Source organism: Aliiglaciecola lipolytica E3, from assembly GCF_000314975.1.
Lineage (GTDB): Bacteria > Pseudomonadota > Gammaproteobacteria > Enterobacterales > Alteromonadaceae > Aliiglaciecola > Aliiglaciecola lipolytica.
In genome coordinates, this window is the sequence record NZ_BAEN01000015.1 from 1 (window position 1) to 57,671 (window position 57,671).

At 40.6% G+C, this 57,671-nt stretch carries 56 protein-coding genes and 1 rRNA gene (1 of these 57 running past the window's edge); 38 read left to right on the plus strand and 19 right to left on the minus strand.

Annotated features, from left to right (window positions below; translation table 11 throughout):
• The first annotated feature begins 243 nt into the window (after positions 1–243).
• Positions 244–359, plus strand: a 5S ribosomal RNA gene (rrf, locus tag GLIP_RS02280).
• A 152-nt stretch (positions 360–511) separates the two neighbouring features.
• Here rrf and GLIP_RS02285 read toward each other — a convergent pair.
• Positions 512–781, minus strand: coding sequence for a hypothetical protein (locus GLIP_RS02285; protein ID WP_153886249.1), 270 nt, complete (start codon positions 779–781; stop codon positions 512–514).
• Positions 782–1,416: 635 nt separating this feature from the next.
• Here GLIP_RS02285 and GLIP_RS02295 point away from each other — a divergent pair.
• Positions 1,417–1,935 carry a membrane protein gene (locus tag GLIP_RS02295; RefSeq protein ID WP_008842941.1) on the plus strand — a complete coding sequence of 173 codons (519 nt, stop codon included), beginning with the start codon at positions 1,417–1,419 and terminating at the stop codon, positions 1,933–1,935.
• Between the two features lie 24 nt (positions 1,936–1,959).
• Here GLIP_RS02295 and GLIP_RS02300 read toward each other — a convergent pair whose 3' ends face one another.
• Both GLIP_RS02300 and GLIP_RS02305 read right to left on the minus strand, forming a co-directional pair.
• On the minus strand, positions 1,960–2,601 hold the full coding sequence (locus GLIP_RS02300; protein ID WP_008842942.1) for a 4'-phosphopantetheinyl transferase family protein: 642 nt from the start codon (positions 2,599–2,601) through the stop codon (positions 1,960–1,962).
• Complete coding sequence (locus GLIP_RS02305; RefSeq protein WP_008842943.1) at positions 2,591–3,031, minus strand: hypothetical protein; 441 nt, start codon at positions 3,029–3,031, stop codon at positions 2,591–2,593. Before GLIP_RS02305 ends, GLIP_RS02300 begins: the two co-directional genes overlap by 11 nt.
• A 215-nt stretch (positions 3,032–3,246) precedes the next feature.
• Between GLIP_RS02305 and GLIP_RS02310 the strand changes: the two genes are divergently transcribed.
• From GLIP_RS02310 to GLIP_RS02400, 19 genes are all read left to right on the plus strand, one after another.
• A complete protein-coding gene (locus GLIP_RS02310; RefSeq protein ID WP_008842944.1) occupies positions 3,247–3,990 on the plus strand; it encodes a beta-ketoacyl synthase chain length factor in 744 nt (247 codons plus the stop codon).
• Entirely contained in the window at positions 3,980–4,759 is a 780-nt protein-coding gene (locus GLIP_RS02315; protein ID WP_008842945.1) for a lysophospholipid acyltransferase family protein, read from the plus strand. The genes GLIP_RS02310 and GLIP_RS02315 overlap by 11 nt, the downstream gene beginning before the upstream one ends.
• Positions 4,740–5,000, plus strand: coding sequence for a phosphopantetheine-binding protein (locus tag GLIP_RS02320; RefSeq protein ID WP_008842946.1), 261 nt, complete (start codon positions 4,740–4,742; stop codon positions 4,998–5,000). Before GLIP_RS02315 ends, GLIP_RS02320 begins: the two co-directional genes overlap by 20 nt.
• A gap of 12 nt (positions 5,001–5,012) precedes the next feature.
• Positions 5,013–5,264 (plus strand): acyl carrier protein, encoded by a 252-nt coding sequence (locus GLIP_RS02325; RefSeq protein ID WP_008842947.1) that lies wholly within the window; start codon positions 5,013–5,015, stop codon positions 5,262–5,264.
• Between the two features lie 3 nt (positions 5,265–5,267).
• Positions 5,268–5,810 (plus strand): COG4648 family protein, encoded by a 543-nt coding sequence (locus tag GLIP_RS02330; RefSeq protein ID WP_008842948.1) that lies wholly within the window; start codon positions 5,268–5,270, stop codon positions 5,808–5,810.
• 1 nt (position 5,811) lies between these two features.
• Positions 5,812–7,512 (plus strand): AMP-binding protein, encoded by a 1,701-nt coding sequence (locus GLIP_RS02335; protein ID WP_008842949.1) that lies wholly within the window; start codon positions 5,812–5,814, stop codon positions 7,510–7,512.
• Entirely contained in the window at positions 7,505–8,251 is a 747-nt protein-coding gene (locus GLIP_RS02340) for a glycosyltransferase family 2 protein (protein WP_008842950.1), read from the plus strand. Before GLIP_RS02335 ends, GLIP_RS02340 begins: the two co-directional genes overlap by 8 nt.
• Positions 8,252–9,208, plus strand: coding sequence for an LpxL/LpxP family acyltransferase (locus GLIP_RS02345; RefSeq protein WP_008842951.1), 957 nt, complete (start codon positions 8,252–8,254; stop codon positions 9,206–9,208). It begins immediately after the preceding gene.
• Positions 9,209–9,246: 38 nt separating this feature from the next.
• On the plus strand, positions 9,247–9,654 hold the full coding sequence (locus GLIP_RS02350; protein ID WP_008842952.1) for an acyl-CoA thioesterase: 408 nt from the start codon (positions 9,247–9,249) through the stop codon (positions 9,652–9,654).
• Positions 9,651–10,217 (plus strand): outer membrane lipoprotein carrier protein LolA, encoded by a 567-nt coding sequence (locus GLIP_RS02355; RefSeq protein WP_008842953.1) that lies wholly within the window; start codon positions 9,651–9,653, stop codon positions 10,215–10,217. The genes GLIP_RS02350 and GLIP_RS02355 overlap by 4 nt, the downstream gene beginning before the upstream one ends.
• Entirely contained in the window at positions 10,214–12,517 is a 2,304-nt protein-coding gene (locus GLIP_RS02360) for an MMPL family transporter (RefSeq protein ID WP_040521675.1), read from the plus strand. The genes GLIP_RS02355 and GLIP_RS02360 overlap by 4 nt, the downstream gene beginning before the upstream one ends.
• A gap of 92 nt (positions 12,518–12,609) precedes the next feature.
• Positions 12,610–13,827, plus strand: coding sequence for an NAD(P)/FAD-dependent oxidoreductase (locus tag GLIP_RS02365; RefSeq protein ID WP_052154918.1), 1,218 nt, complete (start codon positions 12,610–12,612; stop codon positions 13,825–13,827).
• The gene (locus tag GLIP_RS02370) at positions 13,812–14,360 is read left to right on the plus strand and encodes a DUF3261 domain-containing protein (protein ID WP_008842957.1); all 549 of its coding nucleotides are present in this window, start codon (positions 13,812–13,814) and stop codon (positions 14,358–14,360) included. Before GLIP_RS02365 ends, GLIP_RS02370 begins: the two co-directional genes overlap by 16 nt.
• Positions 14,357–15,544 carry a beta-ketoacyl-[acyl-carrier-protein] synthase family protein gene (locus tag GLIP_RS02375; protein WP_008842958.1) on the plus strand — a complete coding sequence of 396 codons (1,188 nt, stop codon included), beginning with the start codon at positions 14,357–14,359 and terminating at the stop codon, positions 15,542–15,544. The genes GLIP_RS02370 and GLIP_RS02375 overlap by 4 nt, the downstream gene beginning before the upstream one ends.
• Positions 15,541–15,993 (plus strand): ApeP family dehydratase, encoded by a 453-nt coding sequence (locus GLIP_RS02380; protein WP_008842959.1) that lies wholly within the window; start codon positions 15,541–15,543, stop codon positions 15,991–15,993. The genes GLIP_RS02375 and GLIP_RS02380 overlap by 4 nt, the downstream gene beginning before the upstream one ends.
• Positions 15,990–16,715: a 3-ketoacyl-ACP reductase FabG2 gene (locus GLIP_RS02385; protein ID WP_008842960.1), complete on the plus strand. Its 726-nt coding sequence runs from the start codon at positions 15,990–15,992 to the stop codon at positions 16,713–16,715. The genes GLIP_RS02380 and GLIP_RS02385 overlap by 4 nt, the downstream gene beginning before the upstream one ends.
• A complete protein-coding gene (locus GLIP_RS02390) occupies positions 16,715–17,941 on the plus strand; it encodes a beta-ketoacyl-ACP synthase (RefSeq protein ID WP_008842961.1) in 1,227 nt (408 codons plus the stop codon). Before GLIP_RS02385 ends, GLIP_RS02390 begins: the two co-directional genes overlap by 1 nt.
• Positions 17,942–18,000: 59 nt before the next feature.
• Complete coding sequence (locus GLIP_RS02395) at positions 18,001–19,479, plus strand: multiheme c-type cytochrome (RefSeq protein WP_008842962.1); 1,479 nt, start codon at positions 18,001–18,003, stop codon at positions 19,477–19,479.
• Between the two features lie 17 nt (positions 19,480–19,496).
• Positions 19,497–20,036 (plus strand): gluconokinase, encoded by a 540-nt coding sequence (locus GLIP_RS02400; protein ID WP_083880050.1) that lies wholly within the window; start codon positions 19,497–19,499, stop codon positions 20,034–20,036.
• Here GLIP_RS02400 and GLIP_RS02405 read toward each other — a convergent pair.
• The gene (locus GLIP_RS02405) at positions 20,006–20,455 is read right to left on the minus strand and encodes a hypothetical protein (protein WP_008842964.1); all 450 of its coding nucleotides are present in this window, start codon (positions 20,453–20,455) and stop codon (positions 20,006–20,008) included. The genes GLIP_RS02400 and GLIP_RS02405 overlap by 31 nt on opposite strands.
• A 190-nt stretch (positions 20,456–20,645) precedes the next feature.
• Between GLIP_RS02405 and GLIP_RS02410 the strand changes: the two genes are divergently transcribed.
• From GLIP_RS02410 to lysC, 5 genes are all read left to right on the plus strand, one after another.
• A complete protein-coding gene (locus GLIP_RS02410; RefSeq protein ID WP_008842965.1) occupies positions 20,646–21,773 on the plus strand; it encodes a PQQ-dependent sugar dehydrogenase in 1,128 nt (375 codons plus the stop codon).
• A gap of 166 nt (positions 21,774–21,939) precedes the next feature.
• Positions 21,940–24,552, plus strand: a complete 2,613-nt coding sequence (gene acnB, locus GLIP_RS02415; protein ID WP_008842966.1) for a bifunctional aconitate hydratase 2/2-methylisocitrate dehydratase — start codon at positions 21,940–21,942, stop codon at positions 24,550–24,552.
• A 190-nt stretch (positions 24,553–24,742) separates the two neighbouring features.
• Entirely contained in the window at positions 24,743–24,964 is a 222-nt protein-coding gene (locus tag GLIP_RS02420) for a hypothetical protein (RefSeq protein ID WP_040521680.1), read from the plus strand.
• A complete protein-coding gene (locus tag GLIP_RS02425) occupies positions 24,949–25,395 on the plus strand; it encodes a DUF192 domain-containing protein (protein ID WP_008842968.1) in 447 nt (148 codons plus the stop codon). Before GLIP_RS02420 ends, GLIP_RS02425 begins: the two co-directional genes overlap by 16 nt.
• A 189-nt stretch (positions 25,396–25,584) precedes the next feature.
• Positions 25,585–26,937 (plus strand): lysine-sensitive aspartokinase 3, encoded by a 1,353-nt coding sequence (gene lysC / locus GLIP_RS02430; protein WP_008842969.1) that lies wholly within the window; start codon positions 25,585–25,587, stop codon positions 26,935–26,937.
• 98 nt (positions 26,938–27,035) lie between these two features.
• Here lysC and GLIP_RS02435 read toward each other — a convergent pair whose 3' ends face one another.
• The 7 genes from GLIP_RS02435 to GLIP_RS02465 all read right to left on the minus strand — a co-directional run bounded on the left by GLIP_RS02435 (position 27,036) and on the right by GLIP_RS02465 (position 36,008).
• Positions 27,036–29,060 (minus strand): methyl-accepting chemotaxis protein, encoded by a 2,025-nt coding sequence (locus tag GLIP_RS02435; RefSeq protein WP_008842970.1) that lies wholly within the window; start codon positions 29,058–29,060, stop codon positions 27,036–27,038.
• A gap of 356 nt (positions 29,061–29,416) precedes the next feature.
• Positions 29,417–30,232 carry a symmetrical bis(5'-nucleosyl)-tetraphosphatase gene (locus tag GLIP_RS02440; protein WP_008842971.1) on the minus strand — a complete coding sequence of 272 codons (816 nt, stop codon included), beginning with the start codon at positions 30,230–30,232 and terminating at the stop codon, positions 29,417–29,419.
• A gap of 27 nt (positions 30,233–30,259) precedes the next feature.
• Entirely contained in the window at positions 30,260–30,637 is a 378-nt protein-coding gene (gene apaG / locus GLIP_RS02445; protein ID WP_008842972.1) for a Co2+/Mg2+ efflux protein ApaG, read from the minus strand.
• 1 nt (position 30,638) lies between these two features.
• Entirely contained in the window at positions 30,639–31,442 is an 804-nt protein-coding gene (gene rsmA, locus GLIP_RS02450) for a 16S rRNA (adenine(1518)-N(6)/adenine(1519)-N(6))-dimethyltransferase RsmA (RefSeq protein WP_008842973.1), read from the minus strand.
• Entirely contained in the window at positions 31,439–32,419 is a 981-nt protein-coding gene (gene pdxA, locus GLIP_RS02455) for a 4-hydroxythreonine-4-phosphate dehydrogenase PdxA (RefSeq protein ID WP_008842974.1), read from the minus strand. The genes rsmA and pdxA overlap by 4 nt, the downstream gene beginning before the upstream one ends.
• A gap of 1 nt (position 32,420) precedes the next feature.
• Positions 32,421–33,725: a peptidylprolyl isomerase SurA gene (gene surA, locus GLIP_RS02460; protein WP_008842975.1), complete on the minus strand. Its 1,305-nt coding sequence runs from the start codon at positions 33,723–33,725 to the stop codon at positions 32,421–32,423.
• 60 nt (positions 33,726–33,785) lie between these two features.
• On the minus strand, positions 33,786–36,008 hold the full coding sequence (locus tag GLIP_RS02465; RefSeq protein WP_008842976.1) for an LPS-assembly protein LptD: 2,223 nt from the start codon (positions 36,006–36,008) through the stop codon (positions 33,786–33,788).
• A gap of 177 nt (positions 36,009–36,185) precedes the next feature.
• Here GLIP_RS02465 and GLIP_RS02470 point away from each other — a divergent pair, with 177 nt between their 5' ends.
• The 7 genes from GLIP_RS02470 to recJ all read left to right on the plus strand — a co-directional run bounded on the left by GLIP_RS02470 (position 36,186) and on the right by recJ (position 45,176).
• The gene (locus tag GLIP_RS02470) at positions 36,186–37,187 is read left to right on the plus strand and encodes an aminoglycoside phosphotransferase family protein (RefSeq protein WP_008842978.1); all 1,002 of its coding nucleotides are present in this window, start codon (positions 36,186–36,188) and stop codon (positions 37,185–37,187) included.
• Positions 37,188–37,195: 8 nt separating this feature from the next.
• Positions 37,196–37,861 carry an N-acetylmuramate alpha-1-phosphate uridylyltransferase MurU gene (gene murU / locus GLIP_RS02475; protein WP_040521697.1) on the plus strand — a complete coding sequence of 222 codons (666 nt, stop codon included), beginning with the start codon at positions 37,196–37,198 and terminating at the stop codon, positions 37,859–37,861.
• Between the two features lie 2 nt (positions 37,862–37,863).
• Positions 37,864–38,715 carry a co-chaperone DjlA gene (gene djlA / locus GLIP_RS02480; RefSeq protein WP_008842980.1) on the plus strand — a complete coding sequence of 284 codons (852 nt, stop codon included), beginning with the start codon at positions 37,864–37,866 and terminating at the stop codon, positions 38,713–38,715.
• A 64-nt stretch (positions 38,716–38,779) separates the two neighbouring features.
• The gene (locus GLIP_RS02485; RefSeq protein WP_161602033.1) at positions 38,780–41,407 is read left to right on the plus strand and encodes an SEL1-like repeat protein; all 2,628 of its coding nucleotides are present in this window, start codon (positions 38,780–38,782) and stop codon (positions 41,405–41,407) included.
• A gap of 23 nt (positions 41,408–41,430) precedes the next feature.
• Positions 41,431–42,336, plus strand: coding sequence for a site-specific tyrosine recombinase XerD (gene xerD / locus GLIP_RS02490; RefSeq protein ID WP_008842982.1), 906 nt, complete (start codon positions 41,431–41,433; stop codon positions 42,334–42,336).
• Positions 42,337–42,539: 203 nt separating this feature from the next.
• Positions 42,540–43,364 (plus strand): bifunctional protein-disulfide isomerase/oxidoreductase DsbC, encoded by an 825-nt coding sequence (gene dsbC, locus GLIP_RS02495; RefSeq protein WP_008842983.1) that lies wholly within the window; start codon positions 42,540–42,542, stop codon positions 43,362–43,364.
• Positions 43,365–43,445: 81 nt separating this feature from the next.
• Positions 43,446–45,176: a single-stranded-DNA-specific exonuclease RecJ gene (recJ, locus tag GLIP_RS02500; RefSeq protein WP_008842984.1), complete on the plus strand. Its 1,731-nt coding sequence runs from the start codon at positions 43,446–43,448 to the stop codon at positions 45,174–45,176.
• 54 nt (positions 45,177–45,230) lie between these two features.
• On the opposite strand, the gene yacG is transcribed toward recJ, so the two are convergent.
• The 8 genes from yacG to GLIP_RS02540 all read right to left on the minus strand — a co-directional run bounded on the left by yacG (position 45,231) and on the right by GLIP_RS02540 (position 51,377).
• Positions 45,231–45,464, minus strand: coding sequence for a DNA gyrase inhibitor YacG (gene yacG / locus GLIP_RS02505; RefSeq protein ID WP_008842985.1), 234 nt, complete (start codon positions 45,462–45,464; stop codon positions 45,231–45,233).
• A gap of 14 nt (positions 45,465–45,478) precedes the next feature.
• Positions 45,479–46,231: a cell division protein ZapD gene (zapD, locus tag GLIP_RS02510; protein WP_008842986.1), complete on the minus strand. Its 753-nt coding sequence runs from the start codon at positions 46,229–46,231 to the stop codon at positions 45,479–45,481.
• A 213-nt stretch (positions 46,232–46,444) separates the two neighbouring features.
• Positions 46,445–47,062, minus strand: coding sequence for a dephospho-CoA kinase (coaE, locus tag GLIP_RS02515; RefSeq protein ID WP_008842987.1), 618 nt, complete (start codon positions 47,060–47,062; stop codon positions 46,445–46,447).
• The gene (locus GLIP_RS02520; RefSeq protein ID WP_008842988.1) at positions 47,059–47,937 is read right to left on the minus strand and encodes a prepilin peptidase; all 879 of its coding nucleotides are present in this window, start codon (positions 47,935–47,937) and stop codon (positions 47,059–47,061) included. The genes coaE and GLIP_RS02520 overlap by 4 nt, the downstream gene beginning before the upstream one ends.
• Before the next feature lie 106 nt (positions 47,938–48,043).
• Complete coding sequence (locus tag GLIP_RS02525; protein ID WP_008842989.1) at positions 48,044–49,252, minus strand: type II secretion system F family protein; 1,209 nt, start codon at positions 49,250–49,252, stop codon at positions 48,044–48,046.
• 86 nt (positions 49,253–49,338) lie between these two features.
• Entirely contained in the window at positions 49,339–49,752 is a 414-nt protein-coding gene (locus GLIP_RS02530; RefSeq protein WP_008842990.1) for a pilin, read from the minus strand.
• Positions 49,753–49,957: 205 nt separating this feature from the next.
• The gene (gene nadC, locus GLIP_RS02535) at positions 49,958–50,803 is read right to left on the minus strand and encodes a carboxylating nicotinate-nucleotide diphosphorylase (RefSeq protein ID WP_040521701.1); all 846 of its coding nucleotides are present in this window, start codon (positions 50,801–50,803) and stop codon (positions 49,958–49,960) included.
• A 49-nt stretch (positions 50,804–50,852) separates the two neighbouring features.
• Positions 50,853–51,377, minus strand: coding sequence for a retropepsin-like aspartic protease family protein (locus GLIP_RS02540; protein ID WP_008842992.1), 525 nt, complete (start codon positions 51,375–51,377; stop codon positions 50,853–50,855).
• Positions 51,378–51,435: 58 nt separating this feature from the next.
• On the opposite strand from GLIP_RS02540, the gene ampD reads away from it, so the two are divergent.
• The 5 genes from ampD to aceF all read left to right on the plus strand — a co-directional run.
• The gene (ampD, locus tag GLIP_RS02545) at positions 51,436–51,996 is read left to right on the plus strand and encodes a 1,6-anhydro-N-acetylmuramyl-L-alanine amidase AmpD (RefSeq protein ID WP_040521684.1); all 561 of its coding nucleotides are present in this window, start codon (positions 51,436–51,438) and stop codon (positions 51,994–51,996) included.
• Positions 51,997–52,069: 73 nt separating this feature from the next.
• Positions 52,070–52,894 (plus strand): beta-lactamase regulator AmpE, encoded by an 825-nt coding sequence (ampE, locus tag GLIP_RS02550; protein WP_008842995.1) that lies wholly within the window; start codon positions 52,070–52,072, stop codon positions 52,892–52,894.
• A 270-nt stretch (positions 52,895–53,164) separates the two neighbouring features.
• The gene (gene pdhR, locus GLIP_RS02555) at positions 53,165–53,920 is read left to right on the plus strand and encodes a pyruvate dehydrogenase complex transcriptional repressor PdhR (RefSeq protein ID WP_008842996.1); all 756 of its coding nucleotides are present in this window, start codon (positions 53,165–53,167) and stop codon (positions 53,918–53,920) included.
• 133 nt (positions 53,921–54,053) lie between these two features.
• Complete coding sequence (gene aceE / locus GLIP_RS02560) at positions 54,054–56,726, plus strand: pyruvate dehydrogenase (acetyl-transferring), homodimeric type (protein ID WP_008842997.1); 2,673 nt, start codon at positions 54,054–54,056, stop codon at positions 56,724–56,726.
• Between the two features lie 15 nt (positions 56,727–56,741).
• On the plus strand, positions 56,742–57,671 hold the start of the coding sequence (aceF, locus tag GLIP_RS02565; RefSeq protein WP_008842998.1) for a dihydrolipoyllysine-residue acetyltransferase. The gene runs 1,065 nt beyond the window's last position; only the first 930 of its 1,995 coding nucleotides appear in the window; the start codon lies at positions 56,742–56,744; its stop codon lies beyond the right edge, outside the window.

The following is a 57,671-nucleotide window of genomic DNA, read 5'->3' on the forward strand; positions in this document are numbered from 1 at the left end:
TTCGGACAGGGTGTTGTAAGTGTGACAAGACAACACAAAATAAGCTAAGTAATGAGCACAGAGTACGCAACTCGATTTGATTACACAGCTTCCAAGTTTGTTAAATAACGACAAGTTTATTGACAAGGTGAGGACATACCTAAACGAATGTAGGTAATGATAGTCACCTTGCGCAAATGTCATCTTGAAAAGCAGCAGTCGCTTCGCGACGCAATATGCTTCGATGAATTTGCACCATTAATGTCTGGCGACCTTAGCGACACGGTACCACCTGATCCCATTCCGAACTCAGAAGTGAAACGTGTTAGCGGCGATGGTAGTGTGGGGTTTCCCCATGTGAGAGTAGCACATCGCCAGACTCCCATTAGAGAAAGGGCTATCCGTAAGGGTAGCCCTTTTTTGCATTTACAGACTTTACATCTTAGGCGGATATCTCCATCACAGTTGGATAGCCCTTACTCTAAGCGCTGCCGCGCAACAGCACCCCAAGGGTAACCATACTCATCAAGTGTTATGCAATACCTGTCCATGTAATAGGAAAATAGGTGTCACACATCCATGTGGCTATCTCCAGTGCAGCATCCCTGCTGCCCGTTCCATCGGTTAACGCTTCTTCGAAGCTAAAAACAACCGATTCCACCCCCATGTGAGAGCCAAAAGATGGACAATTCTGTAGCACGGGCTTCAGCCCGTGTAATGCTGCTTTACTTAACGAAGTACCTTTATGCAAATTGATATAGGTAGCATTCCTTCTAAGCGCTGCCGCGCAATTGCACCTCAAGGGAAACCATACTCATCGAGTGTTATGCAATACCTGTCCATGTAATAGGCAACTAGGTGTCACACATCCATGTGGCTATCTCCAGCCCGACATCCATGTCGGTCGTGCGCTCGGGCGGAACTGCGTTCCTAAAACACCCTCGTTTACCCCCATGTGGAGTAAAGAAACGCGCAAACCTGTAGCACGGGCTTCAGCCCGTGGAATGCTGCTTTATCTAACGAAGCTACCTTTATGCACATTGATATAGGTAGCATTCCTTCTAAAGCGCTGCCGCGCAAGAACCATCCCGCAGAGAAACCTAACCCATCTTGTGTCTTGCAATGCCTGTCCATGTATTACCTGATGTATTAGATCGCTGTAATAAACTACTAGGTGTCATACATCCATATAGCGTCTACAACCTGCCAACCTGTAGAACGGGCTTCAGCCCGTAAAAACTTACGTCGATTTTATCTTTGAAAAAGGAATTTAAAGTAAAGAGCGAATAGCTTGTTATCCCGAGTTTTAACACTATGAGTATTTTATAAATAGAACAACAAGTTAGCCGTGACCTAGTACGGCTCTAATGGTATATTCTTGCTCTGATTTTACCTGCTGAAAACTTAAACAAAATAATAAATTCTAAAGAGGAACATATGGCTTCACCTAAAATTCACAATGCTGTACGAAAATATCACAGGTGGTTAGGGTTTTTCCTAGCAGGCATAATGTCAGTTTATGCAGTTAGTGGCATTCTACTTATTTTTCGAAAAACCGATTTTATGAAATTTCCACAACAGGAAGAGCATCAGTTAGAAAAAGGGCTAGGGGAAGAAGCACTTGTTAAACAACTCGGTCTTAAGAATATCAAAGTGGAAAGCCAGCAAGGTGATCTAATTCTATTTGCAGACGGTCAATACAACAAAAGTACTGGTGCGGCGGTTATAAATAAAGTCGACTATCCAATGCCGCTAGCAAAACTGGTTAAGTTACATAAAGCAACGCATAAAAGCCCATTGTTTTTCCTAAACATTAGCTTTGGAATAGCGCTTTTGTTTTTTGTGATATCAGCATTTTTAATGTTTATGCCCAAACTTCCGTTGTTTAAAAATGGCATAAAGATAGCGATTGCTGGTGCAGGATTTGCCCTTTTAGTTGTGATCTTTAGTTCATAACGCGGTTAAATCGTAAATGAAATATTATGCAATTTTAATAGCGATAGAACGTGTAAAAGTATCATCACTTCTTTCGGTAAAATACCACTGATTGGTTTCGTATAATATGTCAAAAATGGTTATCGAACTGGCCCGATATTTTTGTTGATAGGCCAGTTCAAGCGATTTGAAATAAGCCTCTTTTGCACACCAAATTCGATAATAAAATGATAACTTTTCGCCAGAAGATAATACCGACAGGTTTTTCAATTCTGACTCACTCATAAATAACTGAGCTAAAGAAGTTAAGTCTTTTTTATTCTTACGTTTTTCTATATCAATTCCTATTGGAAACGATGAAACAGCAAAACAGATTTTTTTATTACTATGTGACAGGCTGTATTTAAGTGATAAAGGTAAGTTAAGTACAGCTGGTACTGAGTTGGGTCTTTCGCTAATTTTCCAGAAATTCGGCTTTTTATCAAAATATTGGCTAAGGCCATGCCGAATCAGAGCTCTGCTATAAAGATATTCTTGTCGTTTATTAGGATGATTGATTTTTCCTAATCTTTCTCGTTCCGAAAAAGACAGTATGTTAGCTGTAGAAGAGGCAAGTTTAAGGTCATCATTTTCAACTTCAGTTTCCCAAAGTTGAAAATGATCATGTTGTTCGACGTTAGTCTGCAAGTGTCACTACTTCACCCATCAAAGCAACACCAGCTACGAATGCACCAGCGTGGCATTCATATTCGGTTTCGCTAGAAAACGTATTTTTCTTATAATAACTATTAATATTGACCACAGCGTTACCACCTTCTTTTTGAGCTCGCTCTTGTAAGGTTAATAAAGCTGACAATAGGACCCATTGGCAAGCTTCAATATCACTTTTATTAAAGGCATTGGTCTTTTTGTTAGTAGGATAACTTCCTAAACTTTTTACTACTTTGGGGTGTGGTTGTTCGCCAAAATAGAGGGCGATATCCGGGTACAATCTACTTTTAAAATCGGCTGATTCAAGTGCTTCTTGAATCGAGTACATATGTTTAGTATCGCGCGCAAAAGTAGTTGCTGTAGTTAGAATTAAGGTTAATCCTAAAAGAATTTTAACAAATTTCATGTTGGCCTAATCTCCATGTTAGTTGACAGTATATGTAGGTTCGATCACTACTCGTTTCCTTGACCTTAATTTAGAAGATTAAATTCTATGGTTTACGTCGTCAACTATTTCGCCGCAATAATCTTTTGGCATCACATTGCAATAATAAGTAAGTGAAGTAAAATGCTGTCGGATTTGTACATTTTCAATTAGTTCGAGTAATACGGAGAGATTTTTTGGCGGGATTTAAGTTAGAAGCATGGACTGCGCTAGCACCAAGCCTCGAACATAAAGATGACTGGCTTGTTTGGTTGAAAGAAAATAGACAAATCGACGATCAGAATCTAAATGTAAATCTAAAACACGTTCCTATGATGCTCAGACGGCGTTTTAATACCCTTGGTAAATGTGCAATGGGTGCAATAAAACAATTGAGTATCGATAATGCTAATTTACCTTGTATATTCGCTTCTCAGCATGGCGATACGCAACTCACTTTGTCACTTCTGGAAAACATAGGAAAGCATGAAGATATGTCCCCGACTGGGTTTAGTCTGGCGGTTCATAATGCGGTTAGTGGGTTATATTCTATAGTCAACAAAAATACTTGTGAAGTGACTGCTATTGCGGCAATGGAAGGTCTAATTGCCAGTGCATTATTTGAATCGATTGGCCAATTACAAAAGTCTGAAAAAGTACTCTGTGTGGTTTACGATGTGCCTTTGCCAAGTATCTATCAAGCGTATAGTGAAACAGTCGATTTTCCGTATGCAATTGCAATGGTGTTGAGTCGTGATAAAGGGGACGAAATGTCGTTCACTTATCAAGGGAATGTACCTGAACACGTAAAAGAACAAACGAATATCAACACGGAGATACGTAACTTTGTTGGCTATCTTTCCGGTCAGTTGAGCGACTATTCTTGTAATGTTAATGGCTCGATATGGAAACTGGAAAAGAAACTAAACAATGTTAGCTAAAATAACATTTGCATGGCGATGGTTTGCCACTGCATTCAGTTTTTTCATATTTGGTGTAGGTGGTATTATAGTGCCGCTGATTGTAGTACCGATATTATATATATTACCAGGTAGTCAATTGCAGCGAGAGGCTAGAGGCCAGAAATTTATCCATTTAGCTTTTGCTACTTTTATTAAGTTAATGCGCTTTTTGGGCGTTTTAACTTATGAAATTCACGGCGCTAAAGAACTTCGAAACGCTAAACTCGTATTGGCCAATCATCCAACATTGTTGGATGTCGTCTTTTTAATTGCTTTGATTCCCAATGCTAACTGTGTTGTAAAAGGGGCGCTCACTCGTAATCCTTTTATGCGCGGAGCGATAAAAGCAGCTGGTTACACAATTAATAGTGGAGCGGCAAGCGATGTGTTAATTGAAGCCAAAGAAGTGTTTGATAAAGGTCAAATAATGATCGTTTTTCCGGAAGGCACTAGAACTGTTCCGGGGCAATCTCATCTTCTTAAGCGAGGAGCTGCGAATATTGCTATTAGAGCTGGTGTAGATATTACACCGGTAATAATAACTTGTGTGCCAATATCACTTACAAAGCAAGATAAGTGGTATAATATCCCGTCAAGTCCAATGCATTTTAATATTTCGGCATTACCGGTAATTAAAGTGCACGACTTTCAGTCATCAAACGACATAAAAAATGCAAGATTGTTGACTGATTATTTAACTAAGTATTTTAATGCTGAGGTCGCAGTAAATGACAGCGTTACAAAATGAATTAAAAGAAATGATTATTGAGTGTCTTGATCTTGAAGACGTAGAATCAGAAGAAATTGATAACGAAGAGCCATTATTTGTTGAAGGTTTAGGATTAGACTCTATCGACGCACTAGAAATAGGGTTAGCTTTACAAAAACGTTATGGAATTAAACTTGATTCTAACTCGGAAGAAACCCGAGCTCACTTCGCCAACGTTAATGCGTTGGCAGATTTAGTCAAGAATCACAGAACACAATAAAGTAAGTCGCATATGATGAATAAACAGGAAGATACTTTTCAACAAGTAGTCGCACTTTTTGAAGAATTGTTTGAGTTAGATCCAGCAAGAGTCAAGCCTGACTCAAATCTATACAATGACCTTGATATAGATAGCATTGATGCTGTTGATTTAGTCGTGGAACTAAGAAAAATGACAGGCATTAAAATCAAACCCGAAGATTTTAAATCGGTCAGAACTGTAAATGACATCGTTGAGCAGGTAGACAAGCTAACTGCCGAGTAAAAGATGAAAACGCTGATCACCGTTTTGGTTGTACTTCTAAGCATCAGTTATCCCTTTGTGGTTTATGTCGGGTTGCAAAATTTTGAAGCTAAGTGGTTATTACCTTTCCTAGTGATTATGCTTGCGCTGCGTTGGTTTGCATCCGGACAAAATTCTGAACGAAAAGTCATTTTGACAACACTCGTGTTGTTAGGTTGTATTATGTTTTTTGTAGGTCATCAGGTCGGTTTGAAATTTTATCCGGTAATGATGAATTTCAGTTTTTTCGTGTTATTTGCTGGTAGTCTCTTTTCTTCAACTCCTATCGTTGAGAAGTTTGCTCGTATTAAGGAACCCGCTTTAACTCCTAAAGCAATAAAATACACACGTAAGGTAACAATTGTTTGGAGCATTTTTTTTGCGCTAAACGGGACGATTGCTTGCCTTACTGCGTTGTTCGCGTCAGATGAGTTGTGGATGTTATATAATGGATTGATAGCCTACATTCTAATGGGCGTGTTAGGCGGCTCAGAATGGCTTATTAGGCAACAGATAAGAAAGGCCTGATATGTCTGAATCGTTAACGTTGTCAAATTGGATGTCAATACGTCCAAATCAGGTTATAGCCATACGTTCTGGTCAAGTTATCAGTAGCGCAGAATTTACCACTAACGTTGCTCGTTGGAAAAACTTGTTGGCTCAACATTCGGGTCATCGTTGGGTTGTATATCATAGCGACCCATACGAATTTTTATCCATTCTTTATGCTCTGTGGTACTTACAACGGATCGCCTGTGTTCCCGGTGATAATCGACCCGCTACCATTGCACGATTGTCCAATAAAGTAGATGGAATGATTGGCGAAATTAGTCAAGGTATCGCGTTGGGTTCGAATGATGACTATCTCATAGAAGATAACTTCGCTTTACACGAACTTGATGGTTCACAAATAGCAGTCGAATTGTACACATCAGGTTCCAGTGGTGCTCCCAAAGCGATTACTAAAACAATTGCCCAATTACAAAGTGAATTAGCGAGCCTGCAAAAGCAGTGGCCTGCTGTTTCTGGCGCGGTGATATTGTCAACTGTGTCCCATCAACATCTTTATGGTTTGACGTTTCGTTTGCTGCGCCCATTCATTGCGGGACAACCCATATTATGCGAGTTGTGTGAATATACTGAAGATATCTATAATTTTGCTCAGGATCTTTGTCAATTTGTTTTAGTTTCGAGTCCGTCACATATATCACGGGTAAACGAATTATTAGATTGGTCGTCTTTAAATGCACTTTGTGTCAATATTTTTTCTGCCGCAGCGCCATTAGAACGTAACGATGCATTACGTATGAGCAAACTACTATCGGCTCCACTTTGGGAAATTTACGGTAGTTCCGAAACAGGTGTCATTGCTTGGCGCAGCCAAGCTGCTGACACAGAACAATCACTTTGGCAAAAGCTGCCAGATGTTGAATTTGAATTTGACCCAAATGAGCAAGTAAAAGTGTGCTCACCTTTCACTGATCCGCAGCACTCTGTATTGAGTGACAAGCTAAAAGTTTACCCAAATGGCTGCTTTGAACTACAAGGCAGATCCGATAACATTGTGAAGATTGAAGGTAAACGCGTTTCTTTAACCGCTATTGAGAACGCGTTGTGTGAACATTCGTGGATTTCAGAAATAAGAGCCTTTGTTGTTATTCGCAAGCGAACTGAAGTCGCTATAGCTTTGGTGTTAAGTCATGAAGGTGAGATTCAATTGATGCGCTCTGGCCGTCAGTTCATGATCAAAACCTTACGTGCACAATTGTTGTCAAAATTTGAAACAATCGTAGTCCCCAGACGTTGGCGATTTATTGATACAATGCCATATAACCAGCAAGGCAAAATAACCTTAGAATCCTTGCAAAATTTAGTGGAGCAACCAGCTTTGTTGAAATGGCCAACTATAAAAAATATAAAACACGATTCATCAAATCTTTTGATCAACTGCACTATGCCTAAAGAGTTGCTTTATTTTGATGGCCATTTTGAAAACGCGCCAATTTTACCCGGTGTAGTGCAAGTCCATTGGGCGCAAAAATACGCCGTTGAATATTTCAATATTTCACAGCGTTTTAGTCACCTTGAAGTGATTAAATTTTCTCATGTCATTCAGCCAGAAGAAGAGATAGAAATAGCTATCGAGTTCAATCAACAAAAACGAAAAGTGATGTTTTCATATCGTTCGGCTATTGGACTTCACTCTAGCGGACGAATTTGTTTTGAATAATAGTGAATTTAGACCGGCAATTCTGATCCCTGTTTATAATCATGAACATGCCATCGTGAATACGTTACAGCAGGTGATGACTTATGGACATCCGGTATTGCTGGTTGATGATGGTAGCCACGAACCTTGCGCTAAAGTGCTAGCGACATTAGCCTCTCAAAACGCTAATCAAGTCTCATTGTTAAGATTGCCAATAAACGGTGGAAAAGGGCATGCGGTCAAGGCAGGGTTAAGGCGATTATATCAAGATGGTTATACACATGGTTTGCAAGTGGATGCAGATGGACAGCATAATTTGGAAGATATACCTGAATTTATGCGCCTAGGGCAACAAAGTCCTCATACTTTGATTGCTGGCTATCCTCAGTATGACGACAGCATTTCCAACGGTCGGTTTTATGGTCGTTATTTGACTCACATTTGGGTATGGATAAATACACTTTCTTTTACCATAAAAGACAGTATGTGTGGTTTTAGGCTTTATCCAGTAAACGAATTTACGCAGTTATTAGAAACTGAACCCTGTGGCAATCGAATGGATTTTGATACTGAGGTAATTGTGCGTTGGTTATGGCGTGGTGGAAAAATTCATAATGTACATACTAAGGTAAATTATCCTACTGATGGAGTGTCTCATTTTAAGTTATTCAGTGACAACGTACTCATTAGCTGGATGCACACGAGGCTTTTTTTCGGCATGTTAATACGTTTGCCTAGATTATTATGGCAGAAACTCTAGATGCAAAAACAAACCCATTGGACCCAGATCCAGGAAAATGGCACTGTATTAGGTATAAGAATATTATTGTTTATCTATCGTATTTTTGGACGCAGTGTCTTTAGTTTAATCTTATTGCCTGTCATGCTTTATTACTACATAGTCAATAAAACTGCGCGAAACGCGTCGCAGCAATACCTTCAAAACCTAAAACCTTATATAGCCGAAGAACGATTTTCGAAACTGAGTTCTTTTCGGCATTTTCTCGCGTTTGGCAACATGTTATTAGATAAGTTGTTAGTCTGGATGGGCAAAATAGGATCTGAATCAATTGTGTTTGAAACACCGTCTGTTGTCGACAGTATTAAAGCATCAGGTAAAGGCGCATTAATTGTTGTTTCTCATTTGGGCAATATAGAAGTATGCAATGCGCTCAGGCAAAAACTAGATGAAGTAAAATTAACCATTTTAGTTAATACTGAACATGCCGAAAAAATTAACTCATTAATGCAGCAATTAGATAGCAATGCCCACGCTGAAATAATGCAGGTTAATGATTTATCGCCTGCTACGGCAATGATGCTGTCTCAACGAGTGGAGCAGGGAGAGTTAATCGTCATCGCAGGTGATCGCACACCTGAACATGCCGGCCGGGTTTCAGAAGTGGAGTTTTTAGGCAAGCCTGCACATCTACCACAAGGTGCCTTTATTTTGGCTAGCTTATTGAAATGTCCCATTTACCTATTGTTTTGTTTGAAACAACAGAAAAAATACCATATCTACGTTGAAACCTTTTCAGAACAATTAAAGCTTGCTAGGAAAACACGCCAGCAAGAACTCGATACTGTTGTGCAAAACTATGCTCTGAGGCTTCAGTATTATTGCACGGTAGCGCCGCTGCAGTGGTTCAACTTTTTCCCTTTTTGGCTGTCTCAAGAGTCGACATCCAAGCACGAAAAACGCGCGAATAATAAGTAAAAATTGCTGGCCCTTTAAGTTTAGTTAGGAAGATGTAGATGAGAGAAGCACAGGTAACTATAACAATTCCTTTTCATGATATTGATGTAATGCGAATTGCGTGGCATGGGCATTATGTGAAGTATCTGGAAATTGCTCGTTGTGCTTTGTTGGATGAGATTGATTATAACTTTCCCGAAATGGAACAATCCGGATATGCCTGGCCAGTTATAGATTTACACATTCGCTACGCTTATCCACTTAATTTTCAGCAACAAATTATCGTCAAAGCAAAAATAATCGAATGGGAAAATCGCTTAAAAATTAGCTATGTCATTGTTGATAAAGATTCTGGGAAACGGTTAACAAAAGCAACCACGACACAGGTAGCTGTAGAGATTAGTAGCAAAGAAATGCTGTTTGAATCACCACAAATACTGTTTGATAAACTTGGGGTGACGAAATGAAATCGTTAATTATATTTTTAATTGGCTTTCTACCAGTATTTGCCAATGCTGAATTTGATATTAAAAAACTCAATGCTGTCACGAATTCGCCTGATTATTTACAGGGCAAGTTTATCCAGCAAAAATATTTACAAGATTTCGACATGAGTATTGAATCGAACGGTACATTTCATTACTCGAAAAATGAACGTGTTCATTGGCAGACACTTGAACCGATTGAAAACCTCGTAGTTATGACGCCTAACAGCATTGTGAGTAGCCAGGGAAATACACAAGTGATGAGTTTACAGGCTGATACTAATCCTGTTGTGACCTTATTGAGTGATTTGTTTTTTTCGGTGTTAACTTCGCAATGGCAAAATTTAGAAACCTATTTCAGTTTGACAGGTGAGGTTAATGGTCAGGTATGGAAGGTTCAACTAATACCAAAAGATGCGACACTTGCGCAAGCCATTACCCGAGTCGAGTTGCAGGGAGAAAAGCATTTAAAATTCTTGAAGTTCTTTGAGAGCAACGGTGATTACACTGAAATCAAATTCATCGAGCTAAGCCAGACAAAGTGAAATATTCTTGGATCAAAATAGCAGGTTTAATCTGGGCATTGCTTGTTGTGTGCTTGGCTCTTACAGCGTTGTCTAGGCCTGCAAACTTTGATTCCAGCATCATGTCATTGTTACCAGAATCTAAGCAACAGCCACTGGCTCAACAAGCAATAGAACAGACAACTGCGAGGTTTTCCAAACGCCTGCTCATTTTAGTCAGTGGCGAAAACGAGAGTGTAATTAAAACCGAACTTGAAACTCTTGCAGCTGAGTTTGCAGCATTGGAACCGGTAGCAGAAGTGCGTTGGCGAATTCAGGGAAATCAGCTGCAAACCTTTTACAATGAAATGTTTCCCTACCGCTTTGTTTTATTGGATGAGCAAAGCCGAAATAAGTTAATTGCTGAAAATTATCAGACCTTCGAAAAGCGCGCTTTAGCCAATCTATTTAGTCCTGTCAGTGCGGGTAAAATTGAACTGGTTGACGATCCATTTGGCTTTTACACCCAGCTAAGTCAGCGGCAAACAACTGACATTAATGTACAAATTAGCGAGGCATTTTTAAAAGTTAAAAATGCGGATACGCCCACGTATTTAATGCTGATAACATTGAACAAAGAACCTTATTCTCTTGCCGTGCAGAAGATAATAATTGCTGCTTTATCTGATCAGAAAGAGCGCCTTAAAAAGCTGAATTTAACGGTGCAAAGTTCTGGGATGATTTTACATGCAGCGGCAGGAGCAGAGCAGGCTAAAAGTGAAATTTCCAGTATCGGTATAGGTTCATTTGTTGGCATTATTGTATTGCTACTGATAGTGTTCCGGCGCATTAAACCGCTAGCGCTGATACTGTTGCCAGTGACTATTGGCTGTATAACTGCTGTGGCGGTTACCCTTTTGATTTTTGGTCAGGTGCACTTAATTACGTTGGCTTTTGGGGCTGGGTTGGTCGGTGTATCAATTGACTATGCGCTACATTATGTTTGCGAACGCCAACAAACAAGCGCAGTTTCAGTACTAGCTAAAATTTTCCCGGGATTAATACTTGGTTTACTATCAAGTGTCTTAGCATATGCGGTTCAGGCTTTTGCTCCCTTTCCAGGACTACAACAAATGGCATTGTTTTCGGTGGTCGGTTTGGTGGCTTCTTGGTTAACCGTAGTATTAATTTATCCACTTTTAACCCGAAATGATGCCAATCGAACGCTGCCTTTAGCTCAATCGTTATTTCGCTTACGAAATAAAATCCCGGCCTTTCGTTTTCGAGCGTTAAGTGGTGTGTTGTTAATTGCGCTTGGCGCAACCGCTATCATCACCATATTAAATGGCACCTCACAAGATGATATTCGTTTGTTGCAAACATCTCCGGATAGCTTGTTGCAGCAAGAACGATCAATTCAGACGTTACTGGGTACCAGTAGCAGTACTCAGTTTATTCTGGTTAAATGCGATAATTTAGAGGCCTGTTTGAATAAAGAACAACGTCTATTTCCCAATTTAACTGAGTTGCGAAATCTAAATATTATTCCTGACTTCCAAGCATTATCGTCGCACTTGCCTTCTAACAGTAGGCAAGGTGAAAATTACCAATTGGTGCAGCAATTATATGACGCTAAACTAGCTGATTTATACGGCAAGCTGAAGCTTGACTCAGTTAAATTACAATCATCACTAGATGCATTTTCTGACGCTAAAAATAATCTACTAAGCTCGCATACATGGCTAAGCATGCAAAGTAGTGAGGCGTGGCGTGATCTGTTGGTAAGTCAAGAAATTAACAATAGTGCGACAATTATTCGTTTTTCTGGTCATCTCAATAATGAGGCTAAAGCGGCAATTGGAAACTTGCTAAGCGAAGATTCGGATTTGGTTTTTATTGATCAAGTAAGCAATATCTCAGATTTGATGAAGAACTACCGGATGCAGGTAAGCCAACTCATTTTCCTAGCTTATGCGATTGTTTTCGTCATACTTTTCTGGCGCTATCGTCTCCAAGTATGGAGGGTGATTTTACCGCCGTTAATGGCGTCCCTGATAACCTTAGCCAGTATTACTTTGATTAACGGTGGAATGAACATGTTTCACTTATTGGCCCTGATTTTAGTGCTTGGTATTGGATTGGACATGGGGATTTTCATGACCGAATCTGCAGAAAGTCAGTACACTTGGCTAGCGGTTTCAATGTCTACTTTTACCAGTCTGCTCGCCTTCGGGTTATTAGCCTGGAGTCAAACCCCAGTGTTACATCATTTTGGCTTGACGGTACTAATTGGGTTGAGTTTAGTGTGGGTGCTGACACCCATGATGCGAAAAACAATTTAATAAATATGCAGGTGGCTAGCCTGATAAAAAGACAATGTGAAAGAGGTAGCTACTAATTATGGAGATATTAAGCGGTGAATAAGCAAGTGGAAATGTTCGATATTGTGGTTATAGGTGCAGGACCCGCAGGTGCGGTATCGTCAGCCTTGTTGAACAAAAAAGGTTACCGTGTTCTGGTTATAGAAAAACAACACTTTCCGCGTTTCTCTATTGGTGAAAGCTTATTACCCCAGTGTATGACCTATTTAGAGCAGGCTGGCATGTTAGATGCCGTGGAAAAAGCCACTTTTCAATATAAAAATGGCGCGGCGTTTTGTCGCGGAAATGAATACGAATATTTTGATTTTCGCGAAAAATTTACCCCAGGATGGGGAACGACTTTTCAGGTGCAACGTGATTGTTTTGATAAAATATTGGCTGATGAATCTGCTAAACAAGGAGTTGATTTTCGATTCGGACATGCCTTAACAGCATGCGAGATGAACGATCAGCAGCGTTTACTGACCGTCGAAACTGAATCTGGCGCAACCTATCAAGTTCAAGCCAAATTTGTTCTTGATGCAAGTGGCTTTGGTCGAGTATTACCAAAACTATTGAACTTAGAAAAGCCATCGACTTTGGGTACTCGCAAATCGATTTTTACTCACATTAAAGACAACATTACATTACCCCACTACGATCGCAATAAAATCCTCATAACCGTACATCCCCAATATTCTGAAGTATGGTTTTGGTTGATTCCATTTAGTAATGGTAGAGCATCTGTAGGTGTTGTTGCGCCACCAGAGGTGTTAGAAAATATGCAAGGCTCGCCAGGTGAGTGTTTACAACAGTTAATTTCGCAGGCGGGAATGTTGGCAGATTTTCTTGCCAATGCTGAATACGATTCTGAAGTGCGAACATTAGGCAGTTACTCTTGTGATGTAACAAGTTTATATGGAGAAAACTATGCTCTTTTGGGCAATGCTGGCGAATTTTTAGATCCTATTTTTTCTTCTGGGGTAACTATCGCACTGACATCAGCGAGTTTAGCGGCAGAAACAGTGCATAAACAACTTAGTGGATTACAACCGGATTGGGAAACAGAATATTCCCAGAAACTAAAAGTGGGTGTGAAAACCTTTAAAGAATTTGTTGAAGGCTGGTACGATCAACGTTTTCAGAAAGTGGTTTTCTCAAAACAAAAAAGTGACAATATTACGCGTATGATTAGTTCTATTTTAGCGGGATACGCATGGGATTCTGAAAATCCCTATGTGCAAAATCCAAGACGTTTGACTACTTTGGCGCAAATATGTCAAAACGATTGATAATAGCGGCTTGCGTATGCTTTTTTCTTAGTGCATGTCGCTCGCTAAGCGGTATCCATTTGCAATCGTTTCCGCTGTTATTGCTTCCACCAAATGTGGGGCCAGAACCGGCGTTATACAATCAACGTTTAGAGTTGTGCGCCAACGAGCACTGTAATCAGTTGCTGGTGGTTCTAAAAATTGATAAAAGCAACATAAAGTTGCGTGGACTATTACCCACAGGGCAATCCGTATACGCCATTTCTTATGATGGTAAGAACGTTACCCAGCAAAGCATGGCAGAAAATGCACTGCCTGCTGAAGATATTTTGACTATGCTACAATTTGCGCTTTGGCCGGAAAAAGTGATTCGCACATTCTATCAATCAAGTGCCGGCTGGGATCTGCAAATTGATAACAAATATCGTCGCTTAGCATTTAAAGACAGAGCTAAACTGCATGTTGATTATCTGGAAAATGGAAAGCTGGTGTTAGAAAACTTTGCTCACAATTACAAAGTTGAAATTGAAACCTTGGAGTATAAAAGGTTGTGATACAGGAAAACTGTTACCTAAACGCATTGGGCATCATATGCGCTGCTGGAAATAATGGGCAGCAGGTAAAATCGAATATCCAAGCGGGTAAAATTAATTTGCTTAAGTCGAGCGACTATCACGCTGGCCCAGCACTGCCACTTGGACTGGTTGATTGTGAATTACCACCAATCCCGTTAGCGGATAAAAAGTGGCAAAGTCGTAATAATCAATGTGCTTTAGCTGCGCTTGAGCAAATCCGTCCTGCCGTTGAAGAAGCTATCAACCAATTCGGCTCTCATCGAATCGCCATCATCATCGGAACCAGTACTTCCGGTATTGCTGAAAGTGAAAAGGCAATTGAACAGTGGGTAAGCACTGACACCGTTCCCGATAGTTACCATTATGGATTACAAGAAATGGGTGCGCCGGCGCAGTTTATTGCCGAAGTATTTGGCACCACTGGGCCAACTTATGGGATATCAACGGCTTGCTCTTCAGGAGCCAAAGCAATAGCGACCGCACAACGGTTATTATCTGCGGGACTATGTGATGCAGTGATTGCTGGTGGAGTCGATACTATGTGCAAGCTAACTGTCCAGGGTTTTAGCTCTTTACAGGCAGTTAGCAATGAAGTGTGTAATCCATTTAGTCTTAACCGAAAAGGCATTAATATCGGCGAAGGTGCCGCTTTATTTTTGATTTCAGGTAATAAAAGTGGTGTAGAACTGCTTGGTGCGGGAGAAAGTAGTGATGCTCATCATATTTCTGCACCTGAGCCAAATGGCGCTGGAGCAATAAAGTGCATGCAAGCGGCATTAGATGATGCACAAATAGCTGCCAACCAAATCGATTATATAAACCTACACGGCACAGCCACTGAATTGAACGACCAAATGGAATCAACAGCTGTGCAACACATATTTGGTACAAACACCTTATGTAGCTCAACTAAGCCTTTCACAGGGCATACTCTTGGTGCTGCTGGGGCGATTGAAGCCGGTATATGCTGGTTGATGCTTGCAGACAAACAGCAAAGGTTTGTTCCACCACACTTATGGGATGAAGAAGTTGATCCGCAACTTGCGTCGATAAAATTGGTGAGTAAATCGTCTATCGAAACGAACTCGATCAATTATGCATTGAGTAATTCTTTTGCGTTTGGTGGCAACAATATTTCATTGTTGTTGGGTAGAATGTCATGAGTGAAGAATTTAATTTATCTGAGTTTGTCCCACATTCAGGTAAAATGTGCTTATTGGATGAAATTGTAGATTTCGGTGATGGTTGGCTTAAGGCGAAAGTTCACATCAAGCCTGACTCGATGTTTGTTGAAAAACAAGGTGTCTCGGCAATTATCGGAATCGAGTATTTAGCTCAAGCAGTCGCAGCATATGCTGGAAGTAAAGAACGTAAATCAGGCTTAAAACCTAAACTCGGATTTTTGCTTGGGTGTCGAAAGTATCAATCGACAACAGATTATTTTCCAATGGGAAGTATTTTGAATATAGAAGTTAAGTTGGAAATGGAAGCGGATAACGGCTTAAACGTGTTCAATGCGCATTTAACCGGCGAGGGCGTTCAAGCATCGGCAAAGCTCAATGTTTTTCAACCAGCTGATGCAGAAGCGTTTTTAAAAGGAGTAAAACAATGACGGATACGGTATTAGTAACCGGCTCAAGTCGCGGAATTGGAAAGTCCATTGCGTTAAAGTTAGCTAGCCAAGGTTTTGATATAGTGGTGCATTGTCGCGACAACAGAAGATTAGCTGAAGCAGTAGTTGAGCAAATAGTTGAAATGGGCCGTAATGCACGAATTGTCAGTTTCGACATTGCCAACCGACAACAAGCACAACAAGTATTAGAGCAAGACGTTGAAGAGCATGGTGCTTATTATGGCGTTGTATGCAATGCCGCTATCGCCCGTGATAACGCGTTTCCTGCTATTCCGGGTGAAGAGTGGGATTTGGTTGTCCATACTAATTTAGATGGCTTTTACAATGTGTTGCATCCGGTGATTATGCCAATGATACGCCGCCGTAAACCTGGCCGGATTGTTACCTTATCATCGGTTTCTGGGGAAATGGGCAATCGTGGTCAAGTAAACTATAGTGCTTCAAAAGCAGGCATTATTGGTGCAACTAAAGCATTGGCTGTTGAACTAGCAAAACGAAAAATCACCGTCAACTGTGTTGCACCAGGAGTAATTGATACAGAAATGACGGAAGGGTTGCATATGGAAGAAGCAATGAAAATGATTCCAATGCAACGTATGGGAAAAGTAGAAGAAGTGGCTGCCGCAGTAGGGTTCTTAATGTCTGAAGATGCGGGATATGTCACACGACAGGTAATCTCTGTCAACGGTGGAATGTATTAATGAATCGAGTAGTAGTAACAGGAATCGCGGGTTTTTCTCCAATAGGAAACGATTGGCAGAGTATTTATAGTCGATTGAAGACAGGCGAAACAGGGATTGTAAAAATGCCTGAGTGGGATAAATATGAAGGATTGAACACGCGCCTTGGCGCAAAAGTTGATTTTTCCGTGCCAGCTCATTATTCCCGCAAAGATTTACGCAGCATGGGCCGTGTTGCTCAACTTGCGGTGGTAAGTGCTGAAAATGCCCTAATTGACGCTAATTTACTCAATGCTGAAATTTTAAAAAGTGGTTTAGCTGGTGTGGCTTTTGGTTCGTCTGCTGGTGATACAGAAGCCATTGCGGATTTCGGCAATATGTTACTGCACAATAATTGTGATGGTTTGAATGCTAACACCTATATCAAAATGATGGCGCATACATCACCGGTAAATATTGGTATTTATTTTGGTCTGAAAGGGCGGGTTTACACGACTTCAAGTGCTTGTACTTCATCGAGTATGGGGATTGGTCAGGGATATGAAGCGATAAAGTTCGGACAGCAAAAAATTATGTTAGCGGGTGGTTGTGAGCATTTATGTGCAACTGAAGCAGCTGTGTTTGATACCTTGTATGCTACAAGTACGGTAAATGACACTCCAAATTTAACGCCAAGACCATTTGATAAAGATAGAGATGGACTCGTTATTGGTGAGGGTGCTTGTACTTTAGTGCTTGAAGAGCTCGAGCATGCAGAGCAGCGCGGAGCGAAAATATATGCTGAATTAGTTGGCTTTGGAACAAATTCTGATGGGCGACATATTACTCAGCCTAATGCGCAAACTATGGAACAGGTGATTCGTCTTTCTCTCGAAGACGCTGGTATTTCAGCTCAACAAGTTGGCTATGTAAGCGCACATGGCACCGCCACTGATCGGGGAGACATTGCTGAAACGCAGGCTACGACTGCGGTTTTCGGCAAGAACATGCCAATTAGCTCACTGAAGAGTTTTACCGGCCACACTTTGGGAGCATGTGGTGCGATTGAAGCATGGGTGGCGATCGAAATGATGCGTAATAATTGGTTTCATCCGACCGCAAACTTGGATAATGTAGATGAAAATTGCGGTGAATTGGATTACATCATGCAGCAAGGTCGGGAAATTAACACCGATTATATAATGAGTAACAATTTTGCATTTGGTGGAATCAATACATCACTTATTTTCAAACGTTGGAATAATTGATAGTCATTAAGGCATACTGAACCCACCTGGGATATGCATGCTGAGTAAAGTTTGGATTTATGGGCCTAAAATCTTTTGCGTTTATTTTTATTGGACTAATTGTCGCCGCCGCGGCCACTATCTGGTTTAGTCAGGATAGCTATGAGCAGGTTTTTCAAGCTGAATACGTGGGTAGTGAAGCCTGTGGGGATTGCCATCTAATTAATTACGATGCTTGGCTGAAGTCACCACATCACAATATAGCGCATTCACCAAGCGAAGAAACAGTGGTAGGTAATTTCAATAATGGTACTTTTTACCTCAATACAGATCCCAATAAATCAGCACCCGCTGTAAAGTCATTTCGTGAAGGCGACGAGTTTTATCTAGCACTTAAGGATATCGACTCAGAGCAATACATACCGTTTAAAATCGAAAAAGTAATCGGCTACCAATATCGTCAGACATACTTAACTCAGGAAGAGGGCGGGGTATTGCGTCGTTTGCCGGTGCAATGGTCAGTTGCCAGAGGTGAGTTTTTTGCCTATTGGAATGAGCAAGAGCAAAGTCCCGAAACCGTGCATGATTTATGGGAACAAATGAAACCGCTCAATTCGGCTTGGAATTTATATTGCGCACGTTGTCATACCACGAACTTGCAACAAATTAGTAAAGACAGAGCGCATACCAAAGCAAATGTGAAATGGACCGAGGATGGTGTAGGTTGTGAAGTCTGTCATGGCCCCGGTAGTGAACATGTCGATTACATGCAAGATAAACCGGTCAACCGCATGATGTCGTTAGTTAATCTTAAATTATTTTCTGAGCCAGTACCTTACATTATGAACGCCGCAGACCATAGTCAGGGAGTTGCTTTGAGCGTGTGCGCACGTTGCCACGGTGCAGACATATTACGTAAGCGTATGGATGCGTACCGCACATATTATCCCGGCTATGATCATGCTGGAAACCTCAATGACTTATCGGAATATTTCACCGAAGCCGAAAGTGTGCCAGGGCGCACATTTCCTACATTACAGGTGTGGCCTGACGGTCGTCCTAAAGGGTTGGGTACTTTATTTCGAACATTTGCGGATTCGTCTCATTACGAGCAAACTGATATGCGCTGTTATGATTGCCACGATCCGCACAATAATAAACAACCTGCGAAATTCGGTATCTTGCAAGCAACTCAGGTCAGCAATGAATTTTGCATAGATTGCCATCAGCCTATTCAACAAAACCTTGCTCAACATACCCGTCATACTGAAGGTACTCAGGGATCTTATTGTTACGATTGTCACATGCCAAGAAATTTACTCAATCAGGTTTCTGGAATCGACTATTTCGTGCGCAGTCACAACATAGGTACAATTCCCAATCCGCTACTATCCGTTAAACTCGGTTTGGAAAATTCACCTAATGCTTGTAATGAATGTCATGATGATAAAACTGCCCAGTGGGCTGTAGACAAAATGCGAGAATGGGACATGGATGGACATTTGGTGGAAACGGATTTACATCTTAATCGCAATGCTCATTCTGATATCACCCACTGAGCAATGAGCAGGGACAAATGACTATGACCATCGGGCACAACTTTGATGAATCCCAACCGTTCGTATTAATTGTGATGGGCGTTAGCGGTTGCGGTAAAACGACCATTGCTAAGTTACTTAGTGAAAAATTATCGATTGAATTCGTTGAAGCCGATGATTTTCACAGTCAACAATCTAAAGATCATATGGCAAAGGGTCTACCGTTAACTGATGAAATGCGTGAGCCTTGGATAAAAGCGCTTGTTAGCTATTTAAGTCAAGATAACAAAACCAGTAAAGTGTTGGCTTATTCTGGGTTGAGAAAAAAACATAGAGCACGTTTCCGGCGTTTAGGTATGCCCTGCATATTTATACATTTAGTGGTAGACCAAGAAGAGTTGCAACAACGAATAAATCAACGCGAAAATCATTTTATGCCCAGCAGCTTGCTGGCCAGTCAGTTTGCTGCTTTAGATAGTACGTCTACTGAGACTGATGTAATCGAAATTGATGCGGCCAAATTACCGCAAAATATCATAGCTGAAATTTATACAGCGCTTGATCTACGGCCACGTTGATACATAAACACCCAGCCGCCAAATACACCCGCTAAAGATTGCGCCGCAATTCCTAAATTAGACCTCGCTCCCGCAATCAACGTGATATCCATAACTGGTTGCATTGCAGCAAGCATGGTAAACATAGCCGCAGCGCCTGCTATCGGATAGAGCCACACTTTAGGTTGAGTAAAAACTTTATTTAAGAAAAACACGCATAAAAACGCGATAAGCAGAGCAATTGAGATAAGCGTACCGTAGGATGGGAGAAGACCAAGGATATCCTTGCCACTAGCACTTAATCGGGTTTGCCAGTCAATGACGACATCAAGTTCAATCAATCCATGTAGGACAAATTGAGTATGTAATAGGCTTGCTAAGATAAAACAGCTCACTGCGGCAGCAAGGAAGTCGAATATGAGTTTTAAGGTGTTATTCATAGCGTTTTCTTCAAATGCTCATCAAATTTTAGTCTGCCATTAACTGGCAATAAATAAAATCATTTTAAACAAACCCTTCTACTCTTTATTGGTAATGTTCTTTAATTGAAGTTCAGGTTATATTAGTTTTAATAATATGGCGAAACCACAAGAACAATCTGTAAAGATTCTTTTATTCTAGGAGTGGTGTGTGGCTTTAAAAACTTTTCCCAAAATAATACTTTGTTTACTACTCGTTTCTAACTGGGCAAATGGCAAAGATAAAGAAAGCTCACTTCAATACGATGTTAAAGAAGTGGTAACAGGGCTGAACTTTCCTTGGTCATTGGCTTTTATTTCAGATAATCAGTTTTTGGTCACAGAAAGAACCGGCAAATTACGTCATGTGGTTAACTTCACGCTAAGTAAACCCATAACTGGATTGCCAGAAGATATTTATGTAAATGGCCAAGGCGGATTACAAGACGTTGTATTACATCCTAATTATGCGCAAAACGGCTGGATATATTTGTCCTATTCAGCGGGCACAGATGAACGAAACACACTTAAAGTTATGCGAGCCAAATTGGAAAATAATCATTTGGTCGACAGTGAGGTTATATTTACAGTGGAACCTTATCGTAGCACGCCTGTACATTACGGTGCACGATTGGCGTTTATGGATGACAATTCGTTATTAATTTCCTCCGGAGATGGATTTGATTATCGAGAAGATGCGCAACGCAAAAACAATCAAATGGGAAAAATACTGCGGGTGTTAGACACGGGTGAAACACCAACAGACAACCCGTATATTGGCGAGACAGAAAAGAATCTTTCTGCTGCGGTCTATTCCATTGGTCACAGAAATCCGCAAGGCCTCGTTTATGATCTCAACCGTGATCTGGTTTTCTCCAACGAGCATGGTCCTGCAGGTGGCGATGAAATAAATATAATCAAACGTGGGGACAACTATGGCTGGCCTATCGTTACTAACGGCAAAGACTATTCTGGCGCAATCATCACTCCTTTTAAAAAATATCAAGGAATGCGCCAACCGCTAGTCGATTGGACTCCTTCCATAGCCCCATCGAGTTTAGCCATGTATAATGGTGTTATGTTTCCGCAAATGCGCGGAGACTTGTTAGTTAGCACATTAAAATCGAAAGAAATTCTTTGGATTCAAATGCAAGGAAATAAAGTTGTAGATCAACAATCATTTTTATCTGAATTAGGCTATCGATTTAGAGATATAAAAGTACATCCTGATGGTTCACTGTATGTCTTGGTCGACAACGAACAAGGTAAAATTTTGCGGGTGACTTCCAAAAGTGGTTGAGTAATTCAAATCTTAACTAAAACGTAAATAGTTTTTATAGACGTATATTGATTTTATGTATGCTGGTTATAATCAAACAATCGTCTTGAAAAATTCATATTTTTGACGAATGCCTTTATACTATCGGCAACCTATCTCTGTATTCTAAATTTAAAAGGACCAAATAGTGTTAGAAGCTTATCGTAAACACGTAGAAGAACGTGCCGCTGAAGGTATCCCTGCTAAACCATTAAATGCAGAACAAGTTGCAGGTTTAGTAGAGTTACTAAAAAATCCTCCTGCCGGCGAAGAAGAGTTTTTACTAGAGTTACTTTCTGAACGAGTTCCTCCAGGCGTAGATGAAGCCGCATATGTTAAAGCTGGCTTTTTAGCGGCTATTATTAATGATGAAACCACATCACCATTGATTTCAAAAGATGCAGCAATTCAATTGCTTGGTAACATGCACGGCGGTTATAACATAGTTACTTTGGTTGAAGCGTTAGATAACGACGCATTGGCTGAATTAGCGGCTGAAGAATTAAAGCACACGTTGTTGATGTTTGATGCATTTCATGACGTCGAAGAAAAAGCAAAAGCAGGCAATAAGTTCGCCAAAGACGTAATTCAATCTTGGGCTGATGCAGAGTGGTTTACCTCGCGTCCTGATTTAGAAGAAAAAATTACTTACAGTGTATTTAAAGTTACCGGTGAAACGAACACCGATGATTTATCTCCAGCACCAGATGCTTGGTCACGACCTGACATCCCTCTGCATGCTCGCGCTGCTTATAAAATGACGCGTGATGGACTAACACCTGAAAAACACGGTGAAATTGGTCCAATGGCACAAATCGACGAAATTAAAGCTAAAGGCTACCCAGTTGCTTTCGTTGGTGACGTAGTGGGAACAGGTTCTTCACGTAAGTCTGCAACCAACTCTGTACTTTGGTTCTTCGGTGAAGATTTACCGGGTGTACCGAATAAGCGCGGTGGTGGTGTATGTATTGGTGGTAAAGTCGCACCTATCTTCTTCAATACGATGGAAGACGCTGGCGCACTTGTATTTGAAGCTGACGTAGACAACATGGAAATGGGCGATGTTATTGATATCTACCCGTTGGAAGGCAAGATTGTCAATCATACAACTGGTGAAACAGTCGCAGAATACAAATATAAATCAAGTGTATTGTTAGATGAAGTACGTGCTGGTGGCCGTATTAACCTAATCATTGGTCGTGGATTAACTGAAAAAGCGAGAGAGTCTCTAGGCTTAGGTCCTTCTGATTTATTCCGTAAACCAGATCAACCAGCGGATACCGGAAAAGGTTATACGCTTGCTCAAAAAATGGTTGGTAAAGCATGCGGTGTTGACGGTGTAAGACCTGGTACTTACTGTGAGCCAAAAATGACTACAGTAGGCTCTCAGGATACGACCGGACCTATGACACGTGACGAGTTGAAAGATCTGGCTTGTTTAGGTTTCTCGGCAGACTTAACGATGCAGTCGTTCTGTCATACAGCGGCATATCCAAAACCAGTTGATATTGACACACAACACACATTGCCTGATTTTATCATGAACCGTGGTGGTGTTTCTTTACGTCCTGGTGACGGTATCATTCACTCTTGGTTAAACCGCATGTTATTGCCAGATACAGTGGGCACTGGTGGTGATTCTCATACGCGTTTCCCATTAGGTATTTCATTCCCAGCAGGTTCTGGTTTGGTTGCATTCGCAGCTGCAACAGGGGTTATGCCGCTGGATATGCCTGAATCTGTATTGGTGCGCTTTAAAGGTAAAATGCAGCCGGGTATTACATTACGTGATCTTGTGCATGCTATCCCGCTTTACGGCATCAAAAACGGTCTGCTTACAGTTGCTAAGAAAGGTAAGATTAATGCCTTCTCAGGTCGTGTTTTAGAAATTGAAGGTTTAGATGATCTGACAGTTGAGCAAGCGTTTGAATTATCAGATGCTTCAGCGGAACGTTCTGCGGCAGGTTGTACTATCAAGCTGTCTAAAGAGTCTATTGCAGAATACTTAAACTCAAACATTACCATGCTTCGTTGGATGATTAACGAAGGGTATGGCGATCCTCGTACCCTTGAGCGTCGTGCACGTAAAATGGAAGAGTGGCTAGCGAATCCAGAGTTGATGGAAGCTGACGCTGATGCAGAATATGCAGAAGTGCTAGAAATCGATCTAAACGAAATCAAAGAGCCAATTCTGTGTTGTCCTAACGATCCAGATGATGCAAAAACCTTGTCTGATGTTGCTGGCGATAAAGTAGACGAAGTATTTATTGGTTCATGTATGACCAATATCGGACACTTCCGCGCAGCAGGTAAACTGCTAGAGCAATATAACGGTACTTTACCTACTCGGTTGTGGATTTCACCACCTACTAAGATGGATAAAGCCGTATTAATGGAAGAAGGCTATTACAACATCTATGGTCGTGCGGGTGTACGCACTGAAATGCCTGGGTGTTCGTTATGTATGGGTAACCAAGCACGCGTATTAGCAGGTGCGACAGTATTGTCTACATCGACTCGTAACTTCCCGAACCGTTTGGGTGATGGTGCTAACGTATATCTATGTTCGGCTGAGCTTGCTGCGGTTGGCTCGATCGTTGGAAAAATTCCAACTACCGAAGAATATATGAATTATGCAAGCAAAATTGAATCTATGAGCGGTGATGTATTCCGTTACTTGAACTTCGATCGTATGGACGAATTCAAGAAAGCAGAAGAAGCTGCGAAAGAGAAAATTATTCCTGCATTGAATATCGCGTAACTAACTAAACGCTTATTAAAAACCGAACGTCATCTTTGATACGTTCGGTTTTTTTATGCCAGCGTAAAAAGTTTCTGGAAAGTTCGTCAGTGGTGACTGAATTCAACGCTTCGCTACTAGTTTGGGGAACTATTTTTTATCGTTGGGCTCGTAAAGAATGAAAAAATACAAAACCTATTTGGAATCGATAATGAAATCTATTAGCGTGATTTTAATTTTGCTAGGTATCACAGGGTGCACCTCTAGTGCGACCAAAGAGTTTTTAGGACAGGCAGCCGGTAATGCAGCCAATACGCAAGTTGGTTATAATAAACAACAATGTTTTACGGTAAAAAGCCAATGTGTTCAGGGGCATTATGAAACTTGGCAAACAAGTGATGGGGTTGAAGGATGCTCATGCAAAAAATTATGATTCAAAATCGCTTAAAAGCAGTGTTTGTTTTGGTATTTTCACTGTTTTCTTTTTACTCCTTTGCCGTGGAGTTCGATCGGGCTGCAGTGAGTGTTGATAATATCAAGCTTGATGTTGAATATGCTCATACCTTTGAGCAACGTGCAACAGGCTTGATGTATCGCGAATCGCTATGTGCAAATTGCGGCATGTTGTTTAAATACACAAAGCCACGCAAGGCGAGCATGTGGATGAAAAATACCTATATTCCACTTGATGTTGCCTTCATCGATAAACAAGGAAAAATTACTGATATTCGTGCCATGCAACCCCATGACCTCACCTCTATAGGTTCTTCTACCGATGTACTTTATGCATTGGAAATGAATTTAGGTTGGTTTGCCAAACATAACATTAAAGTCGGCCAATCTGTCGAGATTCAAATACCGTAAATTCAAACTTAAAACAACATCCCCTTAATTAAAGAGGTGTCGTGAATTTATATTCAGTAAAAGTAAATAAATATCCAGTATAAAAAGGCATAGTAAATAAAAAACTAATCGAACAGATTTGCTATTTTTTGCTTTTAAATAACTCTATATCTGTTAATTTACTGCGATTATTTATTTAGAGGAGCAAGTGTGACTATTCCTGACCTTAATATTGCCAAATTTGGTGGTACAAGCGTGGCCAATTACGCTGCAATGACAAACTGTGCCAAAATCATAGCTGCAAACCCTGCAACCCGTGTGGTTGTGGTAAGTGCGTCAGCTGGCGTAACCAATCACCTTGTCAGTTTGGCCAATACCGTGCTTTCTCATTCACAAATCAGTGAAACTCTCGAACAAATTAAACATATACAATTTGCGATTGTAAATGAGCTTGCTACGCCTGAAAACATCACTGAAAAGTTGACTTCTTTATTTGAAGCAATGGAAACATTAGCGTTCCACGAAGAGCTTGTGCATCGTGACGACCTTAAAGATAGCTTGTTATCTTTCGGCGAGCGTATGTCTTCATTATTATTCACTGAAGTATTAAAAGAGCAGGGTGTGAATGCTGAAAACTTTGATGCTCGCAACGTGTTAAGAACTGACTCTGTATTCGGTGAAGCGGCACCTCAAATCGAAGAGATTAAAAAGTTATCATCTAAAGTGTTGCTGCCTGAGTTAACGCAACGGGTGTTTGTTACGCAAGGATTCATCGGCTCTGATGAACAAGGCAGAACAACAACTTTAGGCCGTGGTGGAAGTGACTTTACCGCCGCGCTTTTAGCTGAAGCATTAGATGCTGTTAGCTGCGAAATATGGACCGATGTAGTGGGGGTTTTTACCACAGATCCAAGAATTACAGATGCTGCCAGACCGTTACCAGAGTTGAGTTTTGACGAAGCTGCTGAAATGGCAAACTTTGGAGCGAAAGTACTGCATCCGGCAACAATGGAACCAGCCCTTCGTAAAGATATCAAAGTGTTTGTAGGTTCTAGTCGTGAACCTGAAAAGGGGGGAACCTGGATTGTTCGTGATTGTAAAAATGAACCTGCATATCGCGCTATCACTCGTCGTAAACAACAAGTTATGGTAACCGTTAAAACGCCTAAGATGATGCTTGCGCAAGGTTTTTTGCAACAAGTATTTACCATTATCGCCAAGCACAACTTAAGCGTTGATTTGGTCACGACGTCAGAAATCGCGGTTTCCTTTACCTTGGATAATCCTGCTAATTCAGTTGCAGAAAGATTAAATCGTGAAACACTTAATGAGTTAAGAGACTTTTGTGAAGTTGTGGTAGAAAGTGATTACGACTTAGTAACTGTAGTGGGCAACAATATGCACAGTGCTGCTGGCGTATCAGCAAAAATATTCTCGTCTGTTGGTAATTATAATCTACGTATGATTTGCTATGGAGCTAACCCGCATAACATGTCATTTTTAGTGCATCAGGACGATAGTACTGAAATCGTTAAAGAGCTTCATCGGACCTTATTTGAGTAATGTTGAAGTGGCCTAATTGGTCTTCGAATAATAAAAAACGCTGCACATGTGCAGCGTTTTTTTATGCGAGCTAATTAGCAGAATTTAACTGCTTAGGATTAAACTCTAAATTGCTGTATCGAAGCTTGTAATTCTTCGGCCAGTCGTGCAACTTCTTCACTGGAGTCAGCAGTTTGCTGTGCGCCTGTCGACGTTTCTTCGGCAATACCTACAATGTTCTCTAGCTTCTCACTGATTTCTTGTGATACCACATTTTGTTCTCTTGCAGACTGCTCAATTTGACTACTAACGTCGTGTGCTCTGTGTACCGCTTCAGTAATCAAGTCCAAAGCCTGTGTTGCTTTTTCAGTTTGTTCAACACACACTGTGGTTTGTTCTTTACCTTGGTTCATTACTGTAACTGCTTTTTCTGCACCCGCCTGAAGTACTTCGATCATCGCATTGATTTCTTGGGTCGATTGTTGTGTACGACTTGCAAGTGTGCGAACTTCGTCTGCTACAACGGCAAAGCCTCTACCTTGTTCACCTGCTCGTGCGGCTTCAATCGCAGCATTAAGTGCGAGTAAGTTAGTCTGATCAGCAACGCCGCGGATTACATCTAAAATTCCGCCTATGCTAGCGCTGTCTTGATGCAGTTTGTTAATGACGTTTGCCGCTTCATCAACATCAATCGCCAATTTTTCGATTGTCAGTTTATTATTAAGCGAAATGCCTTTAACTTTTTCAGCTTCTTTGTCTGCATGGCGTATTTGATTTAAGGTATCTTCTGCACTTTGGGTGACCATTTGTGAGGTACTATGCATTTCTGTAGTCGCAGCTGCAACTTGTGCTACTTGTGATTTTTGATTTTGAATTGAATGTGTTGTTTGTGCGGTTACTGTCGACGTTTCTTCTGACGCAGCAGCTAATTGCGAAGCACGCGTGCTGATACCAGTAATCAAGGTTTTCAGACTTTCAATTAAGTTATTGACACTGCTAGCCAGTTCTCCAAATTCATCGTCAGATGAATCATCAAGTTTGCGCGTCAAATCACCAGACGAGACGATATGCAGTACTTCATTAACTTTGCGTAACGGTACTGTTATGGCTCGAACACTTGCCCACGCAATCCACGCTGCTAGTACCGCCGAAACTAACACCATCACGACTATTACCGTGGTTCCCATTGCCACTCGGCTAGAAACCTGGTCTTTCATATTGTTGGTTTTGTCTTCAGCAATACTTAACAATGCGTTTAATTCTGCAATGGCTTCTTGTATATTCGCTTCAGAAGCCGTTAACGCTTCAGATGCTTGTATTTGTTTGTTTAAACGGGTTACTTGAGTATTTAATAATCCGTCTGAAGCTGTCACTGAACTGATGACAGAATTCACTAGATTTGTGATCTCTTGTAATGTGCCGCTGTCATCACGATCGCCTGCAAGTGATTGCATTTGCGCTAATTGATCGGAAACTTGGCCTATGACGAGTTCTACTTCATTGCCAATTGTATCTGCACGCACCAAATTTTGGGTTTTAATATAGTCGGCACTTACAGTGAGCAGCGATAATAATGACGTTTCTAATTTACTACCCACTTCTGCTGCTTGTCGTAATTGAGCATTTTCTTGAACACTGTCTAAGTCTGAAAAATCTAGTAATAAAGTAGAGGAGTCATCAGCGTTATCTTCAACATTTCCAACAATTTCATCTAGTTGGGTACCATAGTCTAAATACGCTTTACGGCTCTCAAACATAGCCTCTACATTGGTTGAATATTGCTGGTAAATTCCGTCTACGTTTTGCAAAGCACCGCTAAGTATAGGATCTTTGCTGACTTTACCTTTGATAATCGCCACTTCGCTTTCAAAGTTATCTTTACTGGTCTTTAAATTCTCGAACTGGGTATCAAGTACATCAGATTCAGTTTCATAAAATCCAGCTACAGTAAGACGGCCCATGTTTAAAAAGGAGATCTTGAGTTGATTACTGGCGTTTAATGTGGGAATAGCTAGAGTATTGACTTCTTCGGTCGCAGAATCTATTGAGTTGAAATTTAATAAAGACGAAACACCGATCACTAGAAGTAGCACAGAAATAAGGGCGAACCCGCCGATAACCCTCATGGCGACTGATATTTTCATTTAGATATTCCTCTGATTTCTGAGCTTATTATTAGAATTTTTATATTTTTCATGTCTAGATCAAATCTATTACAATCGAATTACAAGTGTGTCAAATTTTGTCGGATACGTCACGACAATATCTATATATAACGACAATTCTGGTAATTATAACATTTCGCAGTAAATTTTTTGAATGTAGTTAAGTATTCTATGCACATCAAGATAATATAAATTTATACACAGGGTAACTTTTTACAGTGTACCTTACGAACCTAAAACTTTCATATTTCAACGAATTAATTTACTACTGTGATAAATTATCGACATTCAAATTTGATTCTTTAGGAAGGAAATATATTTGCAAAATACTTTGTTTAGCGATTTTTGTTTTGCACGCTATTTCGCTGGTTAGTTTCTAAACAATAAGCCGTTAATGTATTTCCCCAAACATAACCTGTATCAAGGCCAATAAATTGAGCTGAGTGTGTCTTACCTAATAAGGTTGCCCAATGTCCAAAAATGACCCGCTGACTTTTTTTGAGTTTTACATTGTTGATGCTAAACCACGGTTGCAAGGACGTGTTATATTTGTTCGGAGCAGATTTTGTTTCGAATTCTAAAACTCGTTGGTTTTTAAGGTAACGCATACGCGTGAAAGCATTGATGATAAATCGTAAGCGCGACATTCCTTCCAATTCACGGTTCCAACTTGTGGGTTCACTGCCATACATTGAAGCTAACAACATAGTGTAGTTTGGACCACGTAAAACTTCAGACACCTCGTCACTGAGCTTGACTGCTTTTTTAAATGACCATTGAGGATATAAGCCTGCATGACTTAATAATGTATGTTTATTGATGCGCACTGCAAGCGGTTTCGTGCGCAACCAAGTTGCCAATTCCATTGCATTATCTGAGCGTAAAAGAGGACCGAGAAAGTCACTTTTTTTAGCTTCTTTGATGTGTCCCAAAATGGCTAGAAAATGTAAATCGTGATTGCCTAAAACGGTTTCAAATGCATCCCCAAGGGAATGCAAAAATGTCAGTGTATCAAGGGAATCAGGGCCTCTGGCTACAAGATCGCCGACGGCCCAAAGTTTGTCATGAGAAGGATCAAATTTTATCTTATCAAGTAGCTGTCTAAGTCCAGAGTAACAACCTTGAATGTCGCCAACTACGTAGTTTGCCATATAATTGGAAATTAACCTCTTCGCTTTTTAGTTGAGTACTTTAGAAACTGCCAGTCTGAATACATCGATAGGTACTTTGAACAGATCATTATCAGCACCTTTGAACTCATAATGTCCTTGCATGGTGCCAACCGGAGTATCTAGAATCGCGCCACTGGTGTATTGATAATACTTCCCTGGTTCAATTAAAGGTTGCTCACCAACGACTCCTTTACCTGACACTTCAGAATTATCGCCATTACCATCCGTTATTAACCAGTAGCGGTTGAGTAAGGTTACATCTTGCTCACTGTTGTTCATGATGGTGATTTTATACGCAAATGCATATTTTTCCTCATTTTCAGGAAATCTGTCTTCGAGATATTGGGTTTGTACCTTAATGCAAATATCGTTGATATCGATCATTTTAAGACTCTTGTTGAGAGAGGAAATTAGCAATTGTGGCATAATCTGCCAGACTTAAATTTTCAGCCCTTAACTCAGGGTTTATGCCTAAATCTTCAAGCTGTTTTTCTTCAATTAGTTTCTTTAAACTATTTCGGATTGTTTTTCTACGTTGATTAAAAGCTTGTGCACATGCTTGGTTGAGCATTTTCTCATCTTTAACTTCAACTGGTTTTTGTTCGTGAGGCAGTAAACGAACAACAGCTGAATCGACTTTAGGCGGAGGGTTGAAAGCCCCTGGAGGGACATGCAAAACAGGCACGACCTGACAATGATATTGCGCCATCACTGATAAACGCCCGTAGTTTTTTTCACCGGCTTTGGCAGCTAAACGATTGACCACTTCTTTTTGCAGCATAAAATGCATATCTTTTACTTTGTTAGCAAAAGAAAATAGATGAAACATCAATGGTGTGGATATGTTGTAAGGTAAGTTACCAAACACCCGTAATGGGTTTTGTTCATCACAAAGTTGAGAAAAATCATACTTCAATGCATCTGCTTCAATAACATTTAACTTACTTGCGATGAAAGGATGTGACTTTAAGCGGCTTGCTAAATCACGGTCCAACTCCACCACATTGAGTTTACTCACCTGCGCACACACAGGCTCGGTTAAAGCGGCAAGACCTGGACCGATCTCTACTAAATTCTCACCCTCTTGAGGGTTAATCGCAGAAACGATTTGGTCAATGATATAGGCATCGTGCAAGAAGTTCTGCCCGAAACGTTTTCGGGCGGTGTGACCTAAGTGTTGTTTACTCATATGCTTTTCACAGCCAATTTTAAGGCGTCGTTTATGGCTCTTTCGAAGCTCCCGGAGTTAGCCTTTCCTGTGCCTGCAAGATCCAATGCTGTTCCATGGTCTACTGAGGTCCGTATAAAAGGTAAACCTAACGTGGTATTGACTGCGTTGCCAAACCCTTTGTATTTCAACACAGGCAACCCTTGATCGTGATACATGGCTAGAATAGCATCCGCCTGTTGCATATACTTTTCTTGAAACATGGTATCAGCGGGTAGCGGACCAGTGAGGTTTAAACCTTGATCACGCAATTCATCCAAAGCAGGAATAATAATATCCAGCTCTTCTCGCCCTAAGTGCCCATCTTCTCCAGCATGAGGGTTAAGCCCACATACGAATATATGTGGGTTGGGAATACCGAATTTAAGTTTCATATCGGTATGCACTATGTGTAAAACCTTGTGCAATCTTTCACGGGTTATGGCTTTGGCGACATAGGCTAAAGGAATATGGGTCGTTGCTAGAACAACTCTTAGTCCTTCAGTTGACAACATCATGACGACATCTTGGGTGTTTGATTGGCTAGCAAAATATTCAGTATGGCCACTGAAGGAAATTCCAGCCTTATTGATAATACCTTTATTGACTGGGCCAGTAACCACCGCATCAAATTCTTGGTTCATGTTTTTAGCACAGGCTTGGTGTAATGTTTCAACTACATATTGGCCATTTTTTGCATCCAAAACGCCCGGTTCAACTTTGTTCTTAATAGGAATATCTACAATGTAAAGTTGTCCGGGTTCCAACAATGTCTTTATTTCTGGGTTGTAATCTACCAAAGCCAATGGGGTATTTAGCAATGCAGCGCGTTCTAACAGCATGTTGCGGTCAGCAAAAACCACAAGTTGTGCATTCCATTTTTTCTGAGCCAATTCGATAATTAGATCTGGCCCAATTCCGGCTGGCTCGCCCGGCGTGATCGCAATTTTAAAAGGCAAATTAACTTCCTACAGTGTCAGTGGGCGAATCTAAAACTTCTATATAAGCTGCGTCACGCATTTCTCTCAACCAAGCATCTGTTTCTTCAGCAAATTTTCGGTTAAATATGAGTTGATATGCTTTGTCTTCTTTGCGTTTATCCGTTGCATCATCAACACGTTTGCCGATCATTTTAACTAAGTGCCAGCCATGTGATGAGCGAAAGGGTTGACCAATTTCGTCAGTTTCTAATTGCGCTAACGCTTCTTTAAACGCTGGCACATATATGCCTGGATCATTCCAACCAAGCTCACCACCTTTTATAGCCGAACCTGGATCAGCAGAATGCTCCTTCGCTAGCTCTTCAAAGGTCGCTTCACCAGCAATAATTTGCTTACGAAATTCTTCGAGTTTTTGCTTTGCTTTATCTTCACTTAAGATAACTGATGGTTTAATCAAAATATGTCTAGCATTCACTTCTTCGACTTTGACCACTTCGATGCCACGTAGATCTTTTACTTTCAATATGTGAAAGCCTGCACCACTTCGAATAGGCCCAACTAATGCGTCTTTCTCTTTGTCTTGTATCGCTTCTGCGAACAACGTTGGCATAGAGTTTATATTCATCCAACCTAAATCGCCGCCTTCTAGGGCTTTAGAGCCAGATGATGAAGCAATCGCGATACGCGTAAAATCAGAGCCGTTATTTAGCAGTTCTAATACCTTATCAGCAGTTGATTTGGCCTTTTCAATATCTTCGTCTGAAGGTTGAGGTGGGAACCCGATAAGAATGTGGCCGAGATTGTACTCTGCTTGTTCGGCACCTTGCTCATCAATTAATTTAACCAGGTTCTCTATTTCTTGTGGCGTAATATAAACTCTTCTACGTACGTTGGCTCTTCTAACTTCTTGGGTAATCAGCTCTTTACGAATATCTTCGCGATAGACTTCAAATGGAACGCCATCATTAGCGATTACCTGTCTGAATTGTTCAATTGGGATATTATTGTTCGCCGCAATGCCGGCTATAGTCTGATCGAGTTGCGGATCGCTGATTTGAATCCCCATCTTTTGTGCCATTTGCGTTTGCAAATTATCAGTAACTAATTTTTCGATTGCTTGGGTGCGCAATGCGCGATCCGATGGCAAATCTTGGTTATTTGCTTTTGCATTGCGTTTCACTTGATCTACCAATGCAGTGATTTCACTTTCTAAAATGACACCTTGGTCAACAATCACAGCGACCTTGTTTAAAGATACCTGTTGCGCCACACTTTGAAAGGTAATCAGTGCGGATAATGCTATAGCGACGACTAATAATTTCATGTTTATTACTTTTACTCAAAACGTTGTGAAAATGTCTTTTGTTAGACATTATATCTGTTATTAATTAATCAGGTAAGCTTGGCGGTAGCCAAAAAGACCATCTTCGAGCATATCTCGGCGATTTGTACGAGCTTCACCACCAGTAAATTTAAAGCTAAATTTCAAGTTAATACTGGATTCAAATTCTTGCGTATCCTGCATCCCGCTATCATCAAATCGGTTACTTAAATTCCGTTGACCTATTAGGCTAATCGCCCAACAGCAAGACTCATACTGAATACCTGTATAAGTTTCGATGGTTCTTTGCGAGTTTAGATCTTTATACCATCTTCCTACCCAATGCCAATTCTTTGCCAATGGCCAACTGGCAGTCAAACCAAACTGGTCGATTTTTTCGCCAGATAAATTGCGTACAAATCTATGATTTATTTGGAAGATTTTATCTTCACTTAGTTGATATTCCAATGAAATACTGCTGCGTTCTACTTTATCAGTTTTAGTCGCTACTTGTATTTCTGAATGCGCAAACCATTTGCTCCCAATTTGCCAATCTAATTCAGACGCCAACGCTGATTTATTTTCATCTTTGCTGGCTGCAACCACGCGGTTGTCCTTTAGATAGAAAATTTGACCTAAGCTAAGGGCAAATTGTTCCCGACTATTTTCGTCTAAAATGCGAGTCGTTAAACCTACGGTTACTTGATTGTTATCGCTGATTCTATCTAAGCCTGTGAATTCCTGACCACGAAACAAACCATTAAAATCATTTAATAGGCGCGTTGTATCGTACAATCCAATCTGATTTTGATCTTCAAAACTGGTATATAAATATTGTATTTTGGGTTCGAGTGTTTGTTGCAAGTTATTGCCGAACCATTCAGTATCTTTTTCAAAATGTAAGGCACCGTATATGCGTCCTTGACCTAATGAACGGCTAGTGCGATGTTCAAGCTCGGTTCCTTCGATGTTGTCTTGACGATAATAAGTATTAAGTAAAGTGGCCTCTGCTAAGAACTCTCCCCAATGCGCTCGCAATGGCAATGCTAGGCTAGGCGCAATATGAAAGCGAGTTGCCTCGGGTAAGTTTGCTTGCTGATTTTCGAAATAGGCCAATTCTGAATTAATACGAAACTCTAACCCTGCAAATATATCAGTTTGATAATTTAGTTTGAGCTCAGGAAGTGCTCGGTAATTAGTAGGGTGGTCTCCAATAATCTCAAAATCTTTAATACTTAATGAAAAATCAAGATCGTCACTATAATAGTTCAGAGCGACGGTTTGATATAAATGCGTATCTGCTCGGTTATAGTAATCAGAGCCAAAATCTACAATGAAATTGTCATCACTTAAGCCGTTGTAATCGATGTTCAAATTCCACTTGTCACCAACGTTAGTGACGTTCATCAAGCGGTAAAAATATCGACTAGAATTATCATCGATACTTTTATCATTGTTTAAATATTCGATATTAACTTGTCCAGCACTGGTTTGAGTTAAATAGCGAAACTCAGTATTTAACATCAGCCCACTATCTGTCATTAGTCGTGGAGAAATTGTGGCGTCAAAATTTTCGGCAATATTCCAATAAAATGGCTGTTCGTAAGAAAGACCTGTGGTACTTGAAGTGGTAATCTCCGGAAACAATAGGCCGGTTTGGCGCTGATCAGAAACGGGAAATACAAAATAGGGTAAATAGAAAACTGGGATATCCTGAAGATAAAAAACAGTATTTACTGCTTCTCCCCAAAGTGCATCTTCCTCAATCTTGATGCTACTGGCGTTGATTTTCCAGTCTTCATCGCCTTCAGGACAGGTTGTATAACTGACATTGGTTAATTCCAGTCCCACTTGCTGGTCTATATCAATTGCACTGGCAGATCCCCGGCCACCAAATTGGCTTAATCGATACTGGGTATCATTCATGGATAGCTGGCCTGACTCAGTATTCAATCTAACATCACGACTCTGCACCACCATTAAAGCGTCTTTGTAACTGACATCACCCGAGGCATTCAATTCACTTTTATCTTTATCTATGGTTGCGTTATCTGCCAATATTTGCGCACTTTCACTATCAATTGTGATATCACCTTCAAAGGTAGCATAGCGATTTTGCTTGATTTCTGCGCGATTGGCCTTAACTCTTATTTGATCTGTCGAAATTGTTTGGTCTGCGGCAAAATTATCGGTATTAATAGGACAAGTGTACAAAGATTCTGCTTGTGCTGTAACACTCCCGAAGGCACAGATAAAAAGCAACGAAGTGGTTTGGTTAATTTGCATACAGGGTCTAAGTTAAATTGCCATGTAGAGGTCGAATATCGACATTAAAAGTGTGAATTTTAAGTGGTTGAACACGATTTACCAGTAAACTTCCCAAAAAATACACCACAATGGATTTCCTTTGTTCTATCATGCTTTCGCATTGGCTATATTTATACCACAAATATGAGGTAAAAAGTGACACAAATACTGCAAACAGAGCAGGCATTGTTGCATTGGATAAATTCTTCCACTCAGTTTAGATGTCAGAAAATAGAAATGATTTTTGGCGATGCCAGTTTTCGCCGCTATTTTCGTTTTTGGGATGAAACAAGTAATACTTCTATTATAGCTGTAGATGCCCCGCCAGAATTTGAAGACAGCACAAAGTTTGTCAATCTCGCACAAGCGTTGTTGCAGCATCACGTCGTTGTTCCAAAAGTCCTTGCGCACAATGCTAAAGACGGCTTTTATTGTTTACAAGACTTTGGCGATCGGCAGTTTAGCCAAGCTCTGCGCTCAGACAATATCGCAACATTATACGCTCAAGCTCTTACCCAAATCCCAGCAATTCAGAGTTGTACTTCAGTAAACGGGCATTCGCTACCGCTTTACGACGATGAATTGCTCGAAAAAGAAAAATATATTTTCACCCATTGGCTTATCGATGTGCATTTAAACATCAAGCTTTCCAAAAGCCAACAGGCTATGCTCGACAAAGCATATGATTTTTTACACCAGGTATTTAAATCTCAGCCTCAAGTGGGTGTGCACCGAGATTTTCATAGCCGCAATTTAATGATATTAAGTAATGACGATATCGGTGTAATTGACTTTCAAGATGCCGTGATTGGCCCGATTACCTATGATGCGGTGTCGTTATTGCGGGATTGCTACTGTAAATGGCCCCAGCAACAGATAACATCAATATTACAACAATTTCACCAGCAATTTTATGCACAATATAAGTGGCAGGATTTTTTGTTTTGGTTTGATTGTGCTGGCTTACAAAGACACCTCAAAGCCAGCGGTATTTTTTGTCGGCTTTTTTATCGAGACGGTAAAGACGGTTATTTTAATGATATTCCCCGCACTCTCGAATATATTCTTGAGGTGGGTAAGCACTATGCGGAATTGTCAGAATTGATTGCTTTCATACAAACTAGCGTCAAGCCTCGTCTGTTGGAGAAAACTAAGTGAAAGTTGCCATGATATTAGCTGCCGGTAGAGGCGAGCGCATGCGTCCACTAACAGACCATACGCCAAAGCCTCTTCTTGAAGTTAAGGGTCAACCCCTTATTGAATATCATCTAAAAAAATTAGCAGCGGCCGGAATTGAACATGTAGTGATTAATCATGCGTGGTTGGGCGAGCAAATTGTGGCATTGTTAGGAGATGGTAGTCGTTACAATTTGAGTATTCATTATTCTGCCGAACCTGAGGCTTTAGAAACAGCGGGCGGTATAGTTAAGGCGCTGCCATTGCTGAAATCCTTGTTAAAAAATCAGCGTTATTTCACTGTCATAAATGCTGATATTTATACCGATTTTGACTTTAACTTACTTCCTGATGATTTAAATGAGACTAGAGGACATTTGGTTTTAGTTAATAATCCCCCACATAACTTAAAAGGTAACTTTGATTTAAACGATCACCTTGTAGTGCGTAAGCAGCATAATCAATTCACCTTTAGTGGAATTGCCGTTTATGATATGGCTTTATTCGCTGAATTGAGCCAGAAAAAACGACCACTGGCACCATTGTTGTTTGAACTTGTTGAAAAAAGTCAATTGAGTGGTCAACAACATCAGGGAATATGGTTTGATATAGGTACACCGCAACGTTTAGACGAAATTAATAGGATGGAAAGGTAATAATGCCAATTTGGGGAAAAGTGTTAGGAACTGTATTTGGGTTTATGTTCCGTGGCCCAATTGGAGCAGTGATTGGATTTATAATTGGGCACCTTTTTGATAAAGGATATAGCCGAGATTTCAATCAAATGGGGGGATTTAGTCGCTTTTTTACCAGTCAAGATGAGTTGAAATCACAAGCCATTTTTTTCCATGCATTGTTTTCACTCATGGGCCACATTGCGAAGGCTGATGGGCAGGTTACGGATTCTGAAATTCGCATGGCTACTGCCCTTATGGATCAAATGAATCTTCAAGGGGATACGCGTAAAGAAGCACAACAAGCGTTTCGAGAAGGAAAAGCGAATGATTTTCCAGTAGCTGATGTACTGCGTGAATTTAAAGCATCGTGTCACGGTCGACGTGACGTTTTACAAGTGTTCTTAGAAATTCTCATTCAGGCGGCGTTTGTTGATGGTAAATTAGATAAAAAAGAACAACAGTTATTAGAAACCGCTGCGCACCATTTAGGCTTTAAACAACATGAATTGCTGTATTTGTTGTCGATGTACGAAGCAGAGATTCGTTTTCGCAGTGGTCAGGGCAGCAGCAGAGGGGGAAATCACTCACATTCGCGTCAGTCTGGATATTCTCAGCAACAATCTTTGCAAGATGCCTACAAAATTTTAGGTATCAGCGACAAAGATGATACGAAAACGATCAAAACAGCATATCGCAAATTGATGTCTGAGCACCATCCAGATAAATTGGTTTCAAAAGGATTACCAAAACAAGCTATCGAGATTGCCAAAAATAAAGCTCAGGATATTCAATCGGCGTATGACTTGATTAAACAAGTGAAAGGATTTAAATGATATGCAGCCATTCCGGCTAAGTTTTTTGAAGGTTTTGTCAACTATCTTCCTGATTGGAGGTGGCTTGACCGGGTGCGTAACTAATCCGGGGAAGCATACAGAAGATATGGAACCTCGTATTTTTCTCGATTATGAAACTTCGAGTATGCAACCGGATCAAGTTTATTGGTTGCAGCAAATTAATCAATTTTTCTTAGCTGATGTTGACTCTGTTCTTACACCTTACACAGAAATGCTAAAAACCTTGAATAATTGGCCAGAAGAAGAGTTTTGTACTGACGAACATACGCAAAATATTCAACGCACATTAGTATTAAACAACACCAGTCTAATGGCATACAGAATGGGATTGCATTGCGCAACTTTAGCTGGAAATGAGTTAGAGATAGCAGACCTGAAACAAAAAATAGACGCCATTTCTGCGCTGCTATTGCAATCAGGGAGTGGTGAGACTCCCCAAGATGCTATAAAAATAAGAGATTTGTATGAAGCGCAAATTATCTTCAACTGGGCCGGTATCAGCGTGTTTGATATGGAAATGGTGCGGTTGGCCAATCAAGTGGTATATAAATTACATACCATCGACATGCAGACTTCCGGATATTCCATTTATTACGTTGAAAATGCAGAATATTTCGCCCGAAAACGAGATCATTGGTTACCGCAAAATGGAAAAAGTAAACAGTTAGCTAAATTACAAATGGAAAACCGTTTTGAAACCGGAAGTGTTGCCGCTTTTCTTTGGCAATTTGATAACTGGCTTAAAAACGATAACCCTGATTTAGTCATTCAATCCTTAGAAAAATCAGAGAATCTTGGCGCTGTTGCTTCCGTTGCGTTGGCTTATGCCTATTTACATAAACAAAATACCGCTGCGTTTGAATATCAAATTGATGAGTTGTTGACGTATTCTGAAAATGGTTTTGTTGAAGCAAGTGCCGCGCTTGGTCAATACATGCTTAAAACGGGAGATCCGTTTGAAATTAATGAAGCTGCTCAACTTTATAAATTTAACATCAAGAACCTTGGCGCTGAAGAAGCTACGTTTTCTTGGTTAGATGGTTTTTTAAATCAGCCCAATGATAGTCAACAATTTGATTTGTTGCTGGATAACTTAGATGACGAGTATTTTAGATATTGGCGCAGCGCTATTAATCGTTACAACACAACATTTGGCTTAATAACCCCACTGGTTAATCAAAAACTAACTTATTTGCTAAAACGCTTAGGTGCACGCTATCCGCAAGCCAAGCTAGATTATGCTTATGTGTTATTAAACGGTGGCTGGAACAATCAGCAAAACCTGCAAGGCGGATTAGATATCCTGGTTGAGTTGGCGAATCAGGGTTATGCAAGAGCGCAACTAGACTACGGCATTATTCATACTTTCGGTCGCTATGGACTACCTGTAGACCGTGAACAGGCTTTTCATTGGTATCAACAAGCTGCCCAGCAAGGTGATCAAAACGCACTGTATAATATTGGCTTGGCTTATCGATTTGGGCGAGGGGCCGAGCGAAATTTATCATTGGCAATTGATTACTTTCAGCAATCGTTCAATGCCGGGTTTCAGTTAGCCGGATGTCGATTAGGTGATCTTTTGGCCGACGAAGAAGAACAAAGAAACTACCAATTGGCGGCACGCTTCTATACACAAGTGATAGAGGATCCTGAAAGTAGTCCTATTGAGGTGGCAAACTGCGCCTACGGTTTAGCCTTTGTCGAAATTGACTATTTCAACAATATTCCCGAAGGTTTACTTCGTTTTAAACAAGCCGCTGAATTAGCTGATAAAGACGCTCTGTTTGAATTAGGCAATATTTATCGTGATGGTGTTTTGGTTGACAAAGATATTCAACAATCCATCGCATACTATACAAATGCTATCAATCTAGGCAGTTATCGAGCGGCGACAAATCTAGGATATTTGTACGAGCAAGGCGATAGTATCGCGGTCGATAAGAAAAAAGCATTAGAGCTTTATCAGTTTTCAGCTGAAGGCGGCAATCCCTCAGGGCAGAACAATTATGCCACTTTTTTGCGAAATGGAACCGAGGTCAAACAAGATTTAACTTCTGCTATCGAGTGGTATCAGAAGTCGTTACAACAAGGCAATGCCTATGCCGCTGAGAACCTTGCAGATTTGTACTATTTTGGTGAATTAGACGAACCTGAGTACGCTTTAGCATGCGATTATTATGAAAAGGCCGTTGAATTAGGCGCCGAGCATGTATTGTACGATGTGGGCTATTGTTATTTTTATGGTGAAGGACGTGAAAAGGATATTCAAAAAGGACTGCACTTCTTTGAACTAGGAGCAGCTAATAAGGACCAAAACGCTCTCGTGGAATTAGGATTCATTTATGCTAGCGGAGAAGATGTAGACAGTGACCCGATTAAGTCAGAAGCTTATTATCTAGTTGCTTATGGCATGCAAAATCCTGAAGCTGCGTATGGTCTTGCTAAACTACATGAATCAGAAAAAGGCGGTAAAAAGGACTTGGTTTTGTCCACCGTTTATTATGAGCAAAGTGCCAAGTGGGGGTTAGTAGAAGGTATGATTGCCACGGCTAATGCTTACATTAAAGGGCTTGGTACCAAGTCAGATCCGCAAAAAGCAAAAAAGTGGCTGAAAAAAGCGATGGAAAAAGGTTCAGAAGAAGCCAAATTGATACTTAAAAACTTACCCTAAATTTCAAGTCGAGGAAGTATTAATTGGCGAATCCAGATAATCATCTAACTTTAATTGAAACTTTTATTGATTCACTTTGGATAGAAAAAGGATTGAGTGAACATACGCTTAACGCTTACCGTTCGGACCTGATTAAATTTAGTGACTATTCAGTTAAAAATATAGCTAACTTTGAGATTTGTCAGTTTAGCAAATCTGATTTAGATATGTATTTAGCTCATCAATATGATGCGGGCATGTCGGAGCGCAGCATTGCTCGTTTTTTAAGTAGTTTGCGCATGTTCAATATATTCCTTATACAATCCAAGTTTCGCGATGATGATCCGATTGCACAAATGCGCAACCCTAAACTGCCGCAATCTTTACCTAAAACGCTAAGTGAAGAGCAGGTCGACGACTTGTTAAATGCCCCAAATATTGATAACCCAGTTGAATTTCGAGATAAAGCGATGTTGGAGGTCTTATATGCAACCGGATTGAGGGTATCTGAGTTAGTGTCTTTGCGGATGGAGCAAATGGGTCTTCAACAAGGCGTGATTCGCGTAACCGGTAAGGGAAACAAAGATAGATTGGTTCCCCTTGGTGAAGAAGCAATCGAGTGGTTGTTGAAATTTATAAAACTAGCTAGACGAAATTTATTAAAAACAGAGTCAGATATAGTCTTTCCAAGTAAGCGCGGGGTTATGATGACACGTCAAACCTTTTGGCATAGGATTAAATATTATGCCACTGTCGCCGGTATTGAATCCCATTTATCACCGCATACATTACGACATGCTTTTGCTACGCATTTACTAAACCATGGTGCGGATTTACGAGTGGTACAAATGTTATTAGGGCATAGTGATTTGTCGACCACGCAAATATATACCCATGTTGCAACGCAACGTTTACAAATGTTGGTTGAGAAGCACCATCCGCGTGGCTAAACGACGCTTTCGCAAACGCTTAGTAACAAAAAACTATGCTACCGTATAGCTGAGATGGATTGGATTACAACGCCATTCGTTATAGACTAGTCGTCAATCTGGAAAGGCAAAAATTTCACCGTATATATGCAATTTTTTGCTCATAGTGTAGGTCTATACACTAAGTAAACTGAGTGAAAAAGCGTTAATCAATAGGAAGGTAAATGAAAACTTGGATAAAAGCACTGATTTCTGTAATAGCATTAAGTGTTATTGCTGTTTCAGCCATTGCAATGATGAAAGATAAACCAGAATCGACAGATAAAGCGGATTCTGAAAAAGTAGTTAGCAAAGAGCAAACGCAAAAAGTTATTGCTCAACAAAAAACTCAATCGGGTTTATCTGATTATGCGGGTGCAAAACGGAAATTAGAGAATGTATTAGGGCTAAAAGTTTATGCCATAGGTGATTCCCCAGTTCCAGGTTTGGTGCAAGTGTCAACCAACCAAGGCTTATTCTACACAAGTGAAGATGGGAAATATCTTGTCAGTGGTCGAATTTTCAATGTTGATGCTGGTATGCGCAATGAAACCGATGTGACATTATCAACGCTACGTTTAGAAGGGATTTCCGATTTTTCTGACGAAGATGTAATTGAGTTTAAAGCAGAAAATGAACAGTATGTTGTGAATGTTTTCACTGATATAACGTGTGGATATTGCCGTAAGTTGCATCGCGAAATGGAAGACTACAACAAAAATGGTATCACTGTGCGCTATTTGGCTTATCCTCGTGGCGGTCTTAATAGTAAAGCCTATTTAGATATGGTGTCTGTATGGTGCGCGGATGATAAACAAGAAGCGTTAACCGCAGCAAAATCCGGGGATTCTGTTGAAGGTATGAGTTGTGAAAATAAAGTCGCCGATGAATACGCTTTTGGTATGCGGATTGGGGTTAATGGAACACCCAATATCATATTGCCAAACGGTTCATTAATTGGTGGCTATATGCCAGCTGAGGCGTTATTACAAAAATTATCAGAGATATAATTTGGGAAAAAGCTCGAAACAATAAGTTTCGAGCTTTTTTGATTTGAAGCCATTCCCGCCAACTGCAAGTAGCCACACCTTATGTCCGCAAAAATAATCCGCCGTAAACCCGTTTCAGATGTGCATTTATCAGAATTCTCTCAGCCCATAATTCGACAGATTTTTGCCGCTAGAGGAATCGAGTCTCTTAGCCAATTAGATAAACGCGCTAAGTCACTGTTGCATTATCAAGGGCTCGCGGGTGTACAAGCCGCTGTTGAAGTGCTTTTTGATGCATTGCAACGTCAATCCAAAATAATCATTGTTGGCGATTTTGATGCGGATGGAGCGACCAGTACGGCGTTAACTATGTTGTGTCTTACAAAAATGGGAGCTGTAGGGCATGAGTATCTTGTTCCCAATCGATTTGATTTTGGTTATGGCTTGAGCCCAGAAATAGTTGATGTTGCGTTTCAGCAAGGCGCACAACTGATCATCACAGTTGATAACGGCATTGCGTGTTTAGCAGGTGTGAATCGAGCAAAAGAACTCGGCATAAAGGTTGTCGTTACGGATCACCACTTAGCCGCGGAGCAATTGCCAAAAGCTGATGCTATTGTTAATCCGAATCAACCTGGTTGTGAATTTTTATCCAAACATTTAGCCGGTGTAGGCGTGGCTTTTTATCTCATGTTAGCGCTGCGAAACCATCTTAAAAACATGCATTGGTTTACCCAAAAAAACTTACCTGAGCCTAACCTTGCTGAGTTTCTGGATATTGTTGCATTAGGCACGGTTGCTGACGTGGTGCCTCTAGATAGTAATAACAGGGTCTTGGTTTACCAAGGTCTGCAACGAATTCGCAGTGGTAAGTGTCGTCCCGGAATTACTGCGCTGGTAGAGGTTGCAAACAAAAACGCAAAAACGATGGTTTCTTCTGATTTGGGCTTTGTACTTGGGCCTAGATTGAATGCCGCTGGTCGGCTTGATGATATGTCACTTGGCATAGAGTGTTTACTCGCTGATGATCCTACCAGCGCACGAAAGATGGCGGTGGAGTTAGATTCACTCAATAGAGAGCGCCGAGAAATCCAACAGTCCATGCAAGATCAGGCATTAGCTAATTTAGAGAGTTTGCAACTAGACGACGAACAATCAAAGTCTGGCATTGTGGTTTATCAGCCCGACTTCCATCAAGGTGTGATTGGTATTGTCGCGGGTAAGATCAAAGAAAAATATAACCGACCTACCATCGCGTTTGCGCATCAAGATGACAATACGCTTAGAGGTTCTGCACGGTCAATTGAAGGACTACATATCCGTGATCTATTAGAAGAAATTCATAGTCGTTATCCTGATGTTATCGTAAAGTTTGGTGGGCACGCTATGGCGGCGGGTTTGACCATTAATTTTGAACAGTTTACAGCATTTAAAAATGTGTTCGAGCAAGTTAGCTTTGAATTGTTAAAAGATCGCGACTTAAGTGGTCAGATTCTTAGTGATGGCGAATTGACAGAGCAAGAATTTTGCTTGGATTTTGCTCAGCAACTTAAAGATGCCGGACCATGGGGACAGAGCTTTCCAGAGCCGATTTTTGACGGTGTTTTTAAGCCCATTGAGCAAAAATTGTTGGGAGGCAAACACTTAAAGATGTTGTTGAAACATCAAAATGGCGTGTTAATCGATGCCATCGCATTTAATATCGACCCACAGCTTTGGCCTAATTCAGCATGTGAACAAATCCATATTGCCTACAAACTAGATATCAATGAATTTAGAGGTAGGGTAAGTTTGCAGTTAATGGTTGAAGCACTTGAACCAGTAACAATCTAACTTGGGCGTGTGTAAACGCCCAAAAACGTGATTTTGTCGATTCAGGTAATCAGGTTATTTATCTTTGAAAAAATCTTGTTGCTGTTGTGCCAACATCGCTTCAATATCTTCTATATCAGGTAATGTTTTATTCGCATTTTCATCATACGTGCTGGTTGATATTACCTTTTCTTCGTTTGACCATTCACCTAAATCAATGAGTTGGCAACGCTTACAACAAAAAGGTCGGAATAAATTTTTATCATTCCATTCTACTTTTTTTTTACACGTGGGGCAGGATACTTCCATCTTTCTATTTTCTCTTAACAACTAGCGATATTAAATTGTATTGCTTCACTAACCTGGCTACTGCCATTTTCTTTGGCTGTAAATAACATAAATCGTATTGCATAACGGTATTTGTTGCCACTTAACATGGGATAATATCCCTCGTCAGTTGCACTTTGGATACGTATTAGTTCACTTTTATCGTCAGCAATTCCTTGGTAAAAACCATTTTCGGCAGTTATCTCCATAAACCGTCCTCTTTCCCGTAAAAAAGCCAAGGTGATATCTATAGCTTCATTAATCAGGTCAAATTCGTGTAACCAAATAGCGATGTCTTTGCGGATAATATCTAAAGGTTGTTTTATCCAATAGTGCAGATTAGGCAAATCAAAACTACAGGTTCCACCCGGGATTGAGAATCGTTGTCTTATTGAAGATAAAAATTTATCTTCTTTTAAGCTCACACCCACTTTTTTAGAATGTTTTAACTGATCACGTAGTCGAAGTATTTTTTGCAATGCCGCCTGTAAAGCTTCTGAATCAATTTTTGGATGCTGTGACCAAAACACTAAGTTTTTTTCATGAACCTCAATATCTTTCAAAATATCATTTCTAATGTCTAGCCTTTCTAACAGGTCGAGCAGGGTAAACAAAGCCTCGAAAAAACTCATAAATTGCCAATCTTGCTGCGCTTGAGCGCTTTGTTTGAGTTGAATAAACAGCTGTTCAAGACGCAAATAGGTCCTGACTTTTTCGTTTAATGGAAACTCATAAACAGCTAGTGACATTGATTATCCTAAAGAAATTACACGCAGACAGCAGGTTATTGCTTATCAATTTTTTGGTTATGAACGCAGTATACCGAAATTGTAAAACAGTTGATTGAAAAATATTTACATGAACGATATTAGAACTACACAGTAAAATGCAGATGATTTCAACCCTAACAGAACAAATCTGATACCGCAAAAAGAAAAAGCTGTTCTTTCTGCTTCAGTAAATTAGCCTAAGATGGTTGGTTGTTTCGATAGAGTGAGGTATCGCTGATGTAGTTTTTCGACTTGCGTCTTCAGGCTTTCAAAAGAACCATCATTGTTAATTATGTCATCAGCGTGGTTGATACGGTTTTCTCTGTTGGATTGATTAGCCATTATACTTTGAATCTGTTTAATAGATTGTTGATCGCGATTTGCAGCACGTTGTAATTGAATATCTTCACTCACATCCACCACCAAAACTCGATTCACCATAGCCATCATATTATTTTCAATCAGCAAGGGAACCGCAAGAATACAATATGCAGATGTAGCTTGTTGTAATTGATGAATCATCCGCTCACGAATTAACGGGTGAAGTAGGTTATCCAGCCACGTCTTTTTGGCAGGATCAGTGAATACGATTTGTCTCAAATGTTGGCGATTTAAATTTCCGTCAGCTAATAAAGATTCGCTACCAAATTTCTGTTCAATCAAATGCAATGCCGGGCTGTCGGGCTCAACTACCTGTCTAGCCACTATATCTGCATCGATAATATCTATGCCTAGCTCGGCAAACATATTCGAGACGGCTGTTTTTCCACTGCCGATTCCACCTGTTAATCCAATCACAAATTGGCTCATGCGATTGCCCAGTTCCAGTACCAATCGGCAATGTTTTTTCCGTAAATCAAGGTTAACCAGCCAGCAATGGCTAAATATGGACCAAATGGTATCTGGCTGCCTTTGTCTTTACCCTTAATCAACAAATAGCTGATACCAATGATTGCGCCTACAAAAGACGATAGCAAGATGATAATTGGTAAGTATTGCCAACCTACCCAAGCTCCCAAAGCGGCCAATAATTTAAAATCACCGTACCCCATGCCTTCTTTGCCAGTCAGTAATTTAAACAACCAATAAACTGACCATAGACTAAGGTAGCCAGCCGCAGCACCGAGAATGGCATCTATGGGACTTACAAATAGGCTGGTGGTGCTTAGCAACAATCCTAACCACAAAACAGGCAGTGTAATTTGGTCTGGTAGCAACATTTTATCAATATCGATAAAGATTAATGCGACTAAACACCAGGTTAGAAAAACGGCTGCGAGTGCTTGCCATCCAAAACCAAAGTGCCAGGCAATTGCTAAACTCGCGATTGCGGTTAGAAACTCTACTGCCGGATAACGTGCAGATATGGGGTTTTTGCAATTGCTACATTTTCCCTTAAGAAAAAGCCAGCTAATTACTGGAATATTTTCCCAGGCTCTAATTTTGTGTTGGCATTTCGGGCATGTTGAGTCTGGTTTGATTAAATTAAATGTCTCTTCAGGGGTTGAGTCAATAGAATCTGGGTGGAAAAATTGTTGGTACTCTTGTTTCCAGCCACGTTCCATCATTACCGGCAATCGATAAATAACAACATTTAGAAAACTGCCAACCAATAAACTGACAATAAATACAAAACTAAGGAAAAAAAGGGGAGACTCGGCTAACAGCTCAAACATCGCAGGCATAATTAAGTACTTTATTGTGTTGAGAAAATATTTTGATGATAGCTTGCCAGAAAAGTGATTGGGTAGAAACCTTTCAAGCAAGCATTATTTATTATTTCTGACGATATTAAACCACATTACCCATCTGGAATATGGGTAAATACATGGCAACAATCAAACCACCTATGACTACACCTAAAACCGCCATGATCATTGGTTCAAGTAAACTGGTGAGACCATCAACCATATCGTCAACTTCTGCTTCGTAGATAGTCGCGATTTTGCTTAGCATGTCATCCACAGCGCCAGACTCTTCACCAATCGCAATCATTTGTGTCACCATGTCAGGAAACACACCAGTTGCACGCATGGCAGTGTTCATTTGCATACCACCTGCTACTTCACGCTTGATAAATAATATGGCATCTCTGAAAACGGCGTTACCTGAAGCGCCTGCAGCAGAATCAAGCGCCCCGATTAGCGGCACACCCGCCGCAAATGTAGTGGAAAGCGTGCGGGTAAACCGTGCAATTGACGCTTTTTTCAAGATTTCGCCTATCACTGGAATTTTTAGCACTTTTTTATCCACGCTATCGCGTAGGTTTTTGGATTTCTTATGGGCTCGGAAAAACAGCACTGCAGCCGTTGCCACACCTGCTGCTATGAAAATGCCATAATCTTGCACAAATTGTGAAATGGCCAAAACAAAGAGTGTAAATGCAGGTAACTCAGCCCCAAAACTACTAAAAATCTCTTCAAATTGCGGTACTACGAACACTAATAAAATTGTAGTTACTATAAACGCGACGACTACCACGGCAATGGGGTAGAACATAGCTTTTTTAATCTTGGATTTTAGTGCTTCGGCTTTTTCTTTGTAAGTCGCGATCCGATCGTAAATGGTTTCCAAAGCACCGGATTGCTCACCAGTTTCAACTAAATCGCAATATAAATCTTCAAATTGGTCAGGGTGTTTTCGTAGCGCACTAGACAATGGATTACCGGCTTTCACCTCATCCGCTATCTCAGTCAGCATTCGACGCATGCTTTGTTTAGAATGTCCCTGAGCTATCATATCGATAGTTTGAATTAAGGTTACACCAGCACCTAACATAGTCGCGATTTGCCGCGATACTACACTGATGTCTTGGGCTTTAACTTTGTCTTTTTTACCAAATAAAGGCTTAGCTACTTTTTTTACTTTGGTGGCAGAAACGCCTTGACGGCGTAGCATATTCTTTGCCTCAGACAAAGTAATGGCGCTAATCTCGCCTTTGCGCTGGTGTCCTTTCTTATCGACACCGCTCCAAGTGTACATTTCTGCAGTTTTAGCCATAGTGAAACCTAGTTACATTAATGTTGAGACGAAAAAGCCCAGGTAACCTGGGCTTTAAATCATTATATTCTAGCTATTTTTAACTATTAGCAAAGTGTAGTAGGGTTACATGCTGCTGCCCACTCAACACGACCACCGTTTAGCGTTGGAGTCAAAGTGAAAGTAGCACTTGCTAAAGATGAACCATCAGACTTAAATGTAGATACGATTACACCGTCAGTGGTTGATAAGCCGTTAACTGTAGCAGAAGTAGTAATATCAGTTGGGATACCGCTTGAACCACCGTCACAAGTAGTCAAAGCATTGTTTACCTGAGCACAAACCTCAACTGCTGACTTAGCTGCTGCTGTAGCGTTGGTAATTTCAGAGAATTTCGCTTTATCAGTGTAACCTTGATATGCAGGTAATGCTATTGCTGCAAGAATACCGATAATCGCAACAACGATCATCAATTCAATTAGTGTAAAGCCTTTGTTGTTTGTCATTTGAGTCATTTTCATGGTATTAATCTCCTGCACTTTATGGGTGCGATTTAAGTTACTGTAAAATAGTTAGTTAAGTTGTTTATGCCAAAACTACTTATGCGTTAAATGGCGTCCTCGTTGAATTCATAATCAGTATAGAACGAGTTTTGTTACTGACAAGTATGCAGAAATATACTCAAGTCTTTTTCGTCAAACAAACTTACCATATGTAATTCAGTAACTAATTGATTCTAAGGGATAAATCAATGGATTTGACATCCTTGGTAATAGCCCCAGATGAGACAAAATCTATACCAATACCCCGTAAATTCTGTAGTTTTTCACTGGTTATATTGCCAGAAACTTCTAGTTTTACAGATTTATTGTTGATCAAAACCGCTTGACTCAGCATTTCTTGATTGAAATTGTCTAACATCACGATATCAGCCTTTGCATTTATTGCTTGTTTGAGTTCTTCAAGGCTTTCAACTTCAACTTCAACTTTCGCATTGGGCTTATTTTTTTTAGCTTGTTTAACTGCATTGTCAATTGAGCCGCAAGCAAGTATATGGTTTTCTTTTATAAGAAAGGCATCAAACAACCCAATACGATGGTTATCGGCACCAGCGCATTTAACTGCATATTTTTGTGCTAAGCGCATACCGGGAATCGTCTTGCGGGTATCTAATAAAGTAATGCCACTACCTTTTAATAAATCAACATATGCTTTAGTTGTCGTAGCGGTGCCCGATAGGGTTTGTAAAAAGTTAAGTGCTGTGCGCTCTGCGGTGAGTATTGAGCGTGCTGAACCAGATAGTTCGCAAAATACCTTATTGGCTTCACAAAGATCGCCGTCATTATATAGCCAGTTAACTTTTATATCTGGATTCACCTGCTTAAATGTTTCGGTTGCCCACAAGGTGCCACATAAAACACAGTCTTCTCTGGTCAGAATTGAAGCCGTAACCATGACATCATCGTTAATTAAGGCTGCGGTAATATCCCCTTCATTGGGCCCTAGTCCATTTAAATCTTCGTCAAGCGCGCGCTCAACGTCTAACTGTATTTGGTTTTGATTCATGTTTATTTCGCAATAGTTATTAACTTGCAGGCACAAGTTTAAAAAATTTCGTTTGTTATAAGCGCAATATAAGCCAATCGCCCCGTTGCGTGAATTCCAACTGTTTCAATACACTCATACCTAATAGTATTTCATCGCTTAACATGCCAGGATTGATACTGGCACGCACATCATTAAGTCGAATTGAACCTAGGTCTAATTGGTCTATGTTGGTTTGAGCAACAGTAACATTGCCATTCGCAGTAGAAGCTGTGTATCGAGCACCAGCCACTAAACCCAATTCGCTGGCTATGTGAGCTGGCACAGACACATTGGTAGCGCCAGTATCCAACAAAAACGTTACTGGCTGCCCATTTATTAAACCGCTAGCCACGTAATGTCCCATTCGGTTGCGCTTTAATTTTACTTCAGCTGAACCGTTAAGTATTTGGCTTTGTGGGTTTTGATTGGGATTATTTTGTTTTTCTAATTTATCGCTGAAAAAAGCAGTCAATAGCAACAAGCCTACAATCCAAAAGGCAACAAACATCCATTTTCCAATTTTACTGGAGTTTTCGGCAGGCGATTGATTTTGTTCCATTGTATACCCTGTTATGCTACTTCGTATGACGCTATTCAACTAACAGCTATTTTTATATATGGTCACAGACACCAGATTACAAATTAATACCGGCTGGCTCTCTTGTGCAAAACGTTCTGAATGCGATCACTTTGATTGCCGACCAATAGAACATGATATCAGTCTGCTGGTAATCCACAATATTTCATTGCCTCCAGGCGAATTTGGCGGTCCTCATATTGTTGATTTTTTTGCAGGTAAACTTCAGCCAGACCATCATCCATTTTTTGAACAAATTTACCAAATGCGCGTGTCATCACATCTTTTAATTCGTCGCGATGGGGAAATAGTACAATTTGTTGGTTTTGAGCAAAGAGCATGGCATGCAGGTGTATCATCTTTCCAAGGTCGTACCAGATGTAACGATTTTTCCATTGGCATTGAGCTGGAAGGAACTGATAATGACGCTTATAGTGAAGCACAATATAAATCGTTAGTTCATGTTACTAAAGTGATTATGCATAACTACCCCGCAATAAGTTTGGGTCGAATTGTGGGGCATAATGATATTGCACCTGGTCGAAAGACTGATCCCGGTAGCAGTTTCGATTGGGCTCAATACAGACAACAACTTGGGTAAGTTTTAAGTTCGTGGTCGCTATATTTTATCGTTAACTTATGTACCGCAAATTCGAATAATAAAAGGAATAACAATGACGTTAATCAGCTTGATTGTGGTTTTATTGGCAGAACGCATAGCCACGCAGTCTAAGTATTGGCAAGAGAGTTTTTATAATCAGTTGTATCACGGCTTTTTAATCCGCAAAAATATTCTTTCTGAGGATATGTCGGATGCAACTTTTTTAGCCGTCGTTATCGTGCCTGCATTGATTCTTTTTTTACTCCTTAGTAGTGTCGATAATGGGTTAATAAGATTAGTTTTAGATACAGCAATATTAATGGTTTGTATTGGTTGTCCACATTTAAGAGATTTATATAAGTGTTATTTGCAAGCTGCCAATCGAGGTGATTTTCAGGCTTGTTCAATGTATGCAGATCAGATTGGACATAGCGGAGACACGTCAAGCTCCTTCGGTCAAATGTTGGTGTGGCTGAATTATCAACATTATGCTGCAGTTATCATTTGGTTCGCAGTTCTAGGTCCTGCTGGTGCGGTTTTATATGTGATGGCCAGAAGCGTTAACGTGCAATTTCAAAATGAATTTTCAACTGAATCGGCTATCGGCCAAAAAATAATGTTTGTTTTAGATTGGGTACCCGTGCGAATTACGGCATTAGGACTATTATTAATGGGCCACTTTTCTCGCGCAATTCCAACCTGGTTAAAATATTTATCAGATGCCGGCGCCTCGGCTAAAAAGGTATTGACGGACGTGGCCGATGCGGCTGAGGACATTGATGTAAACGAAGAAGATTATACCGAGGAGCCATGTACGTTTGTTCGACTTGCCAAACGGAATGTGATGTTTTTAGTTGTAGTCATTTCAGTTTTATCACTTTCTGGTTGGATCAGGTAACTATATCCAAACTTGGTCATAATTGAGCTTAATGGTCTGACCACGACATCTAAGCCTTTGAAAACAAGCTTTTTAACAATCATCGAAGGTTTTTAACAGCGCCAATAACAATGTTTTTCTGGATTAAGGTTTACCAATCCAGCGAACTAGTCTAATCTATTAGGTTAAATGGTCTTACCAATTTGCTTTTTTGCAGCGTGGCGAAACAAAATTCGCCACTAAAGTCGCATCGTTGGAGCCAATTGTTGATTAGAGGATACACTCGCGATTATGCAACGCATACAGTCTAGAAAACTTTCTGATGTGATCACTGAGCAATTAGAATCGATGATCATTGAAGGGCGTTTGTTAGCGGGTCAGAAGCTGCCTCCAGAGCGCGAACTAGCTGAAAAATTTGCCGTATCTCGGCCGTCTTTACGTGAAGCAATTCAGAATTTGGAAGCGCGTGGATTATTGTTGCGTAAACAAGGCGGTGGCACTTTTGTAAAACGCAACCTGACCGCTTCAGTAACTGATCCTCTTCTCGATCTTATTGCCAAACGACCTGAAACCCAATTTGATTTGTTGGAGTTTCGGCATGCTTTAGAAGGTATGGCTGCTTATTACGCTGCACTGCGAGGTCAGCCAGAAGATTATTTGATATTAAAACAAGCGCTTTCCTCTATTTCAGAATTATCCAAGCATGAAGACAAAACGGATTTATCAAAAGCTTTAGTCGAGTTTTACCTTGCTATGGCTATGGCGTCGCATAACTTGGTGCTGGTACATGTCATGCGCAGTTTAAAATCAATGTTGCAAGAAAATATTAAAGCGAACTTTGAAATGTTAGCAATGAGTGATGACGTCACTGAAACCATTCATTTACAACGTGAAAAAATACTAGCTGCTATCGTGTCTCGCGATCCGGAAGCGGCTAGACAGGCTAGTAATGAGCATTTAGCGTTCATTGAAGATACGCTATTAGAAATTAATCGTAAGGATACGAGAATTCAACGAGCACTACGAAGAATCGAAATACAAAAATAATCCTATTGACAATATTATGTTGTCTTTAGATGTAATTAACTTACTGGATTAGAAAGGAAAAGTTGTGAATTTACGCTACTCTTTATGTTCTTGTTCAGTAAATTTATCTTTAAACTAACTAAAGGAAAGCACCATGGCTGATATGATGCATCCGGATGTGGATCCACAAGAAACCCAGGAATGGATAGAAGCACTAGACGCTGTACTTGAAGAAGAGGGGGTTGAACGCGCCCATTTCTTATTGGAAAGCTTGATAGAAAAAGCGAGACGCAATGGCGCACACTTGCCATATACGGCGACTACTGCTTACATCAATACCATTCCTGCGGGTCAGGAACCGACTATGCCGGGCGATCAAACGATTGAGGCTAAGATTCGTAATGCCATTCGTTGGAACGCGATGATGATGGTTTTACGTGGTTCTAAGAAAGACTTAGAACTAGGTGGGCATATTTCAAGTTTTGCATCTTCAGCGATGTTATACGATGTGGGCTTCAACCATTTTTTCCGCGCACCAAATGATAAAGATGGTGGTGATTACCTTTTTGTCCAAGGTCACGTTTCTCCAGGCATTTATTCTCGCGCCTATATCGAAGGCCGTTTATCTGAAGAACAACTAGATGGTTTCCGTCAAGAAGCAGATGGAAAAGGTGTATCTTCTTATCCACATCCTAAGTTGATGCCAGATTTTTGGCAATTTCCTACCGTATCTATGGGTCTTGGACCTATGCAGGCTATCTATTTAGCCCGCTTCCTGAAGTACCTAACAAACCGTGGGCTGAAAGATTGTTCAGAACAGCGCGTTTGGTGTTTCATGGGCGACGGCGAAGTGGATGAGCCAGAAAGTTTAGGAGCAATTGGTCTTGCTTCAAGAGAAGGCCTAGATAACTTAACCTTCGTGATCAACTGTAACTTACAGCGTCTTGACGGACCTGTGCGTGGTAACGGTAAAATCATTCAAGAACTCGAAGGTACGTTCCGCGGTGCTGGCTGGGAAGTGATTAAAGTCATTTGGGGTCGCTATTGGGATCCATTACTTGCACGCGATACATCAGGTAAATTACTTGATGTTATGAACGAAACGGTTGATGGTGAATATCAGAACTATAAAGCCAAAGGCGGTGCCTACACGCGCGAAAACTTCTTTGGTAAGTATCCTGAATTGAAAGAAATGGTTGCAAACATGTCAGATGAAGATATCTGGCGTTTGAATCGTGGTGGACATGATCCAGTCAAAGTATATGCAGCATATAAGCGTGCTTCTGAAACTCAAGGTCGTCCACAAGTCATTTTAGCGAAAACCGTTAAAGGATATGGTCTTGGTTCAGCGGGTGAAGGTAAGAATATCGCTCACAACGTTAAGAAAATGGACATCGATGCCGTTCGTCAATATCGTGACCGTTTCAATATCCCTGTTTCAGACTCTGATCTTGAAAACTTACCTTATTACAAGTTTGATGAAGATAGTCCTGAACTAACTTATTTGAAAACACGCAGAGAAAAGTTGTTTGGCTATATGCCACAGCGTTTAGCTGATAGTACTGAAGATTTACCAGCAATCCCGTTAAAATCGTTTGAAGCGATAACCAAAGGTTCTGGCGAGCGTGAAATTTCTACTACTATGGCATTTGTCCGAGTGCTAACAGTTATGCTTAAAGATAAGCAAATTGGTGGTCGTATTGTGCCAATTATTCCTGATGAAGCACGGACATTTGGTATGGAAGGTCTATTCCGTCAAGTGGGTATTTATTCTAGCCAAGGTCAAAAATACGTTCCTCAAGATGCTGATCAAGTTGCGTATTATCGTGAAGATAAAAAAGGTCAAGTGCTGCAAGAAGGAATTAACGAATTAGGTGCTATGGCATCTTGGTTAGCCGCTGGAACTTCATACTCCACGAATAACTTACCGATGATTCCAGTCTATATTTATTACTCTATGTTTGGTTTCCAGCGTGTGGGTGATATGGCATGGGCAGCTGGTGATAGCCAAGCAAGAGGATTCTTGGTCGGTGGTACAGCAGGGCGAACAACCCTAAACGGTGAAGGTTTACAACACCAAGATGGGCATAGCCATGTACAAGCAGCGCTTATTCCAAATTGTGTGACTTACGATCCAACTTATGGTTATGAAGTAGCCGTTGTCGTTCAAGACGGTTTACGTCGCATGGGCGAAAATCACGAGAACGTGTTTTATTATCTAACCGTAATGAACGAAAACTACGTTCAGCCAGAAATGCCCCAAGGTGCTGAAGAAGGCATAATTAAAGGTATTTATTCGCTAGAAAAAGTCGGTACTGCGAAGAGTAAGAAAAAAGTTAAATTGCTTGGTTCAGGTACTATCTTGTTGCAAGTTCGTGAAGCCGCACAGTTGCTAAAAGACAAGTTCTCTGTTGCATCAGAAGTCTTCAGTGTGCCGTCATTTAATGAATTGGCGCGCGACGGTTTGGATTGTGAACACTTCAACATGCTTAACCCAGACAAAAAAGCCAAAGTGCCGTATATCACTACTGTGCTTGAAGCCGGGTTTGAAGGTCCTACAATTGCAGCGACCGATTATGTTAAGAACTACGCTGACCAAGTACGTGCATTCGTTCCTGGTCAATATAAAGTGTTAGGAACTGATGGTTTTGGACGTTCTGATAGTCGTCCTAATCTACGTCATCACTTTGAAGTAGATGCGAAATTTATCGCCCTAGCTGCGCTCACTGAGTTGCATAAAGCCGGTGATATAGATAAGAAAGTGCTAACTGAGGCCATCAAAGAGTTTGGAATTGATGGTGATAAACTTAATCCGCTTTACGCTTAATTGGGAGGATTCAAAATGTCAGATTTAAAAGATGTATTGGTCCCCGATGTGGGCGGAGAAGAAGTTGAAGTTATCGAGATTTGTGTTTCTGTTGGTGAAGATGTCGAAGCTGAAGCCGCACTGCTCACAGTAGAAAGCGATAAGTCGAGCATGGATATTCCTGCTCCTTTTGCAGGTTCTGTATCGGATATTCTGGTTAAAGTTGGTGACAAAGTTAGCCAAGATACCTTGATAATGAAACTTTCAGCAGCGGGAGAATCTTCTAGTGATTCCAGTTCTGACGACTCAAAAGCAGAGTCACAGGAAGCGCCACAAGAGAAACCGCAAGAAGCCAAGCAAGCTAGTGCTGGTAAAGTGATTGAAGTGAAAGTGCCTGATATCGGTGGTGACACGGATGTTGAGGTTATCGAGGTACTCGTTGGTGAAGGCGATAAGATTGATGCTGAAACGGGATTAATTACGCTAGAAACCGATAAGGCAACAATGGATGTACCGTCACCTTCAGCAGGTGTGGTGAAATCTCTTAAAATTAAAGTCGGTGACAAAGTGTCTGAAGGCTCTTTGATTCTTGAACTGGAATCTGAAGGATCATCCGGTTCTGAGTCTTCAGAAGAAACTGCGTCTTCTGAACCCGCTCCAGCGAAACAAGAATCTGCACCACAAGAAGAAACTGTTGCAGAAGAAGCTGATTCGGGTGAAGAAACGACATCAGTCATTGACGTAAAAGTGCCTGATATTGGTGGTGATACTGACGTTGATGTTATTGAAGTTTTAGTTGCTGAAGGCGACGAAATTGAAGCTGAAGCAGGCTTGGTAACATTAGAAACAGATAAAGCCACAATGGATGTGCCTTCTCCAAAAAGCGGTACGGTTAAGAGTGTTGAGCTTAAAGTCGGCGACAAAGTGTCTGAAGGTACTTTGGTGATTACATTGGAAGTGACCGAA

What these genes read in the sequence shown, in the direction of transcription:
- GLIP_RS02295 (WP_008842941.1), top strand. Translation starts at nt 1,417, where the DNA reads ATGGCTTCACCTAAAATTCACAATGCTGTACGAAAATATCACAGGTGG.
- GLIP_RS02305 (WP_008842943.1), bottom strand. Translation starts at nt 3,031, where the DNA reads ATGAAATTTGTTAAAATTCTTTTAGGATTAACCTTAATTCTAACTACA.
- GLIP_RS02315 (WP_008842945.1), top strand. Translation starts at nt 3,980, where the DNA reads ATGTTAGCTAAAATAACATTTGCATGGCGATGGTTTGCCACTGCATTC.
- GLIP_RS02320 (WP_008842946.1), top strand. Translation starts at nt 4,740, where the DNA reads ATGACAGCGTTACAAAATGAATTAAAAGAAATGATTATTGAGTGTCTT.
- GLIP_RS02325 (WP_008842947.1), top strand. Translation starts at nt 5,013, where the DNA reads ATGATGAATAAACAGGAAGATACTTTTCAACAAGTAGTCGCACTTTTT.
- GLIP_RS02330 (WP_008842948.1), top strand. Translation starts at nt 5,268, where the DNA reads ATGAAAACGCTGATCACCGTTTTGGTTGTACTTCTAAGCATCAGTTAT.
- GLIP_RS02335 (WP_008842949.1), top strand. Translation starts at nt 5,812, where the DNA reads ATGTCTGAATCGTTAACGTTGTCAAATTGGATGTCAATACGTCCAAAT.
- GLIP_RS02345 (WP_008842951.1), top strand. Translation starts at nt 8,252, where the DNA reads ATGCAAAAACAAACCCATTGGACCCAGATCCAGGAAAATGGCACTGTA.
- GLIP_RS02350 (WP_008842952.1), top strand. Translation starts at nt 9,247, where the DNA reads ATGAGAGAAGCACAGGTAACTATAACAATTCCTTTTCATGATATTGAT.
- GLIP_RS02355 (WP_008842953.1), top strand. Translation starts at nt 9,651, where the DNA reads ATGAAATCGTTAATTATATTTTTAATTGGCTTTCTACCAGTATTTGCC.
- GLIP_RS02365 (WP_052154918.1), top strand. Translation starts at nt 12,610, where the DNA reads ATGTTCGATATTGTGGTTATAGGTGCAGGACCCGCAGGTGCGGTATCG.
- GLIP_RS02370 (WP_008842957.1), top strand. Translation starts at nt 13,812, where the DNA reads ATGTCAAAACGATTGATAATAGCGGCTTGCGTATGCTTTTTTCTTAGT.
- GLIP_RS02380 (WP_008842959.1), top strand. Translation starts at nt 15,541, where the DNA reads ATGAGTGAAGAATTTAATTTATCTGAGTTTGTCCCACATTCAGGTAAA.
- GLIP_RS02385 (WP_008842960.1), top strand. Translation starts at nt 15,990, where the DNA reads ATGACGGATACGGTATTAGTAACCGGCTCAAGTCGCGGAATTGGAAAG.
- GLIP_RS02390 (WP_008842961.1), top strand. Translation starts at nt 16,715, where the DNA reads ATGAATCGAGTAGTAGTAACAGGAATCGCGGGTTTTTCTCCAATAGGA.
- GLIP_RS02395 (WP_008842962.1), top strand. Translation starts at nt 18,001, where the DNA reads ATGGGCCTAAAATCTTTTGCGTTTATTTTTATTGGACTAATTGTCGCC.
- GLIP_RS02400 (WP_083880050.1), top strand. Translation starts at nt 19,497, where the DNA reads ATGACTATGACCATCGGGCACAACTTTGATGAATCCCAACCGTTCGTA.
- GLIP_RS02405 (WP_008842964.1), bottom strand. Translation starts at nt 20,455, where the DNA reads ATGAATAACACCTTAAAACTCATATTCGACTTCCTTGCTGCCGCAGTG.
- GLIP_RS02420 (WP_040521680.1), top strand. Translation starts at nt 24,743, where the DNA reads ATGAAATCTATTAGCGTGATTTTAATTTTGCTAGGTATCACAGGGTGC.
- GLIP_RS02425 (WP_008842968.1), top strand. Translation starts at nt 24,949, where the DNA reads ATGCAAAAAATTATGATTCAAAATCGCTTAAAAGCAGTGTTTGTTTTG.
- GLIP_RS02435 (WP_008842970.1), bottom strand. Translation starts at nt 29,060, where the DNA reads ATGAAAATATCAGTCGCCATGAGGGTTATCGGCGGGTTCGCCCTTATT.
- GLIP_RS02440 (WP_008842971.1), bottom strand. Translation starts at nt 30,232, where the DNA reads ATGGCAAACTACGTAGTTGGCGACATTCAAGGTTGTTACTCTGGACTT.
- apaG (WP_008842972.1), bottom strand. Translation starts at nt 30,637, where the DNA reads ATGATCGATATCAACGATATTTGCATTAAGGTACAAACCCAATATCTC.
- rsmA (WP_008842973.1), bottom strand. Translation starts at nt 31,442, where the DNA reads ATGAGTAAACAACACTTAGGTCACACCGCCCGAAAACGTTTCGGGCAG.
- surA (WP_008842975.1), bottom strand. Translation starts at nt 33,725, where the DNA reads ATGAAATTATTAGTCGTCGCTATAGCATTATCCGCACTGATTACCTTT.
- GLIP_RS02465 (WP_008842976.1), bottom strand. Translation starts at nt 36,008, where the DNA reads ATGCAAATTAACCAAACCACTTCGTTGCTTTTTATCTGTGCCTTCGGG.
- murU (WP_040521697.1), top strand. Translation starts at nt 37,196, where the DNA reads ATGATATTAGCTGCCGGTAGAGGCGAGCGCATGCGTCCACTAACAGAC.
- djlA (WP_008842980.1), top strand. Translation starts at nt 37,864, where the DNA reads ATGCCAATTTGGGGAAAAGTGTTAGGAACTGTATTTGGGTTTATGTTC.
- dsbC (WP_008842983.1), top strand. Translation starts at nt 42,540, where the DNA reads ATGAAAACTTGGATAAAAGCACTGATTTCTGTAATAGCATTAAGTGTT.
- recJ (WP_008842984.1), top strand. Translation starts at nt 43,446, where the DNA reads ATGTCCGCAAAAATAATCCGCCGTAAACCCGTTTCAGATGTGCATTTA.
- yacG (WP_008842985.1), bottom strand. Translation starts at nt 45,464, where the DNA reads ATGGAAGTATCCTGCCCCACGTGTAAAAAAAAAGTAGAATGGAATGAT.
- zapD (WP_008842986.1), bottom strand. Translation starts at nt 46,231, where the DNA reads ATGTCACTAGCTGTTTATGAGTTTCCATTAAACGAAAAAGTCAGGACC.
- coaE (WP_008842987.1), bottom strand. Translation starts at nt 47,062, where the DNA reads ATGAGCCAATTTGTGATTGGATTAACAGGTGGAATCGGCAGTGGAAAA.
- GLIP_RS02520 (WP_008842988.1), bottom strand. Translation starts at nt 47,937, where the DNA reads ATGCCTGCGATGTTTGAGCTGTTAGCCGAGTCTCCCCTTTTTTTCCTT.
- GLIP_RS02525 (WP_008842989.1), bottom strand. Translation starts at nt 49,252, where the DNA reads ATGGCTAAAACTGCAGAAATGTACACTTGGAGCGGTGTCGATAAGAAA.
- GLIP_RS02530 (WP_008842990.1), bottom strand. Translation starts at nt 49,752, where the DNA reads ATGAAAATGACTCAAATGACAAACAACAAAGGCTTTACACTAATTGAA.
- GLIP_RS02540 (WP_008842992.1), bottom strand. Translation starts at nt 51,377, where the DNA reads ATGGAACAAAATCAATCGCCTGCCGAAAACTCCAGTAAAATTGGAAAA.
- ampD (WP_040521684.1), top strand. Translation starts at nt 51,436, where the DNA reads ATGGTCACAGACACCAGATTACAAATTAATACCGGCTGGCTCTCTTGT.
- ampE (WP_008842995.1), top strand. Translation starts at nt 52,070, where the DNA reads ATGACGTTAATCAGCTTGATTGTGGTTTTATTGGCAGAACGCATAGCC.
- pdhR (WP_008842996.1), top strand. Translation starts at nt 53,165, where the DNA reads ATGCAACGCATACAGTCTAGAAAACTTTCTGATGTGATCACTGAGCAA.
- aceE (WP_008842997.1), top strand. Translation starts at nt 54,054, where the DNA reads ATGGCTGATATGATGCATCCGGATGTGGATCCACAAGAAACCCAGGAA.